46 protein-coding genes and 1 pseudogene are annotated in these 56,608 nt (G+C 71.2%); 25 read left to right on the top strand and 22 right to left on the bottom strand.

Going from position 1 to position 56,608, the window contains the following annotated elements; genetic code table 11:
* The 7 genes from infB to pnp all read left to right on the top strand — a co-directional run.
* The coding region (infB, locus tag ACE3Q8_RS13240; protein WP_374470747.1) for a translation initiation factor IF-2 at positions 1-2,507 on the top strand (2,507 nt) is incomplete at its 5' end.
* Positions 2,508-2,627: 120 nt separating this feature from the next.
* The gene (locus ACE3Q8_RS13245; RefSeq protein WP_374470748.1) at positions 2,628-3,119 is read left to right on the top strand and encodes a DUF2939 domain-containing protein; all 492 of its coding nucleotides are present in this window, start codon (positions 2,628-2,630) and stop codon (positions 3,117-3,119) included.
* 32 nt (positions 3,120-3,151) lie between these two features.
* Positions 3,152-3,952, top strand: a complete 801-nt coding sequence (locus ACE3Q8_RS13250; RefSeq protein ID WP_374470749.1) for a dienelactone hydrolase family protein — start codon at positions 3,152-3,154, stop codon at positions 3,950-3,952.
* 98 nt (positions 3,953-4,050) lie between these two features.
* Positions 4,051-4,488: a 30S ribosome-binding factor RbfA gene (gene rbfA / locus ACE3Q8_RS13255; RefSeq protein ID WP_374470750.1), complete on the top strand. Its 438-nt coding sequence runs from the start codon at positions 4,051-4,053 to the stop codon at positions 4,486-4,488.
* Positions 4,488-5,432, top strand: coding sequence for a tRNA pseudouridine(55) synthase TruB (gene truB / locus ACE3Q8_RS13260; protein WP_374470751.1), 945 nt, complete (start codon positions 4,488-4,490; stop codon positions 5,430-5,432). The genes rbfA and truB overlap by 1 nt, the downstream gene beginning before the upstream one ends.
* 4 nt (positions 5,433-5,436) lie before the next feature.
* A complete protein-coding gene (gene rpsO, locus ACE3Q8_RS13265) occupies positions 5,437-5,706 on the top strand; it encodes a 30S ribosomal protein S15 (protein ID WP_374470752.1) in 270 nt (89 codons plus the stop codon).
* Positions 5,707-5,956: 250 nt separating this feature from the next.
* Positions 5,957-8,101: a polyribonucleotide nucleotidyltransferase gene (gene pnp, locus ACE3Q8_RS13270; protein WP_374470753.1), complete on the top strand. Its 2,145-nt coding sequence runs from the start codon at positions 5,957-5,959 to the stop codon at positions 8,099-8,101.
* Positions 8,102-8,181: 80 nt separating this feature from the next.
* Here the strand turns inward: pnp and ACE3Q8_RS13275 are convergent, their stop codons facing one another.
* From ACE3Q8_RS13275 to ACE3Q8_RS13285, 3 genes are all read right to left on the bottom strand, one after another.
* Positions 8,182-10,023, bottom strand: coding sequence for a methyl-accepting chemotaxis protein (locus tag ACE3Q8_RS13275; protein WP_374470754.1), 1,842 nt, complete (start codon positions 10,021-10,023; stop codon positions 8,182-8,184).
* Positions 10,024-10,201: 178 nt separating this feature from the next.
* On the bottom strand, positions 10,202-10,657 hold the full coding sequence (locus ACE3Q8_RS13280; protein ID WP_374470755.1) for a GNAT family N-acetyltransferase: 456 nt from the start codon (positions 10,655-10,657) through the stop codon (positions 10,202-10,204).
* A gap of 66 nt (positions 10,658-10,723) precedes the next feature.
* A complete protein-coding gene (locus ACE3Q8_RS13285; protein ID WP_374470756.1) occupies positions 10,724-14,146 on the bottom strand; it encodes an Ig-like domain-containing protein in 3,423 nt (1,140 codons plus the stop codon).
* A gap of 187 nt (positions 14,147-14,333) precedes the next feature.
* Between ACE3Q8_RS13285 and ACE3Q8_RS13290 the strand changes: the two genes are divergently transcribed.
* Entirely contained in the window at positions 14,334-14,960 is a 627-nt protein-coding gene (locus tag ACE3Q8_RS13290) for a glutathione S-transferase family protein (RefSeq protein WP_374470757.1), read from the top strand.
* Between the two features lie 56 nt (positions 14,961-15,016).
* Here the strand turns inward: ACE3Q8_RS13290 and dnaA are convergent, their stop codons facing one another.
* The 6 genes from dnaA to mutM all read right to left on the bottom strand — a co-directional run bounded on the left by dnaA (position 15,017) and on the right by mutM (position 20,372).
* Positions 15,017-16,468, bottom strand: coding sequence for a chromosomal replication initiator protein DnaA (gene dnaA, locus ACE3Q8_RS13295; RefSeq protein WP_374470863.1), 1,452 nt, complete (start codon positions 16,466-16,468; stop codon positions 15,017-15,019).
* Between the two features lie 406 nt (positions 16,469-16,874).
* Complete coding sequence (gene rpsT / locus ACE3Q8_RS13300; protein WP_374470758.1) at positions 16,875-17,147, bottom strand: 30S ribosomal protein S20; 273 nt, start codon at positions 17,145-17,147, stop codon at positions 16,875-16,877.
* Positions 17,148-17,256: 109 nt separating this feature from the next.
* On the bottom strand, positions 17,257-17,835 hold the full coding sequence (locus ACE3Q8_RS13305) for a GDSL-type esterase/lipase family protein (protein ID WP_374470759.1): 579 nt from the start codon (positions 17,833-17,835) through the stop codon (positions 17,257-17,259).
* Between the two features lie 5 nt (positions 17,836-17,840).
* Positions 17,841-18,617 (bottom strand): enoyl-CoA hydratase, encoded by a 777-nt coding sequence (locus ACE3Q8_RS13310; RefSeq protein WP_374470760.1) that lies wholly within the window; start codon positions 18,615-18,617, stop codon positions 17,841-17,843.
* Positions 18,618-18,645: 28 nt separating this feature from the next.
* Positions 18,646-19,512, bottom strand: coding sequence for a TraB/GumN family protein (locus ACE3Q8_RS13315; protein ID WP_374470761.1), 867 nt, complete (start codon positions 19,510-19,512; stop codon positions 18,646-18,648).
* A complete protein-coding gene (gene mutM, locus ACE3Q8_RS13320) occupies positions 19,509-20,372 on the bottom strand; it encodes a bifunctional DNA-formamidopyrimidine glycosylase/DNA-(apurinic or apyrimidinic site) lyase (RefSeq protein ID WP_374470762.1) in 864 nt (287 codons plus the stop codon). Before mutM ends, ACE3Q8_RS13315 begins: the two co-directional genes overlap by 4 nt.
* Before the next feature lie 60 nt (positions 20,373-20,432).
* Between mutM and ACE3Q8_RS13325 the strand changes: the two genes are divergently transcribed.
* Both ACE3Q8_RS13325 and ubiB read left to right on the top strand, forming a co-directional pair.
* Positions 20,433-21,191: a class I SAM-dependent methyltransferase gene (locus ACE3Q8_RS13325; protein ID WP_374470763.1), complete on the top strand. Its 759-nt coding sequence runs from the start codon at positions 20,433-20,435 to the stop codon at positions 21,189-21,191.
* A gap of 3 nt (positions 21,192-21,194) precedes the next feature.
* On the top strand, positions 21,195-22,706 hold the full coding sequence (gene ubiB / locus ACE3Q8_RS13330) for a 2-polyprenylphenol 6-hydroxylase (protein WP_374470764.1): 1,512 nt from the start codon (positions 21,195-21,197) through the stop codon (positions 22,704-22,706).
* Here ubiB and ACE3Q8_RS13335 read toward each other — a convergent pair.
* The gene (locus tag ACE3Q8_RS13335) at positions 22,703-23,272 is read right to left on the bottom strand and encodes a hypothetical protein (RefSeq protein WP_374470765.1); all 570 of its coding nucleotides are present in this window, start codon (positions 23,270-23,272) and stop codon (positions 22,703-22,705) included. The genes ubiB and ACE3Q8_RS13335 overlap by 4 nt on opposite strands.
* 76 nt (positions 23,273-23,348) lie before the next feature.
* On the opposite strand from ACE3Q8_RS13335, the gene coaBC reads away from it, so the two are divergent.
* The 3 genes from coaBC (at position 23,349) to ACE3Q8_RS13350 (ending at position 25,291) form a co-directional block, all read left to right on the top strand.
* On the top strand, positions 23,349-24,578 hold the full coding sequence (coaBC, locus tag ACE3Q8_RS13340; protein WP_374470766.1) for a bifunctional phosphopantothenoylcysteine decarboxylase/phosphopantothenate--cysteine ligase CoaBC: 1,230 nt from the start codon (positions 23,349-23,351) through the stop codon (positions 24,576-24,578).
* Positions 24,575-25,036, top strand: a complete 462-nt coding sequence (gene dut / locus ACE3Q8_RS13345; protein WP_374470767.1) for a dUTP diphosphatase — start codon at positions 24,575-24,577, stop codon at positions 25,034-25,036. The genes coaBC and dut overlap by 4 nt, the downstream gene beginning before the upstream one ends.
* Before the next feature lie 102 nt (positions 25,037-25,138).
* Entirely contained in the window at positions 25,139-25,291 is a 153-nt protein-coding gene (locus tag ACE3Q8_RS13350) for a hypothetical protein (protein WP_374470768.1), read from the top strand.
* Between the two features lie 4 nt (positions 25,292-25,295).
* Here the strand turns inward: ACE3Q8_RS13350 and ACE3Q8_RS13355 are convergent, their stop codons facing one another.
* Positions 25,296-25,865 carry a TetR family transcriptional regulator gene (locus ACE3Q8_RS13355; RefSeq protein ID WP_374470769.1) on the bottom strand — a complete coding sequence of 190 codons (570 nt, stop codon included), beginning with the start codon at positions 25,863-25,865 and terminating at the stop codon, positions 25,296-25,298.
* A gap of 107 nt (positions 25,866-25,972) precedes the next feature.
* On the opposite strand from ACE3Q8_RS13355, the gene ACE3Q8_RS13360 reads away from it, so the two are divergent.
* Genes ACE3Q8_RS13360 through ACE3Q8_RS13370 form a run of 3 tightly spaced genes read left to right on the top strand, consistent with a single transcriptional unit; the run spans position 25,973 to position 31,710 of the window.
* Positions 25,973-27,115: an efflux RND transporter periplasmic adaptor subunit gene (locus tag ACE3Q8_RS13360; RefSeq protein ID WP_374470770.1), complete on the top strand. Its 1,143-nt coding sequence runs from the start codon at positions 25,973-25,975 to the stop codon at positions 27,113-27,115.
* A gap of 12 nt (positions 27,116-27,127) precedes the next feature.
* Positions 27,128-30,310: an efflux RND transporter permease subunit gene (locus ACE3Q8_RS13365; RefSeq protein ID WP_374470771.1), complete on the top strand. Its 3,183-nt coding sequence runs from the start codon at positions 27,128-27,130 to the stop codon at positions 30,308-30,310.
* The gene (locus tag ACE3Q8_RS13370; protein WP_374470772.1) at positions 30,307-31,710 is read left to right on the top strand and encodes an efflux transporter outer membrane subunit; all 1,404 of its coding nucleotides are present in this window, start codon (positions 30,307-30,309) and stop codon (positions 31,708-31,710) included. Before ACE3Q8_RS13365 ends, ACE3Q8_RS13370 begins: the two co-directional genes overlap by 4 nt.
* Here the strand turns inward: ACE3Q8_RS13370 and dapB are convergent.
* A complete protein-coding gene (dapB, locus tag ACE3Q8_RS13375) occupies positions 31,707-32,486 on the bottom strand; it encodes a 4-hydroxy-tetrahydrodipicolinate reductase (protein ID WP_374470864.1) in 780 nt (259 codons plus the stop codon). The two genes, ACE3Q8_RS13370 and dapB, sit on opposite strands and share 4 nt — an antisense overlap.
* A 162-nt stretch (positions 32,487-32,648) precedes the next feature.
* On the opposite strand from dapB, the gene ACE3Q8_RS13380 reads away from it, so the two are divergent.
* Positions 32,649-33,920, top strand: a complete 1,272-nt coding sequence (locus tag ACE3Q8_RS13380) for a S41 family peptidase (RefSeq protein ID WP_374470773.1) — start codon at positions 32,649-32,651, stop codon at positions 33,918-33,920.
* Positions 33,921-33,926: 6 nt separating this feature from the next.
* On the opposite strand, the gene ACE3Q8_RS13385 is transcribed toward ACE3Q8_RS13380, so the two are convergent.
* Entirely contained in the window at positions 33,927-34,529 is a 603-nt protein-coding gene (locus ACE3Q8_RS13385) for a glutathione binding-like protein (RefSeq protein ID WP_374470774.1), read from the bottom strand.
* A gap of 69 nt (positions 34,530-34,598) precedes the next feature.
* On the opposite strand from ACE3Q8_RS13385, the gene ACE3Q8_RS13390 reads away from it, so the two are divergent.
* The 3 genes from ACE3Q8_RS13390 (at position 34,599) to ACE3Q8_RS13400 (ending at position 39,092) form a co-directional block, all read left to right on the top strand.
* Positions 34,599-35,246, top strand: coding sequence for a TetR/AcrR family transcriptional regulator (locus ACE3Q8_RS13390; RefSeq protein WP_374470775.1), 648 nt, complete (start codon positions 34,599-34,601; stop codon positions 35,244-35,246).
* Between the two features lie 42 nt (positions 35,247-35,288).
* Entirely contained in the window at positions 35,289-37,577 is a 2,289-nt protein-coding gene (locus tag ACE3Q8_RS13395; protein ID WP_374470776.1) for an NADP-dependent malic enzyme, read from the top strand.
* 207 nt (positions 37,578-37,784) lie between these two features.
* On the top strand, positions 37,785-39,092 hold the full coding sequence (locus ACE3Q8_RS13400; protein ID WP_374470777.1) for an Hsp70 family protein: 1,308 nt from the start codon (positions 37,785-37,787) through the stop codon (positions 39,090-39,092).
* A 1-nt stretch (position 39,093) separates the two neighbouring features.
* On the opposite strand, the gene ACE3Q8_RS13405 is transcribed toward ACE3Q8_RS13400, so the two are convergent.
* The 4 genes from ACE3Q8_RS13405 to ACE3Q8_RS13420 form a co-directional block, all read right to left on the bottom strand.
* Positions 39,094-41,931 carry a M16 family metallopeptidase gene (locus tag ACE3Q8_RS13405; RefSeq protein ID WP_374470778.1) on the bottom strand — a complete coding sequence of 946 codons (2,838 nt, stop codon included), beginning with the start codon at positions 41,929-41,931 and terminating at the stop codon, positions 39,094-39,096.
* Between the two features lie 70 nt (positions 41,932-42,001).
* The gene (locus ACE3Q8_RS13410; RefSeq protein WP_374470779.1) at positions 42,002-42,340 is read right to left on the bottom strand and encodes a hypothetical protein; all 339 of its coding nucleotides are present in this window, start codon (positions 42,338-42,340) and stop codon (positions 42,002-42,004) included.
* A gap of 174 nt (positions 42,341-42,514) precedes the next feature.
* Positions 42,515-43,576 (bottom strand): deoxyhypusine synthase, encoded by a 1,062-nt coding sequence (locus tag ACE3Q8_RS13415; protein ID WP_374470780.1) that lies wholly within the window; start codon positions 43,574-43,576, stop codon positions 42,515-42,517.
* A gap of 97 nt (positions 43,577-43,673) precedes the next feature.
* Positions 43,674-44,948 carry a type III PLP-dependent enzyme gene (locus ACE3Q8_RS13420; RefSeq protein WP_374470781.1) on the bottom strand — a complete coding sequence of 425 codons (1,275 nt, stop codon included), beginning with the start codon at positions 44,946-44,948 and terminating at the stop codon, positions 43,674-43,676.
* Positions 44,949-45,276: 328 nt separating this feature from the next.
* Here ACE3Q8_RS13420 and phnC point away from each other — a divergent pair, with 328 nt between their 5' ends.
* The 4 genes from phnC to ACE3Q8_RS13440 are packed head-to-tail and all read left to right on the top strand — an operon-like array spanning position 45,277 to position 50,187.
* A complete protein-coding gene (gene phnC / locus ACE3Q8_RS13425) occupies positions 45,277-46,071 on the top strand; it encodes a phosphonate ABC transporter ATP-binding protein (protein WP_374470782.1) in 795 nt (264 codons plus the stop codon).
* On the top strand, positions 46,068-47,078 hold the full coding sequence (phnD, locus tag ACE3Q8_RS13430) for a phosphate/phosphite/phosphonate ABC transporter substrate-binding protein (RefSeq protein ID WP_374470783.1): 1,011 nt from the start codon (positions 46,068-46,070) through the stop codon (positions 47,076-47,078). The genes phnC and phnD overlap by 4 nt, the downstream gene beginning before the upstream one ends.
* Positions 47,078-47,893 (top strand): phosphonate ABC transporter, permease protein PhnE, encoded by an 816-nt coding sequence (phnE, locus tag ACE3Q8_RS13435; RefSeq protein WP_374470784.1) that lies wholly within the window; start codon positions 47,078-47,080, stop codon positions 47,891-47,893. The genes phnD and phnE overlap by 1 nt, the downstream gene beginning before the upstream one ends.
* Positions 47,890-50,187 carry a TonB-dependent receptor gene (locus ACE3Q8_RS13440; protein ID WP_374470785.1) on the top strand — a complete coding sequence of 766 codons (2,298 nt, stop codon included), beginning with the start codon at positions 47,890-47,892 and terminating at the stop codon, positions 50,185-50,187. Before phnE ends, ACE3Q8_RS13440 begins: the two co-directional genes overlap by 4 nt.
* Here ACE3Q8_RS13440 and ACE3Q8_RS13445 read toward each other — a convergent pair.
* From ACE3Q8_RS13445 to ACE3Q8_RS13455, 3 genes and pseudogenes are all read right to left on the bottom strand, one after another.
* On the bottom strand, positions 50,184-51,281 hold the full coding sequence (locus ACE3Q8_RS13445; protein ID WP_374470865.1) for a glycosyltransferase family 4 protein: 1,098 nt from the start codon (positions 51,279-51,281) through the stop codon (positions 50,184-50,186). The genes ACE3Q8_RS13440 and ACE3Q8_RS13445 overlap by 4 nt on opposite strands.
* Positions 51,282-51,407: 126 nt before the next feature.
* Positions 51,408-51,596: pseudogene (locus ACE3Q8_RS13450) on the bottom strand (TetR/AcrR family transcriptional regulator); the annotation flags it as partial.
* A 66-nt stretch (positions 51,597-51,662) separates the two neighbouring features.
* Positions 51,663-52,478: a UDP-2,3-diacylglucosamine diphosphatase gene (locus ACE3Q8_RS13455; RefSeq protein WP_374470786.1), complete on the bottom strand. Its 816-nt coding sequence runs from the start codon at positions 52,476-52,478 to the stop codon at positions 51,663-51,665.
* A gap of 163 nt (positions 52,479-52,641) precedes the next feature.
* Between ACE3Q8_RS13455 and ACE3Q8_RS13460 the strand changes: the two genes are divergently transcribed.
* Entirely contained in the window at positions 52,642-53,277 is a 636-nt protein-coding gene (locus ACE3Q8_RS13460; protein ID WP_374470787.1) for a TetR/AcrR family transcriptional regulator, read from the top strand.
* 123 nt (positions 53,278-53,400) lie between these two features.
* Here ACE3Q8_RS13460 and ACE3Q8_RS13465 read toward each other — a convergent pair whose 3' ends face one another.
* Complete coding sequence (locus tag ACE3Q8_RS13465; RefSeq protein WP_374470788.1) at positions 53,401-54,372, bottom strand: D-2-hydroxyacid dehydrogenase; 972 nt, start codon at positions 54,370-54,372, stop codon at positions 53,401-53,403.
* A gap of 46 nt (positions 54,373-54,418) precedes the next feature.
* Positions 54,419-56,497 carry a redoxin family protein gene (locus ACE3Q8_RS13470; RefSeq protein WP_374470789.1) on the bottom strand — a complete coding sequence of 693 codons (2,079 nt, stop codon included), beginning with the start codon at positions 56,495-56,497 and terminating at the stop codon, positions 54,419-54,421.
* Positions 56,498-56,608 lie beyond the last annotated feature (111 nt).

The following is a 56,608-nucleotide window of genomic DNA, read 5'->3' on the forward strand; positions in this document are numbered from 1 at the left end:
CGGTCCAGGCCTCCGCCGCGCCCGCCGCCCCGACCCCGGCTGCGCCCGCGCCGGCCGCTCCGCCGCCGCAGGCCGCCCAGCCCGCCGCGCCGCGTCCGGCCCCCGAGGCTCCGCGCCCGGCGCCGAGCGGCCAGACGCGCACCTACCAGCCGTCGCCGGACCGCCGCGACGACCGCCCGAGCACCACCACCTATCGCCCGGACCGACCCGCAGCCGGCAGCCGCTACGAAGGCGCGACCTTCAACCAGCGCGCGCCGCGCCGCGACGACGACCGTGGCCCACGTCCGCCGCGCCGGGACGACGACCGCGGTCCGCGCCGCGACGACCGCCCGCAGGGCGGCGCCCCGCGTCCGGAAGGCGGCACGGTCCGCTACTCGGCGCTGGCTCCGCGTCCCGCGCCGCCGCGTGACGGCGCCCGTGGCCCCGGCGGCCCGCGCGGTCCCCGCATCGGCCCGGCCTCGCCGCCGCCGACCCCTGAAATCCAGCGCGCCACCCGCCAGGCGCCCCGCCCGGGCGCCGCCAGCATGGACCGCCGGCCGGACGACGACGATCGTCGCCGCGACGCCGGCCCCGGCAAGGCCATCTCGCGCGCCAAGGGCGCCCCGCAGCGCCGCGAAGGCCGCCTGACCATCCAGACCGTCGCCGGCGACGCCGACGGGGCCGAACGGATGCGTTCGCTGGCCTCGGTGCGGCGCGCTCGGGAACGCGAGCGCGAGAAGCGCCGCGGCGGTGTCCAGGAGCAGGCCCGCGTGGCCCGCGAAGTGGTCATCCCCGACGTCATCACGGTGGGCGAGCTCGCCAACCGGATGGCCACCCGCGGCGTCGAGGTCATCAAGTTCCTGATGCGTCAGGGCGTGATGCTGAAGATCAACGACGTCATCGACAACGACACCGCCGAGCTGGTGGCCACCGAGTTCGGCCACACCGTGAAGCGCGTGTCGGAAGCCGACGTCGAAGAAGGCTTCATCGGCGGCGAGGATCTGGACGATCACCTGGAGTCGCGTCCGCCGGTCGTGACCGTGATGGGCCACGTCGACCACGGCAAGACCTCGCTGCTCGACGCGCTCCGCTCCACCGACGTGGTGGCGGGCGAGCACGGCGGGATCACCCAGCACATCGGCGCGTACCAGGTGCGCCTGGAGAACGGCCAGCGGGTCACCTTCCTCGACACCCCGGGCCACGCCGCCTTCTCGGCGATGCGCGCCCGCGGAGCCAACATCACCGACATCGTCATCCTGGTGGTGGCCGCCGACGACGGCGTCATGCCCCAGACGATCGAGGCCATCCACCACGCCAAGGCGGCGGGGGCTCCGATCATCGTGGCGATCAACAAGATCGACAAGCCGGACGCCGATCCGACCCGCGTGATCAACGAGCTGCTGCAGCACGAGATCGTCGTGGAAAGCCTCGGCGGCGAGACCCAGGCGGTGGAGGTCTCCGCGACCCAGAAGCTTGGCCTCGACGACCTGATCGAGAACGTGCTCGTGCAGGCCGAAATCCTCGACCTGAAGGCCAATCCCGACCGGACGGCCGACGGCGTGGTCATCGAGTCCAAGCTCGACAAGGGCCGCGGCGCGGTCGCCACCGTGCTGGTCAAGCGCGGCACCCTGAAGCGTGGCGACATCGTCGTGGCCGGCGCGAGCTGGGGCCGTGTCCGGGCGCTCCTCAACGAGCGCAACGAGCAGCTCACGGAAGCGACGCCCTCCACTCCGGTGGAGATCCTCGGCCTCGACGGGACGCCCGATCCGGGCGAGCCGTTCGCGGTCGTGGAGAACGAGGCCCGCGCCCGCGAGCTCACCGAGTACCGCATCCGCGTGAAGCGCGAGAAGTCGGGCGCTCCGGTGGCCGGCGCGTCGCTCGCCGACATGATGGCCCGGCTCGCCGACAAGAAGGTCTCCGAGCTGCCGGTCATCATCAAGGCCGACGTGCAGGGTTCCGCCGAAGCCATCGTGGGCTCGCTGGACAAGCTCGCCACCGACGAGGTCCGCGCGCGGATCATCCTGTCGGGGGCCGGCGCGATCAGCGAGAGCGACGTGCTGCTCGCCAAGGGCGCCGGCGCGCCGATCCTCGGCTTCAACGTCCGTGCGTCCAAGCAGGCGCGCGACCTGGCTGAGCGCGAAGGCGTCGAGATCCGGTACTACGCGATCATCTACGACCTGATCGACGACATCAAAGGCGTGCTCTCGGGCATGCTGGCGCCGATCCAGCGCGAAACCTTCCTGGGCAACGCCGAGGTCCTCCAGGTCTTCGACATCACCAAGGTGGGCCGCGTGGCCGGCTGCCGCGTCACCGATGGCGTGGTCCGCAAGGGCGCCCGCGTCCGGATCATCCGCCAGGACGTGGTGGTCCTCGAGCTCGGCACCCTGCAGACGCTCAAGCGCTTCAAGGACGAGGTCAACGAGGTCCCGGTGGGCCAGGAGTGCGGCATGCACTTCGGCTTCCAGGACATCAAGGCGGGCGACGTCATCGAGTGCTTCACCCTCGAAGAGGTCAAGCGGAGCCTCTAAGCGGGCCCTGCTGTCACGGATCAGCCCTCCCGAGCGATCGGGAGGGCTTTTTCGTGAGCGCCAGGCCGTGATCCGGCCGCGTTCCTCGTCTATCTAGCGACCGTGCAGACGGAGCAGACCATGCGTTTCGCCGCCCTCGGCCTCGCCGCCCTGACCCTGGCCTCCTGCGCCACGGCCCAGAAGCTCGACGCCGCCGGCGACGTGCACGCCCTGCTGATCTCGATCCGCGACGACGACCAGGCGGCCTTCGACGCCCACGTGGACCGCCAGGCGCTGAAGCGGGAGATCCAGGCGCGGCTGGTCGCCGAGGGCCGCAAGGACCCGCGCCTCTCGGGTGTCGCCGCCATTTTGGCGCCTGGCCTGGCCGAGCTCGCCGGGGAGACCCTGGTGCAGCCGCAGGTGTTCCGCCTGGTGGCGGAGCGCTACGGCTACACCCCGCAGACCAAGATCCCGAACCCGGTGGTGATCTCCCAGGCGCTGAAGCCCCTGCCCGACGGCCGAGTCTGCGCCACCCGCACCAAGGGCGGGCCCTGCCTGCTGACCTTCAGCAAGATCGAAGGGACTTGGAAGCTCACCGGCTTCGAGGGCGGGCTGTCCGAGCTGCGCATCTAGGCCTAGGCTCCCTCCGGGCGAGGGAGGGGCAGATGGGCTACGAGGCCGCGCTTTCCGAGTACGAGAAATCGGAGTTCACCGCCGGCCGCTGGAGCCGGCCGGTCTTTCGCCGGGGGGCCGGTCCCGCGGTGATCGTCATCCACGAGATGCCGGGCCTGCACCCCGACGTGATCCGCTTCGCGGACCGGGTGGCGGCGGCGGGGATGACCGTCTTCTGCCCCAGCCTGTTCGGCGCGCCCGGACGGCCGGCGAACCATCCGGGCAGCCTGGCGACCTTCGCCTACGGCTGCGTCCGGCGGGAGTTCAACGTCTGGGCCACCGGGCGTTCCAGTCCGATCGTCGATTGGCTCCGCGCGCTGGCGCGCCAGGCGCACGCCGAGTGCGGCGGCCGCGGCGTGGGCGCGGTGGGCATGTGTTTCACCGGCGGCTTCGCGCTCGCGATGATGACCGACCCGTCGGTCGTCGCGCCCGTGCTGTCGCAGCCCTCGCTGCCGCTCGCGGTTGGACCTGGCGGACCGCGCCGTGGAGCGGGAATTGACGCCTCGCCGGAGGAGATCGGCTGCGTGCGTCAGCGGCTGGAGGATGAGGACCTCACGGTCATGGGCCTGCGTTTTCGGGGCGACCCCACCGTGCCCGATGCACGGTTCGCGGCCTACGCCGCGGCCCTCGGCGACCGGTTCCGGCCGTGGACCCTCGACCCGGCCGAGGCGAGGCCGGGGGGACTGCCGCATCCCCACTCGGTGCTCACCATAAACCTGCGGGAGGAGGGCGAGACCAAGCGGGCCGAGCAGGCGGTCATCGCCTTCTTCCGCGAGCGCACCGGCGCCGCCTGAGCGGCGACGCTGGACTTCGGCCGGCGCCGGCACTAGTTACGCGCCCTTTCCTGAGCGGCGCGTCCGATCCGCGCCCCAGGCGGCAAAGGCAAGGCAGGATGTCCCGTCAATCACACCACAACCGCGGGGGCGGCCAGGGGCCGACCCAGCGCCAGCTCCGCGCGGGCGAACTCGTCCGCCATGCGCTGGTCGAGATCCTTCGCGAGGAGGACATCACCGACCCCGCGCTGGAGGGGGTCTCGGTGACCGTCACCGAGGTGCGGATGAGCCCGGACCTGCGCCACGCCACCTGTTTCGTAGAGCCGCTGGGCGGCGGCCATGCCGCCGACGTGGTGGCCGGGCTGAACCGGCACGCCAAGTTCCTGCGCGGGCGCTTGGGCCGGCACATCGAGATGAAGTTCACGCCCGACCTGCGCTTCCTGCACGACGAGAGCTTCAACGAGGCCGCCCGCATGGACCGGCTGTTCCACGATCCGAAGGTGGCGCAGGACCTGCGGCCGCAGCCGCCATCCGACTCCTGGAAGGACGAGGACTGATGGGGCGTCGCCGCAAGGGGGACGCGGTCTCCGGCTGGATCTGCCTCGACAAGTCCTACGACCTGACCTCCACCCACGCGGTGAGCCGGGTCCGGCGCATCTTCAACGCTCAGAAGGCCGGCCATGCTGGAACGCTGGACCCGCTGGCGACCGGCGTCCTGCCGATCGCGCTCGGCGAGGCGACCAAGACGGTCCCGTTCCTGATGGACGCCGACAAGGCCTATCGGTTCACCATCGCCTGGGGGCGGACGACCGCCACCTTCGACCGCGAGGGCGAGACCCTGGCGGCTTCGGACGTGCGGCCGACGCTCGCCCAGGTGGAGGCGGTGCTGCCGCGGTTCGTGGGCGAGATCGAACAGGTCCCCCCGGCCTATTCGGCGATCAAGGTGGACGGCGAGCGCGCCTACGACCTGGCCCGCGCGGGCGAGACGGTGGAGCTGAAGGCCCGGCCTGTGAGCATTCATTCGCTGCGCGTCGCGGACGCCGTCGACGCCGACCACGTGACGCTCGAGATGGAATGCGGCAAGGGCACCTACGTCCGCGCGCTGGTGCGCGACCTGGCCGAGGCGCTCGGCGCCTGCGGGCACGTGGCCGAGCTGCGCCGCACGCGCGTGGGCACGTTTACCGAACAGTCCTCGGTGACGCTGGAATTGCTTGAGGATTTAGGGCATAAGGCCCGCCAGTCGGAGGCCTTGCTTCCGGTCGAGACCGCGCTGGACGACATCCCGGCGCTGGCCGTGACCGACGAAGACGCCTTCCGGCTGAAGCAGGGACGACCGATCGTTCTCGTTCCCCGACAGGTCGAAGCGGTGAAAGCCAGGCTCGCGCCGGGCTCTCGCACCGTTTCCGCCATGGCGGGCGGGTCCATCGTCGCTCTCTGCGAGATGCGCGCGGGCCGGCTCGAACCCTCGCGGGTCTTCCATCTCGAAAAGAGCGGAGACTAACCCGATGTCGATTACGGCCGAACGCAAGGCTGAACTGATCAAGACCCATGCCCGCGGCGAAGCGGACACGGGCAGCGCCGAAGTCCAGGTGGCGATCCTCTCCGAGCGCATCGCGAATCTGACCGAGCACTTCAAGACGCACAAGAAGGACAACCACTCGCGCCGGGGCCTGCTGAAGCTCGTCTCCCAGCGGCGGTCGCTCCTCGACCACCTGAAGAAGTCCGACCAGGGCCGTTACCAGGCGCTGATCGAGACCCTGGGCCTGCGCCGCTAAGGGCTCACGCCAAGTTGCCCCGCCGCCCGGTTGCGAAAGCCGGGCGGGCGGGTGTTTAGCTACTGAAAGCCGCTCCTCCGTGACAGGCCGGGGGACCGATGCGGCGCCCGGAGCGCCACGCGCTCCACCGATACGCCGAGGGTTCGACAGAAATCCTCACCCCGCCTGTTCCATAGGAGAGGATTTCGGAAAGCCGAGCCCCTGTCCGCCCCCGCCGGGAATACGCCCGCGGGATGAGAAAGAAGCGAAAATGTTCGACATCAAGAGAAAGACCATCGAGTGGGGCGGCAAGACGCTCACGCTCGAGACCGGCCGCATGGCCCGTCAGGCTGACGGCGCGGTGCTGGTCACCTACGGCGAGACCATGGTGCTGGCCACCGCCGTCTACGCCAAGAGCCCGAAGCCGGGCCAGGACTTCTTCCCCCTGACCGTCAACTACCAGGAGAAGTTCTACGCTGCGGGCAAGATCCCGGGCAGCTTCCCCCGCCGCGAGGGCGCGCCCTCGCAGAAGGAAACCCTCACCAGCCGCCTGATCGACCGTCCGATCCGCCCGCTGTTCGTGAAGGGCTTCAAGAACGAAGTCCAGGTGGTCACCACGGTGCTGGCCCACGACCTCGAGAACGATCCCGACATCGTCGCCATGGTCGGCGCCTCCGCCGCCCTGGTGCTCTCCGGGGCGCCCTTCATGGGCCCGATCGGCGCGGCCCGCGTCGGCTTCATCAACGGCGAATACGTGCTGAACCCGACTCTCGACGAGATGAAGGAGAGCCGGATGGACCTGGTGGTCGCCGGCACGCACGACGCCGTGATGATGGTGGAGTCCGAGATCCAGGAACTCTCCGAGGCCGAGGTCCTGGGCGGCGTCACCTTCGCCCACAAGGGCATGCAGCCGGTGATCGACGCGATCATCGAGCTGGCTGAGCACGCGGCCAAGGAGCCGTTCGACTTCCAGCCGGACGACACCGACGCGATCAAGGCGAAGGTCAAGGACGCCATCGGCGCCGACCTGCGGGCGGCTTACGAGCTCACCAAGAAGTCCGAGCGTCACGCGGCCATCAGCGCGGCGAAGGACAAGGCCGTCGCGCAATTCGCCAAGTCCGAGGCCAATCCGGACGGTTACGACGCCAACAAGCTCGGCGGCGTGTTCAAGGAGCTCGAGGCCGACATCGTCCGGCGCGCGATCCTCGACACGGGCAAGCGCATCGACGGCCGCACCGTCGACCAGGTCCGCCAGATCGTCTCGGAAGTGGGCGTGCTGCCCCGGGCCCACGGCTCGGCGCTGTTCACCCGTGGCGAGACCCAGGCCCTGGTGGTCGCCACCCTCGGCACCGGCGACGACGAGCAACTGATCGACGCCCTCGAAGGCAAGTACTTCGAGAAGTTCATGCTGCACTACAACTTCCCGCCGTTCTCGGTGGGCGAGACCGGCCGCATGGGCGCCCCGGGCCGTCGTGAAGTGGGCCACGGCAAGCTGGCGTGGCGGGCGATCCGTCCCATGCTGCCGACCGCGGAAGAGTTCCCCTATACGATCCGCCTGGTGTCGGAGATCTTCGAGTCCAACGGCTCCTCGTCCATGGCCTCGGTCTGCGGCTCCTCGCTGGCGCTGATGGACGCGGGCGTGCCCCTGAAGAAGCCGGTTTCTGGCATCGCCATGGGCCTGATCCTCGAGTCCGACGGCTTCGCGGTGCTCTCCGACATCCTCGGCGACGAGGACCACCTGGGCGACATGGACTTCAAGGTGGCCGGCACCTCTGACGGGATCACCTCCCTGCAGATGGACATCAAGATCGCCGGCATCACCGAGGAGATCATGAAGAAGGCGCTCGAGCAGGCCAAGGCCGGCCGCGAGCACATCCTCGGCGAGATGAACAAGGCCATGGAGGCGCCGCGCGCCGAGCTGGGCGAGTTCGCGCCGAAGATCGAGACGATCAAGATCCCGGTCGACAAGATCCGGGAAGTGATCGGTTCGGGCGGCAAGGTGATCCGCGAGATCGTCGAGAAGACCGGCGCCAAGATCGACATCGGCGAGGACGGCACGATCAAGATCGCGGCCGCCGAGTCCGCCAAGATCGAAGCCGCGAAGGACTGGATCAAGTCGATCGCCTCCGAGCCGGAAGTGGGCCAGATCTACAACGGCAAGGTCGTGAAGATCGTCGACTTCGGCGCCTTCGTGAACTTCTTCGGCGCCAAGGACGGCCTGGTCCACGTGAGCCAGATCTCCAACGAGCGCGTGAACAAGGTCTCGGACGTGCTGCAGGAAGGCCAAGCCGTGAAGGTCAAGCTCCTGGGCTTCGACGACCGCGGCAAGACCCGCCTCTCCATGAAGGTCGTGGACCAGGAGACCGGCGAGGACCTGTCGAAGAACGAGAAGGCCGAGGAGACCGCCGACGCCTAGGCGTCAGCGACCCAGGCTGAAACGAAAGGGGGCGGCCGGAGCGATCCGGCCGCCCTTCTTCTTGGCGCCGCGCCGCGCGATCAGCCGGCGCGTGCGTAGGCCGCGACCCGCGCCTGCGCGTCGTGCACCGGGTTGCGGGCGCCGGCCGGCGGGGTCCGCAGGCGGAAGCGGCCCATCAGGCTCGTCAGCGCGCCCGCCTCGCGCTTCAGCGCGTGCGCCGCGGCCGTGGACTCTTCCACCATGGCGGCGTTCTGCTGCACCACCTGATCCATCTGGTTCACGGCGGTGTTCACCTGCTGCAGGCCCGCCGCCTGCTCCTGGGCGGAGGCGGCGATCTCCTTCACGCGGCCGTCGATGGCGGTCACCTGCTGAACGACGCGCTGCAGGACCTCGCCGGTCTCGGCGACGAGGCGGACGCCCTGGCCCACCTCCTCGCCGGAGGTGGCGATCAGGCCCTTGATCTCCTTGGCCGCGTCGGCGGAGCGCTGGGCGAGCGCGCGGACTTCCGAGGCGACGACGGCGAAGCCCTTACCGGCGTCGCCGGCCCGGGCGGCCTCCACCCCGGCGTTGAGCGCCAGGAGGTTCGTCTGGAAGGCGATCTCGTCGATCACGGCGATGATCTGCTCAATCTGCTGGGAGGACTGCTCGATCCGGGTCATGGCGTCGACCGCCTGCTGCACCACCGTGCCGGAGCGTTCCGCGTCGCGGCGCGCCTCGGCCAGCGTCGCGGAGGCCTCCCGGGCGCCTTCGGCCGTGGTCCGAACCGTGGCGGTGACCTCGTCCAGGGCCGCCGCCGTCTCCTCGAGGTTCGCGGCCTGCTGCTCGGTGCGGCGGGCGAGGTCGTCGGAGGCGTGGGCGATCTGGTCCGAGCCCGAGCTCACCTGGCCGGCCGTGTCGAGGATGCTGGCCATAGCGGCCTGCAGCTTCTCGGCGGCAGAGTTGAAGTCGGTGCGGAGCTGCTCGGTCTTTACCGCGAACGGGCTCTCGATCCGGTGCGCGAGGTCACCCTGCGCCAGGCGCGCGAGGGCTTCGGCCAGGGCGTTGATGGCGACGGCGTCCTCGGCCGCCTCCTGAGCCTTCTCCCGCTCGCGCTGAGCGCGCTCGGTCTCGGCGTGCGAGCGGTCGCTGGCGGCGCGGCCTTCCAGCTCGACCTTGGCGATCGCGGCTTCCTTGAACCTCAGCACAGCGGCGGCCATCTGGCCGACCTCGTCCTTCTGGCCGGAGGCGGGCACCTCCACGGCGTTGTCGCCATCCGCCAGGCGGCGCATCACGTCCGTCATCTGGGCCACGGGCCGGGCGATCGTCCGAGCGAGCAGCCAGGCCATGGCGATGGCGATCATCACCGAGGCCACCGCGCCTACGATCAGGGCGACGATGGCGTTGCGGGTGGCGGCCTTCTGCTCCGCACCGCGGATCTTCACGCGTTCCATGGAGGCGTCGCGCAGTTCCCCGTGCAGCTCACGCAGGGGCCCCAGGCTGCTGCGGCCCATGAACTCCGCCGCTTCCAGCCGCGAGGCCGGGTTGGCCGCGGCGGAGATGGCCGGCTCGGCGATCTCCTTGCGCCAGTCGGCCATGGCGGCGCGCATGCGCTGGATGCGCTCCTGCTGGGGCTTCTGGGTGGTGGTGCTCTCGAACTCGTCGAGCCCCGCGTCGAACTCGGTCGCATCGGCGCGGTAGGCCTCCACGAACTCGGGCCGACCGAGCAGGGCGTAGGCCCGCAGGGCGTTCTGCTGTTCCAGGATCAGCGCCATCAGGCGCTCGGTCTGCGCCTGCAGGGCCAGGCTCCGCTGGGCTGACTTGGACGCGTCGGTGATCGTGTTCAGGCTAACGAGCACAGAGCCCGCCGAGAGGCAGAAGGCGACGATCAGGCAGGCGAACGCGATGCTCAGCTTGCCGGCGATTTTGAAGTTTCCGAAGCGCACTTGGACCCCACTGACGAGACTGCGTGGGACGCTGGGGTCACGAACTCAAAACACCCTTAACAGCGCAGCTTGCGGGTCCCGGCGGCGAGCGGCATTCCGCCGCACCCGCCGCTCCGCACTCGGCGGGGGTCTTCCCGGTCCGGTCGATGTGGCCGAACGCGGGTCCGCGGGCGATGGGCTACAGCGTAAGGTGCAGGAACTGGTTGAAGGGCGAGGCCTCGTAGTCGGAGAACGCCTCGCCGTTGGCGAAGCCGCGCTTGCGGTACAGCGAGAGCGCCGGCTCGAACGACGGACCGCTGCCCGTCTCCAGGCTGAGCCGCGACAACCCGCGCACACGCGCCTCGTCGATGATCCGTTCGAGGATCGCCGCGCCCACGCCCTTCCGCAGATGGTCAGGATGGGTGCGCATCGACTTCACCTCGCCGGTCCCGTCTTGCAGGACCTTCAGGGCGCCCACGCCCGCCACGGAGCCGGCGTCCCAGGCCGTCCATACGGTGACGTTCGGCTGCTGGAGACCAGAGAGATCGAGCGCGAAGACGTGGCCCGGCGGCGAGTTGGCGTGCATGCCCGCGAGATGCAGCGCGAGCAGCGCCCGCGTGGGCTCGCCCGTCAGGTCGTCTTCCCGGATCTCCATGCCGCCGCCCCCAACGCCCGCGATGGCGGCAGCCTAGCGCCGCTCATGGCCTTGGAGTAGGGGCGGTCAGGCCAGGAAGTCGCCAGGCACGACGTCCCAGGCGTTGTTGAGGCTCACCACCTGCGCATATGCGAAGTCCACCAGGCCGTCCCAATCGAGGTCACCGCGGTTCGTGGCCACCCAGCCGTCCGAGAACAGCAGGTCGGCGTCACCGTCCCGGTCGAAGTCGGACACCGCTACCGCATCGCCGCCCCGGGCGAGCGTGACCACCCGGAAGTTGGTCACCCGGTCGCCGTCGGTGTCGCCGAGGTTCATGGCGAGTTCGGAGCCGCCGCTGCGGTCGCCGAACAACACGTCCAGGTCGCCGTCGCCGTCGATGTCCGCGAAGGTCGCGCCCATGTAGGCCGAGGACGCGACGACCCCGCTGGAGACGAAGTCTGGCGCGCCGTCGCCGTCCACGTCGCCCCGGCCCTGCAGCACGTAGGACCCGCCGGTGTAGGCGGCCACGGCGATGTCGAGGCGGCCGTCGCCGTTCATGTCGGCGATGTCGATGCCGGCCAGGGTGGTGTCGACGGTCGAGAGCGTCACCGCCCGGAATTCAGGCGCGCCGTCGCCGTTGGCGTCGCCGAGGTTCAGCAGCAGGGCCAAGGTCGTCTGGCCGGCCGCGGCGCCGTAGGTGGTCAGCACGATATCCTGCCGGCCGTCCCCGTTGAGGTCGGCGACATCCACGCCGTAGCTGTAGGCTTGCGACGCGGCGCTCGGAAGCAGCCGGGTCGTGAAGTCCACCACGCCGTCCCCGTTCACGTCGCCGCGGTTCAGGTGCAGGCGGTCCGCGGTCCGCCCCCCTTCCACGATGTCGAGTCGGCCGTCGCCGTTCACGTCGGCCAGGCGTGCGTCCTGCCACTGGTTCACGCCGTCGGCGGGCAGCGACAGGTAGGAGACCGCAAAGTCCGCCTGACTATCGCCGTTGGCGTCGCCGCTGTTCAGCAGGAGGGCGCTGCGGCCGCTGAAGTTGGAGACCACCGCGTCGAGATCCCCGTCGCCGTCCACGTCCCCCACGTCGCCACCGCGGGCGCTGAAGCCGCTCAGGATGGTCCGAGCTGGCGAGACGGTGGCGCTGTCGAGCACGCCATCGCCGTTGGTGTCCCGCACGCCCGACAGCAGGCGGTAGGTGGAGCCCAGGAACGCGATGACGTCCGGCTGCGCGTCCGCCGGGGCGGGCGCTGGCGCCGACGGGACCTGGGCGGCGGGCGGGATCGGCGCGGGCGGCGCGTCGGCCGCGCCGGTGAGGGTGACGCTGATCGTCTGGCTTGCCACGCCCCCGCGCCCGTCGGCCACCTGAACGGTGTAGGTCTGGGTCCGCACTTCGCCGGCCACAAGACCGTCGAGCGCGGAGTCCGGAACCTGGAACGTCCAAGCCACGCGGTTGGCCGCCTGATCCACCGGGCTCAGGGTGAGCGCGCCGATGTATCCCGCTCCGCCCGGGCTCACTGTCGCCGTGTGGACGTCGGCCAGATCGGGGTCGGCGAACGCCACCGCTCCGCTGAGCGTGTGTGTGGCGCTGTTCTCCCCGGCGGCCCCGTCCGCCAGCTCGCGCACGGCGCCGGTCGCCGTGACGCCGGCCGCCGCGATGGAGGGTGCATCGTTGGCCCCGGTCACGCGCACCAGCGCGGTCGAGGTGGCGCTCGCCCCGTGCTCGTCCAGCATCACATAGGTGAGGGTGACGTCCTCGCTCTGACCCTCGGCGAGGCTGTCGAACGCCGCGCCAGGCGTGAACACGACCTTGCCGTCCACGACGGCGCCGGAGCCCTTGGGCGCCTCGACGGAGACCAGGGTCTTCACCGCGCCGGCGTCCAGGTCGGTGTCGTTAGCCAGTACGTCGATGACGATGGCTTGGTTTTCCCCCGTGTTCGCCATGTCGGCGCGGGCGACCGGCGCGTCGTTGGCGCCGGTGACGGTGACGACGATGGAAGCGGTCGAGGTCGCGCCATGCTCGTCCCGCATCACGTACGTGAGGGTGACGTCCTCGCGATGGCCTTCGGCGAGGCTGTCAAAAGCGGAGCCAGGCGTGAACACGACCTTCCCGTCCGTGACGACGGCGGAGCCCTTGGGGGCGGCGACGGAGACCAGGGTCTTCACCGCGCCGGCGTCCGCATCGGTGTCGTTGGCCAGCACGTCGATCGTCACGGCCTGGTTCTCGCCGGTGCTCGCGGCGTCCGCGCGGGCGACCGGCGCGTCGTTGGCTCCAGTCACGGTGACGAGCACAGACGCCGTCGACGTCGCGCCGTGCTCGTCCTTCATGGTGTAGGCGAGGGTGACCTCCTCGCTCTGGCCCTGCGCCAGGTGATCGAAGGCCTCACCGGGCGTGAACAGGACCTTGCCGTCCACGACAGCGGCCGAGCCCTTCGGCGTGTCGACGGAGACCAGGGTCTTCACCGCGCCGGCGTCCGCATCGGTGTCGTTGGCCAGCACGTCGATCGTCACGGCCTGGTTCTCGCCGGTGCTCGCGGCGTCCGCGCGGGCGACCGGCGCGTCGTTGGCTCCAGTCACGGTGACGAGCACAGACGCCGTCGACGTCGCGCCGTGGTCGTCCTTCATGATGTAGGTGAGGGTGACCTCCTCGCTCTGGCCTTGGGCCAGGTGATCGAAGGCCTCACCGGGCGTGAACAGGACCTTGCCGTCCACGACGGCGGCCGAGCCCTTCGGCGTGTCGACAGAGACCAGCGTCTTCACCGCGCCGGCGTCGGGATCGGTGTCGTTGACCAGCACGTCGATCGTCACGGCCTGGTTCTCGCCCGTGCTCGCGGCGTCCGCGCGGGCGACCGGCGCGTCGTTGGCTCCGGTCACGGTGACGACGACCGAGGCCGTCGACGTCGCGCCGTGCTCGTCCTTCATGATGTAGGTGAGGGTGACCTCCTCGCTCTGGCCCTGGGCCAGGTGATCGAAGGCCTCACCGGGCGTGAACAGGACCTTGCCGTCCACGACGGCGGCCGAGCCCTTCGGCATGTCGACAGACACCAGCGTCTTCACCGCGCCGGCGTCTAGGTCGGTGTCGTTAGCCAGCACGTCGATCGTGACGGCCTCGTTCTCGCCGGTGGCGGCGAGATCAGCCATGGCCACGGGCCGATCGTTGGTCCCGGTGAGGGTCACGGTGACGGTGGCGGTGCTGAGCGCCCCGTTCTTCCCCATCTGAATGGTGTAGGTGAAGGTGTCGGTCAGCGTCTGGCCGGCGGCCAGCGCGTTGGCCCGGCTGCTGTCGGCCAGGTAGACAATCCGCCCGTCGACAATGCTGAGCTGCGCTCCTGCAGCAGTGACGCCGGTGGTGGCGGCCTGAGCCGGACGGGATTGGTCGACCGAGTAAAGGGACTTGCCGTTCCCGCCGAGGTCGTTGGCGAGCACGTCGATGCTGAGCCGTACGTTCTCCGAGGCCGCCGCGACGTCGTCCTTCGCCTGAGGCGTATTGTCGATGTTCTTGCCCTGTCCCGCCATCACCGCTCTTCTGGTTTGCCGGCGTTTGCCGCCGGTCTGCCCCACGTGATCCGCAGCCTTGGCCGCGGCACGGTTAAGCCACTGAAAAGCGATATGGTTTTTCAACCTGAGGAGGCTGAGATTCCAAATGGGCGCCCGTCAGGATTGTGGCCCAGCTCTGCCTGAGGCGATGTGCTAAGGGGCGCGCATGTTCCGTATCCTCGGCCGCTTCAGCTCCATCAATGTGCGCAAGGTCCTGTGGACCGCGGCCGAGACCGGACTCCCGTTCAACCATGAGCCCGAATGGGCGGACTCCAGCGACACCCGCGCGCCCGAATTCCTGGCGCTGAACCCAAACGGGCTCGTGCCGGTGCTGGTCGCCGACGAGGGCGTGCTGTGGGAGAGCAATGCGATCTGCCGCTACCTGGCGGCGCGCGCCAGTCGGTCCGACTTGCTGCCTGAGGCGCCGTTCGCGCGGGCCGAGGTGGAGCGCTGGATGGACTGGCAGGCCACCGAGCTCAACAGCGCCTGGCGGCCGGCCTTCATGGCGCTGGTTCGCGGCGCTCAGGGACCGGAGTACGGGGCCGAGATGGTGGAACGCAGCACCGTGCGGTGGAACGCCCTGATGCTGATGCTGGAGGCGCGGCTGGCCCAGACCGGCGCCTATGCGGCCGGCGCAGCCTTCACCCTCGCCGACGTGGTGCTGGGGCTGTCGCTGCAGCGCTGGCTGCTCACGCCCATGCCGCGGCCGGACACGCCGGCCTTGCTCGCCTACCGCGCCCGCCTGCAGGACCGCCCCGCCGCCAGAGGGTGGATGGGTCCTGAGGTTCCCTGAACGAAGAAGGCCCGCCGTGCGGCGGGCCTTCGGCCTCGTCTCTCCTCGAGGTCAGCCTAGCCGCGCAGCTTGCGCAGCAGGACGTCCAGGTCGCGGGCGATGGCCGCGTCCTCGGCCTTCAGCGCCTCGATACGCCGCACCGCATGCAGCACGGTGGTGTGGTCGCGGCCGCCGAACCGCCGGCCGATGTCCGGCAGCGAGCGGGTGGTGATCTGCTTGGCCAGCCACATCGCCACCTGGCGCGGTCGAGCCACGGCGCGGGCGCGCCGCTCGCTGATCAGGTCCGCCTGCTTGAGGTTGTAGTGCTCGGCGACGGCCTTCTGGATCATGTCCACGGTCACCTTGCGCTCGTTGCACGACAGGTGCGGGCGCAGGATGGATTGGGCTTCGTCCAGCGTCAGGCGGGCCACGTCGGCGCCCACCCGGGCGACCAGGGTGTTCAGCGCGCCTTCCAGCTCGCGGACGCTGTCGGTGAACCGGTCGGCCAGGAACTGCAGCACCTCGGGACGCGCCGACGGCACGAACTTGCCCTGGGCGGCCAGGGTCGCGAGCTTGCGTTCCAGAATGCCCATCCGCAGCGAGCGGTCGGCCGGCTCGATGCCGCAGACCAGCCCGGCCTGCAGGTGCGAACGCAGGCGCGGCTCCATCTCGGACAGCTCGTTCGGCGAGCGGTCGGCGGTCATCACCACCCGGCGGCCGTCTTCGACCAGGGCGATGAGGGTGTGGAACAGCTCTTCCTGCGTCGTCGGCTTGCCGGCGACGAAGTGGACGTCGTCGATGAGCAGCAGGTCGGCGTTGCGCAACTCGTCCTTGAACGCCTGGGTCTGGCGATCCTGCAGGGCCTTCACGAACGTCGTCGTGAAGCGCTCGGCGGTGAGGTAGACCACGCGCTTGCCGGGGTCGCTGCGCATGGCCTCCCAGGCCAGGGCGTTCAGCAGGTGAGTCTTCCCGAAGCCATAGGGGCCGTGGAAGACCACCGGGTTGAAGTGGCCGTCGGCCCACGAGGCGACGCGGCGGGCGACGGCGAAGGCGAACTCGTTGGCGGGGCCGGGCACGAAGTTCTCGAACGAGAACCGCTCCTGCAGGCCCTGCAGGCGACCCTGGCGCGCGGCCACGGGCGGCACGTCGGCCTCCACCTCGACTTCGAAGACGGCGGGCGCCGCGACTGGCGCGTTGGCGGCCACCGGGGTGGCGGCCGGCGGCGGGGCGACCGCGCCGGCGGAATCCACTTCCATACGGGACTTCAGGTCCAGGCGGCGTCCCAGCGGGTCGTTCTGCGCCCACAGCTCGCCGATGCGCCGCCAAGCGTGGCGACGGATCCAGTCCCGGGCCACGCCAGTCGCGGCGACCAGGCACACTTCGTCACCGGTCTCGCGCAGGGCGGCCTGACCCAGCCACGAGCCAAAGGTCGCTTCACCGAGTTCGCGCTTGAGAACCTGGCACGTCTTCATCCAGACGGCACCGACCGGCGCTTCAGCCATAGCTCCCGCAGCCCCCCCGTTCATCATCCTCTTCAACCCCGCCCTCTCGACCTGGACCCCACGCCCTGGTCGGCCCTTTTACTCAACACAAACAAGCTCTTACCCGGCGAACACATGTGCTGCGCCGGCGTCTCGATTGCTCCGAGATCAAGTGGAAGACGCCTGTAAGACGAATGAGATTAGTCGGGGGACCGGGGGGGTCAACGGCGATTCTTCGCGGCTCCGAGCGATATTTTCGTTGACTCCCGGGGACCCGCTGAAGGGCCTAGGGAAACCGGTTTTTGACGGCCAAGCCGTGCGCAAATCTGCCGCACGAGTCGCATATCCGACGAACAATTGGGCATGAAAAAGCAGCGCCCCTAAGGGACGCTGCTTGGTCATTCCCGATCGTAAAAACGGGGGGGCGGAGCCGGCTCCGCGCGCCCCGGAAGCGTCAGGCCGAGGCCGACAGCTTCTTCAGTTGGGCGGCCAGGCGCGAGACCTTCCGCGAGCCGGTGTTCTTGTGGACCACGCCCTTCGACACGGCGCGCATCAGCTCGGACTGAGCCTGGACGAACGCGTCCTTCGCGGCGCCGGCGTCACCGGAGGTCACGGCCTCCTCGAACTTGCGCAGGAAGGTGCGGACGCGCGAGCGGCGCGCCTTGTTGACTTCGGTGCGGCGGGCGATCTTACGGACCGCCTTCTTGGCGCCGGGCGTGTTGGCCATTCTGAATGCTCTTCAATACGGATCGCGCCCGGCCGGCAGCCGGGCGGGCAAATCGGAGGCGCGGATATACGGGAGCCGACCTTCCGGGTCAATGCCGCGCCGGCGGATTCTAGATGCCTCCGGTGAAGGTCCGCCAGGCGGGGTGGGCCATGACCAGTTCGGCCATGCGCTGATAGCCGCCGGAGCCGGGGTGCGCGCCGTCGATGGCCTCGGCCTCGCGGTTCCACAGCCCGTCCGCGAACAGCGGCCGGAAGACGTCGATGAACGGCGCCTGGATCCGCCCGGCGAGCGTCTTCAGGTGCTCGTTCAGCGTCTCGAGGCGGGCGCAAATCCCGGGGTCCGGCATGGGGGGTGGTCCGACCAGCAGCACAGGGCCGAGCTTGCCGGCCTCCGTCAGCATGGCGCGCGCGTGCAGCAGGGTTTGGGCGGCGCCGACTCGCGGCGCGCCGCCTTCCACCGCACAGTCGTTCGCGCCGAACGAGAACAGCAGTCCGCTCTCGCCCGGCCTCAGGCGGGGCCCGGCTTCCGCTCGCCACCGCCGCGCGATGTCGGCGCTGGTCTCACCGCGGATCCCGAGATTGTAGAGCGTGATCTCCGGCCGCTCGCGGACGGCGCGACCGACCCAGCCGAGGTGGTCGGGGTCGCCCTGGCCGAGGACGAAGCTGTCGCCGAAGGCGATGAGGCGCATCGGGCTCAGCGGCCCGTGAAATTGGGCTTCCGCTTCTCCACGAAGGCCGCCATCCCCTCCTTTTGGTCCTCGAAAGCGAAGAGGGAGTGGAAGAGGCGCCGCTCGAGCGCCACGCCGGCCGTCAACGTCGTCTCGTAGGCCGCGTCGACCAGCTCCTTTGCCATGGCGACGGCGAGCGGCGACTGGCCGGCGATCCTGGCGGCGGCCGTCATGGCCTCTTCCATCAGCTTGTCGGCGGGCACAACGCGGCTGACGAGGCCGGCGCGCTCGGCCTCGGCGGCGTCCATCATCCGGGCCGTCAGGATCATGTCCATGGCCTTGGACTTGCCGACGAAACGGGTAAGCCGCTGGGTGCCGCCGATGCCTGGTACGACGCCCAGGTTGATCTCCGGCTGGCCGAACTTGGCGGTGTCGGCGGCGATGATGAAGTCGCAGAGCATGGCCAGTTCGCAGCCGCCGCCCAGGGCGTAGCCGGAAACCGCCGCGATGATCGGCTTGCGGAAGGTCTCAACCCGGCTCGCCGCCTCGGCGAAGAAGTTCTGCGTGAACATCTCCGCATAAGACTTCTCGCTCATCTCCTTGATGTCGGCGCCGGCCGCGAAGGCGCGCTCCGAGCCGGTGAGGACCACGCAACGGATGGCGTCGTCGGCCCCGGCGGCGTCCAGCGCCCGGGCCAGCTCGCCGAGCAGGGTGGAGTTCAGCGCGTTCAGCGCCTCGGGGCGGTTCAGCCGGATCAGGCTCACCCCGTCCTTCGCCTCGACGATCAGGGTCTCGTAGGTCATCGGCGCCTCCTCGTTCTCGGCTGGCGGCTTAAGGCCCCTTCACGGAATAGCCAAGCGCCCGCAGCCGCTCCGGCAGGCCCTCCGGTCCGACGAGGTGGCCGAGGCCGACCACCACGACCGTCCGGCCGCGACCCTTCAGCCTGGCGTCGAGCTGCGCCGCCCAACGTGCGTTCCGCTCCGCCACCAGGCGCTGAAACAGGGTGGGGGCGCTCGCGGCGAGCGGCTGCAGCGCCAATCGGTCGATGGCGTCGACGTCGCCGCCCATCCAGGCCTGCACCAGCAGGGCGAACTCGTCGGGCTCGCTCTCCATGTCTCGAACCGTCTGGTTCAGCGAGGCGATCTGTTCGCGCAACGGCGTCGCCGCGAAGAAGCCGATCTGCTCGGCCGGGGTCTCGAAGGCGCGACGCGCCACGCGCTTTGGAGCCGCCGCGGAGATCGCGGCCTCGACGCCGTTCTCGGCGGTGGCCGCGGCGCGAGCGTAGGCGGCGCTGGCCAGGGCCTGTTCCGCCAGCCACGGCTGGAAGGCCTCCAGCATGGCGGGATCGACCCCGTAGAGCAGGGCGACCCGGGCCAGGCGCTGGGCGTCCTGCGGGGCGAGGAGCTTCGAGAGCCGCTGGTCCGGCGGCAGCAGTCCGGCGCGGAGGGCGGCCCGCGACGCCTGCTCGGCGGTGGCGGGCTCCTGCGGCAGCTCGAACCAGAGATCGTCGGCCCGCCGGACAGCTCGGTCGAGCTTTCGGGAGCGCCAGTCCAGCCCTGGCGGCAGGAGGTGGACGGCGCCGAACAGCATGAGCTCGGAGTCGCGGTCGCGCACTACCCACAGGGGCGGCTCGGCCCGAGCGCAGCCGGCGGCGAGGAGCGCCAGGCTGGCGACGAGCCAGGCCCCGCGACGCCTCACTTCTGGCAGACCGGACAATGGAAGGTGGAGCGCCCGGCCTGGACCTCCCGGCGGATCACGCCGGCGCAATCCTCGTTCGAGCAGGGCCGCCCCTCGCGGTCATAGACTCGGAAGCGGTGCTGAAAGTAGCCGAGCGCCCCGTCCGTGCTGGCGAAGTCCTTCAGCGAGGATCCCCCGGCGGCGATCGCCTCGGCCAGGACCGCCTTAACCGCCTCCGTCAGCTTCTCCAGCCGCGGCAGCGAGATCCGGCCGGCGGGCTTAAACGGCGAGATGCGGGCGCGGTGCAGCGCCTCGCACACATAGATGTTGCCGAGCCCGGCGACGATGCGCTGGTCCAGGAGCAGGGTCTTGGGCCCCTGCTTTCGCCCTTCGAACGCGGCCTTGAGGTGGCGCGCGTGAAAGGCGTCCGACAGAGGCTCCGGGCCCAACTGGGCGAACCAGGGGTGCAGGTCCAAGAGGGCTGTGTTGACGAGGCCCATGTAACCGAACCGCCGCGGGTCGTAGTAGGTCACCCGCGCGCCCGCGTCGGTCTCGAAGACGATGTGGGCGTGCTTCGGGTCCGGGTCGGGGGCGTAGTGGAACTCGCCCGGACGAACGGATCCCTCCGGCCGTGCGATCTCGAAGCGCCCGCTCATGCCCAGGTGCATCACCAGGGTGTCCTCGCGGTCGGTTCGCGCCAGCAGGTACTTGGCGCGGCGGCTCAGCTCCACGATCGTGGCGCCGCTGAGCTGCTGGACGAAGTTCTCCGGCAGGGGGAAGCGCAGGTCGGGCCGTCGGGCCTCGACGCGGGTCAGGCGATGGCCCTGCAGCACCGGCGCCAGGCCCCCGCGCACCGTCTCGACCTCGGGAAGTTCGGGCATGCCGCACGCTTGGCACGGGCGGAGTGGCGCGCCAAGACCTGCCGGTCTAAGAGGCTCGCCATGACCGGACCTTCCGCCACCTTCGGCTTCAAGGACGTGGACCCCGCCGCCAAGCCGGGGCTCGTCCGGGGCGTGTTCGACCGCGTGGCGCGCCGCTACGACCTGATGAACGACCTGATGAGCGGGGGCGTCCACCGGCTCTGGAAGGACGCCACGGCCGCGCGGCTCAACCCGCAGCCGGGCGAAACCATCGTCGACTGCGCCGGCGGTACCGGCGACATGGCCCGGCGCTTCGCCCGCATGGCCCGCCGCGTGCAGGAGCGCCGGGGCGGCGCCGACGCCAAGGTCTTCGTCATCGACTACAACGCCGAGATGATCGCCGCCGGCCGCGAGCGCGGCTTCGAGCCGGAGATCGCGTGGGCCGTGGGCGACGCCCAGGCGCTGCCGCTGCCGGACCGCTGCGCCGACGCCTATGTGATCTCCTTCGGAATCCGGAACGTCACCGACATCCCCAAGGCGCTGCGCGAGGCGCGTCGGGTTCTCAAGCCGGGCGGCCGCTTCCTTTGCCTGGAATTCTCCCGGCCGGTGACCGAGGCGCTGCAGAAGGCCTACGATGCCTACTCTTTCAAGGTGATACCGGAGATCGGCCGGCTGGTGGCTCAGGACCGCGACTCCTACCAATACCTCGTGGAGAGCATCCGCCGGTTCCCGGATCAGAAGCGGTTCGCGCGCATGATCGCCGAGGCCGGCTTCGGCCGGGTCGACTACACCAACTTCACGGGCGGCGTGGCCGCCCTGCATACCGGGCGGGCGATCTAGCGGATGAGCGGTCCCGCAGCCTTCGGGCGGCTGATCGGCGCGGCCTGGATGCTGGTGCGCAACGACGCGCTCCTGCCCCGCGAACTCGACCCGCTGTACGGCGGCAGCATCAAGACGCTCTCGAAGGCGCTGCGCCTGTTCGCGGGCCGCGGCGCGCGGCAGGGTCGACCGGGCGAGCGCCTGGCGCGGGCGCTGGAGCGGCTGGGGCCGGTAGCCATCAAGCTCGGCCAGTTGCTGTCCACCCGGGCCGACATCTTCGGCGGTCAGTTCGCCGAGGACCTCTCGCGGCTGAAGGACCGGCTGCCGCCGTTCCCGACGGACGTTGCGCGCGCCGAGGTGGAGTACGCCTTGGCCCGGCCGATCGAGAGCCTGTTCGCAAGCTTCGGCGAGCCGGTGGCGGCGGCCTCGCTCGCCCAGGCGCACGAGGCGGTGCTGCTGGACGGCCGCAAGGTGGCCGTGAAGGTGCTGCGTCCCGGCATCGCCCGGCGGGTGGCCGAGGACTCCGAGGTGCTGGCGCTGGCGGCGCGGCTGATCGACCGCTGGGTCCCGCCGGCCCGCCGGCTGGAGCCCCGGGGCTTCGCCGCGACGGTGATCCGCGCCACCGAGCTGGAGCTCGACCTGCGGCTCGAGGCGGCCGGCGCCGACGAGCTCGGCGAGGTGATGGCCAAGGACGGCTACATGCGCGCGCCGAAGGTCATCTGGGAGGGCGTCGGCAAGCGGGTGCTGACGCTGGAGTGGGCGCAGGGCTGGCCGCTGTCGGAGGCCGGGGCCCTGACCCAGGAGAACCTCGACCGCAAGCAGCTCGCGGATAACCTGACCCGGGCCTTTCTGGCGCAGGCGCTGGACCACGGGGTGTTCCACGCCGACCTGCACGAGGGCAACCTGTTCGCCGCCGCCCCGGCCCAGCTCACCGCCGTGGACTTCGGGATCATCGGCCGCCTGGGCGCCCCCGAGCGGCGCTACCTGGCCCAGATCCTCTGGGGGTTCCTGCAGCGCGACTACGACCAGGTGGCCCGGGTCCACTTCGACGCCGGCTACGTGCCGCCGCACCACAGCGTGGCGGCCTTCGCCCAGGCGCTGCGGGCGGTGGGCGAGCCGATCTTCGGCCGGGCCGCCGCCGACGTGCCCATGAGCCGGGTGCTGACCCAGCTCTTCGAGATCACCGCCCTCTTCGAGATGCGCCTGCGGCCGGAGCTCGTCCTGCTGCAGAAGACCATGATGACCGTCGAGGGCGTCTGCCGGCGGATCGACCCGGGCCATGACATCTGGTCCGCCGCCGAGCCGGTGGTCCGCCGCTGGATCGCCCAGGAGCTGTCGCCGGCCACCCGGGTGAAGCGGCTGGCGGGGGAGGCCGAGATCGCTATCCGCAACCTCGCCCGCCTGGCCGAGTCCCCGCCGCACGCGAGCGCGGTGGCGGTGGTGGAGCGGGGCCGGGGCGGCGCCCTGCTGGGCTTCGCGCTCGGCGCCCTGGCCTCGGGCGTGGCCTTCCTCGCCGCCGCCCTGCTGCTGACCTAGGCCTCGTCGTCCGCCTGGCCGCGGCGGTCGCGGCTGGCGGTGCGCCGGGCCTCGCGCGCCTTCTGCTGCTCCCAGTAAGCCATGCCGTCGTCCGGCTTGAACATGGTCCGCGGGGTCCCCGCCTTGTTGGCGACGGCGAAGACATTGCCCTTCGGGTCGTAGAGCAGGACGTCGCCGTTGGCGCGGGTCAGGGTGAGCGTGCCGGCCGGCGGATGCTCCACGAAGGCGTGGGCCTTCTTCACGAACTGGTCGAGGTCGCGGGCGCCGAAGGCCTGGCCGTTGCGCTCGAAGGCGCGCTGGGCGTTCTCCTCGGCCGAGTAGCGCCGGCTGGCCGACCACATGGGCTTGCCGTCGACGGTCGCCACGGCCGTGTCGCGCCCGTCGCGGGGGGTCGAGCGCTCGTATGTTTGGATTGGCGCCACAGAACCCCCGGAGGTCGCCATCTGGGTCCCGGCGGCCTGGTGGCCGTCGGCCACGGCGGAGGGGCCGTTGTCGCAGGCGGCGAGCAGGGCGAACGCCGCCGACATCCCGAGCGCCACGCCCGGCGCCCACTTCATCCCAGCCATCCTCGTTCTCCCTCGGTCATGGCCTAGCTGGAACAAAGAAAGAACACAGGTCCGCGGGTTTGTCGAGTCCCGCGCCATGGCCTACATCGGGGCCTCCATCCACCGGGGGCGCGGCGCCTTGGACGGCAAGAGAATCCTGCTGATCGTCGGCGGCGGCGTCGCGGCCTACAAGGCGCTCGAGCTGACGCGGCTGTTCCGCAAGGCCGGCGTGGCCGTGCGCCCCATCCTGACCAGGGCGGGAGCCCAGTTCGTGACCCCGCTGTCCCTGTCCGCCCTGGCCGAGGACAAGGTCTATAGCGAGCTCTTCTCGCTGACCGACGAGGCGGAGATGGGCCACATCGAGCTCTCCCGCTCCGCCGACCTGGTGGTCGTCGCGCCGGCCACGGCGGACCTGATGGCCAAGGCGGCCCACGGCCTGGCGAACGACCTGGCGTCCACCACCCTGCTGGCCACCGACAAGCGGGTGCTGATGGCGCCCGCCATGAACGTGCGCATGTGGGAGCATCCGGCGACCAGGCGGAACCTGGCGCAGCTCCAGGCCGACGGCGTGCTGTTCGTCGGTCCCGACGAAGGCGCCATGGCCTGCGGCGAGTACGGGTTCGGGCGGATGGCCGAGCCGCCGGCGATCTTCGAGGCCGCCATGGCGGCGCTGGATTCCAACCGGGCGCTCGCGGGCAAGCGGGCGATCGTCACGGCGGGCCCGACCGCCGAGCCCATCGACCCCGTCCGGCTGATCACCAACCGCTCCTCGGGCAAGCAGGGCTACGCCATCGCCCAGGCCCTGGCGCAGCTCGGCGCCGAGGTGACCCTGGTCAGCGGGCCCACCGCCCTTCCGGCGCCCGCCGGCGTGCGGCGGGTGGACGTGGAGACCGCCCGCGAGATGCTGGCCGCCTGCGAGCAGGCCCTGCCGGCCGACATCGCCGTCTGCGTGGCCGCCGTCGCCGACTGGCGGCCGGAAAGCGTCGGCGCCCAGAAGATCAAGAAGGGCGAGGGCGGCCCGCCGCCCATCGCCATGGTCGAGAACCCCGACATCCTGGCGACGCTCGCCCGGTCGCCGGCGCGCCCGCGGCTGGTGGTGGGCTTCGCCGCCGAGACCAACGACGTGGAGGCCCACGCCCGCGCGAAGCTGGCGAAGAAGGGCTGCGACTGGATCGTCGCCAACGACGTCAGCGTGGAAGGGACGATGGGCGGCGACGACAACGCCGTGGCCATCGTCAGCGCCGGCGGAATCGAGCGATGGGAGCGCATGGCCAAGGGCGAGGTCGCCAAGCGGCTCGCCGCCCGCATCGCCGAGGAGCTGAAGTGACCGCCGCCCCCGTGATCCCCATCGTCCGCCTGCCGCACGCCGAGGGCCTGCCGCTGCCCGCCTACGAGACCGCCCAGGCCGCCGGCATGGACCTGCGCGCGGCGGTGCCGGACGACGCGCCCGTAACGCTGAAGCCGGGCGCGCGCCATGCGGTGCCCACGGGCCTCGCCTTCGCCCTGCCGGCCGGTTTCGAAGGCCAGGTTCGGCCGCGCTCGGGCCTCGCCCTGAAGCAGGGGGTCACCTGCCTGAACACGCCCGGCACCATCGACGCCGACTACCGCGGCGAGGTGAAGGTCATCCTGATCAACCTCGGCGAGGAGGACGTCCACATCCGCCGCGGCGACCGCATCGCCCAGCTCGTGATCGCGCCTGTGGTGCAGGCGCGCTGGTCGGAGGTGGCGACGCTGGACGAGACGGCCCGCGGGGCCGGCGGCTTCGGCAGCACCGGCGGACAGTAGGCCGGCCCCTCCGGGCGGCGTCGTGGCCGTTGGCGCCAAGTCGCAAGTGGCGCATTCTCTCCCGCAGAGAGCCCGACAGAGGCTCCGCACGGGAGTGAAACCATGGCCGATCTGCCGATCGGACCGCCACCGGAGCGCGCGCCCCATTCGCTGGCGCTCGACCTCGCGGTCCTGCTCGTCCCCTTCCTGCTGCTGGCGGCGCTGCTGCCGCTGATCGACTGGGGCGTCGACGCCCTGTTCGCCCTGATCGGCTGAGCGCTCAGCCGACGGCCCGCTGAAGCGCGTCGCCGAGGCTCCGGGCCAGCCGCTCGCGCTCGGCCGGATCGTCGAGCCCATTGTTGTCGATCGCCCGCGCCATGCTGGCGCCCATGATGATCGCGCCGACCGTGCGCGCGCGGATCGCGGCGTCCTCGCCGCCAAGCCAGGCCTCCATGGGACCATAGAAGGCGGTCTGCACATTGGCGCGGATCGCCGGACCTGCCTTGGGCGACGAGGCCGAGCGCAGGATGATGAGCAGGATGTCGAGCTTCTGGGACTCCACGGGGTCGAGCAGGAGCTGCCGCGCCACCCGCTCGCCGAATTCGCTGCGCTCACCCGCCAGCAGGTCCTCCACCGTGCCGCTCTCGGCCAGCACCGCCACGAACAGCTCGTCCTTGGAGCCGAAGTACCGGAGCACGAGGGCGGGATCGATGCCGGCCTCCGACGCGATGCTCCGCACGCTGGCTACGTCGAAGCCCTCCTGCGCGAACCGCGCCCGGGCGGCGGCCAGGATGGCGGCGCGGGTGGCGGCCGCATTGCGGGTGCGCGGCGTCGCCTCAGGCTGGGCCATGACGTCCTCCATTCAGTCAACGGGTGTTGACTTAGACCATATCGACGCATAAGTCACCGCGCGTTGACTTAAACCCCCGCGACGGGAGCGGGGAGGGGATACAGACCATGCGTACCTTCCGGACGCTGGCGCTCACCGCGCTGGCGAGCTTTGCGCTTTTCGGCTGCGGGCGGAAGGAGGCTGCGCCGCCGCCCCCGGCGCCCGCGGTTTCGGTGGCGACGCCGCTGCGCGAGACCGTGCGCGACTGGGACGACTTCACGGGCCGCTTCGAGGCGGCCGAGAACGTGGAGGTCCGGGCGCGCGCCGGCGGCTACCTGCAGGCGGCGCACTTCCGCGAAGGCCAGATGGTCCGCAAGGGCCAGCTCCTGTTCACCCTCGACGCGCGCCCGGCCCAGGCCCAGCTCGCCGCCGCCCAGGCGCAGGCCGGTCTCGCCCGCGCCGAGCTGCGGCGGGCCGAGAGCCTGCTCGCGGCCCAGGCCATCTCGCGCGAGGAGTACGAGAACCGCCGGTCCGCCGCCGCCGTGGCCGACGCCACGCTGCGCGCCCGGCAGCTCGACGTGGAGTTCACCCGCGTGACCGCGCCGATCAGCGGCCGGATCTCGGAACGTCGCGTCGACCCCGGCAACCTGATCGCCGGCGGCACCTCGGCCGGGGACGTGCTGACCACCATCGTCTCGTCCGACCCGATCCACTTCGTGTTCGACGCGTCCGAGGCCCAGCTCCTGAAGATGCAGCGCCAGGCCGGCGGCGTGGACGCCGCGCCGGTGCAGGTGCGCCTGCAGGACGAGGCGGAGTATCGCTGGGACGGCGCGGTCGACTTCCTCGACAACGCCGTGGACCAGACCTCCGGCGCCACCCGCCTGCGGGCCCGGATCCGCAATCCCAACGGCTTCCTGAAGGCCGGCATGTACGGCTCGGCGCGGATGGCCGGGGCCGGCGCCTACCAGGCCCTGCTCATTCCCGAGACGGCCATCGTCGCCGACGGCGCCCGCAAGGTCGCCTATGTGGTCGCGGCCGACGGACAGGCGCAGTCGCGGCCGCTGCAACTCGGCCCGCAGATCGGCGGCCTGCGTGTGGTGCGCGCCGGGCTCCGCCCCGACGAGCGGGTGGTCGTCAACGGCGTGCAGCGCGTCCGCCCGGGCCAGAAGGTCCAGGCGCGCAACGTCGCCATCAGCCGCGGCCAGCCCCAGGCGCCGTCGGCGCCCGTCCTGCCGGCGGCTCCGGCCTCCACCGGCTCCATCGTCCGCTAGGCGGCCAGGTCCATGAAATTCTCACGCTTCTTCATCGACCGGCCGATCTTCGCCGGGGTGATCTCGGTGTTCATCGCCCTGCTGGGGCTGTTCGCCTATCCCCAGTTGCCGCTGGCCCAGTACCCGGAGATCGCGCCGCCCTCGGTCGCGGTGATCGCCAGCTATCCCGGCGCTTCGGCGGAGACCCTGGCCGAGACAGTGGCCGCACCGCTCGAACAGGAGATCAACGGGGTCGAGGACATGCTCTACATGACCTCGTCCTCGGCCAACGGGACCGCGCAGATCACCGTCACCTTCCAGCCGGGCACCGATCTCGACGCCGCCCAGGTGCTGGTCCAGAACCGGGTGGCGCTGGCCGAGCCGCGCCTCCCCGAACAGGTCCGCCAGATCGGCGTGACGGTGAACAAGCAGTCGACCGGCTTCCTGATGCTGGTCGCGCTGACCTCGACCGATCCCTCGGTGGGGGTCGACTACGTGGGCAACTACGCCAACTCCGTGCTGCGCGACCGCCTGCTGCGGGTGCCCGGCGTGGGCGGCGTGCAGTTGTTCGGTGGCGGCTTCTATTCCATGCGGGTGTGGATCGACCCGCAGAAGGCGGCGGCGCGCGATCTCACCTCCCAGGAGATCGTCGCCGCGCTCCGGGCGCAGAACGTCCAGGCTTCGGCCGGCTCGCTCGGCCAGGCCCCGTCCGACAGGGGCGTGGCCACCGAGCTGCCCGTCCAGGTGCAGGGCCGCCTCAGCACGCCCGAGCAGTTCGCCGAGATCGTCATCCGCACCGACGAGGCGGGCCGCGTGACGCGCGTCCGCGACGTGGCGCGGGTCGAACTGGGCTCGCAGGACTACAGTGTCCGCGGCTATTTCGGCGGCGAACGCGGGATCGGCGTCGCGGTCATCCAGCAGCCCGGCTCCAACGCGCTCTCCACGGCCGAGGCGGTGATGAAGACGGTGGAGGAGGCGAAGGCCGACTTCCCGCCGGGGGTCCAGTACACCATCCCCTACAACCCGACCGAATACGTCCAGGCTTCCGTCGAGGCGGTGCAGCACACCCTGATCGAGGCGGTCTTCCTCGTCGTGCTCGTGGTGGTCGTCTTCCTGCAGACCTGGCGGGCGGCGATCATCCCGATCCTGGCGATCCCGGTGGCCCTGGTCGGCACCTTCGCAGTGCAGCTCGCACTCGGCTACTCGATCAATTCGCTGTCGCTGTTCGCCCTCGTGCTCGCCGTCGGCATCGTCGTCGACGACGCCATCGTGGTCGTGGAGAACGTCGAGCGGAACCTGCGGGCGGGGATGACGCCCAAGGAGGCGGCCTACCGCACCATGGACGAGGTGAGCGGCGCGCTGATCGCCATCGGCCTCGTGCTGCTGGCGGTGTTCGTGCCCACCGCCTTCGTCCCCGGCATCCCCGGCGAGTTCTACCGGCAGTTCGCGGTGACCATCTCGGCCGCCGCCCTGATCTCGCTGCTCGTCTCGCTGACGCTGTCGCCCGCGCTGGCCGCCCTGCTGCTCAAGCCGCACCGGGACGGCGAGCACCATGGGCCCAGGTGGCTGCGGCCGCTGCAGGTGGCGGGCGCGCGCTTCAACGCCGCCTTCGACGCGGTGAGCGACCGCTATGGCCGGCTGACCGCGCGGCTGGTGCGCACCAGCGTCATCGTGCTGGCGGTCTATGGCGGCCTGCTCGCTGTCACGGGCTGGCGCCTGGCCGTCACCCCCACCGGCTTCATCCCGCAGCAGGACCAGGGCGTGCTGATCGGCGTGATCCAGCTTCCGCCGGGCGCCTCGCTGGAGCGCACCGACGCCATCCTCCGCAGCGCCAGCGCCGAGATCGCCAAGATGCCGGGGGTGGACACCGTCGCCGGCATGGCCGGGCTCGACGGGGCGAGCTTCTCCAACGCCTCCAACGCCGGGACCATGTTCATCCGGCTGAAGGACTGGGAGGAGCGCGGCAAGCAGCTCAACGCCGACGCCGTGGCCGGCGCCATCATGGGCAAGCTGGGCGCGGTGGAGGAGGCGAACATCTTCGTGCTGTCGCCGCCCCCCGTTCAGGGGCTCGGCAACGGCGGCGGCTTCAAGCTGATGGTCCAGGACCGTTCCGGCGCCGGCTACCGGGAACTGGAGGCCGCCGCCAACGGCCTGATGGGCGCCGCCGGCCAGAGCCGCCAGGTGCAGGGCGTGTTCAACCAGTTCAACACCGGCGCGCCGCGGGTCACCGCCGACGTGGACCGCGACCGGGCGCTGATGATGGGCGTGCAGCCACAGGCGATTTTCGAGACCCTCGGCACTTACCTGGGCTCGACCTACGTCAACGACTTCAGCCTCGGCGGCCGCAACTTCCGGGTCACCGCCCAGGCGCAGCCGTCCGGCCGCGACGACAAGGCCGACATCGCCGACCTCCGGGTCCGCAACGCGCAGGGCGGGATGGTCCCGCTGGGGTCGGTGGCGACCCTGCAGGACGACACCGGCCCGACGCGCGTGGTGCGATTCAACCTGTTCCCCGCCGCCGAGGTGATCGGCGGGGCCGGCCCAGGCGTCTCCTCCGGCCAGGCGATCGGCGCCATGGAGCAGCTCGCCGCCCAGACCCTGCCCCAGGGCATGGGCTACGAGTGGACGGAGCTGGCCTTCCAGGAGAAGGCGGCGGGCAACACCGCGGCCCTGGTCTTCGCCATGGCGGTGGTGCTGGTCTTCCTGGTGCTGGCCGCCCAGTACGAGGCCTTCACCCTGCCGCTGGCCGTCATCCTGATCGTGCCGATGTGCATCCTGGCGGCCCTGGTCGGCGTCAGCCTCCGGGGCCAGGACAACAACATCCTGACCCAGGTCGGCCTGGTGGTGCTGGTGGCGCTGGCGGCGAAGAACGCCATCCTCATCGTCGAGTTCGCCAAGCAGGCCGAGGAGCGGGACGGACAGGACCGCTTCGAGGCCGCCGTCACCGCCGCGCGCACCCGCCTGCGGCCGATCCTGATGACCTCCTTCGCCTTCATCTTCGGCGTGGTGCCGCTGATGCTGGCCACCGGACCCGGCCAGGAGATGCGCCAGGCGCTCGGCACCTCGGTGTTCTTCGGGATGCTGGGCGTCACCTTCTTCGGCCTGCTGTTCACGCCGGTCTTCTACGTGGTCTGCCGCCGGCTCGCGCAACGCCTGCCCAAGCCGCCGCCGGCGCAGGCCGCCGCACCGGCCCAACCTGAAGGGAGCCGCCCGTGAGCGTTCCGAAGTCCCTGGCGACGGCCGCCGCCGCGGCCGCCCTCCTCGCCGGCTGCGCCACCGGCCCCGACTACAAGGCGCCGGCGACGACCGCCGGGGCCGGCGGCTTCGTCAGCGCCGCCGTGGCGCCGGTGGACCCGGCCGAGCCGCCCGCCGACTGGTGGCGGCTCTACCAGGAGCCGGCGCTCGACCGGCTGGTGGGCGAGGCGCTGGCCAACAACCGCGACGTGGCGGTGGCCGCGGCGAACCTCGCCCAGGTGCGCGCCGCCCTCTCCGAGGCGCGGGTCGGACGGCTGCCGGCCACCACGGTCACCGGCGCGGCCGCCCGCAGCCGCCAGCCGAACCCGGCCACCGGCCAGGCGGTGGAGGCGGACACTGTCTCGGCGGGCCTGGACGTCTCCTACGAGCTCGACTTCTTCGGCCGTGTGACCCGCTCGATCGAGGCCGCCCGCGCCGACCGCGACGCCGCCCAGGCGGCGCTCGATGTCGTCCGCGTCTCGGTGGCCGCCGAGACCACGCGGGCCTACGCCGACGCCTGTGCGGCCGGCGCCCAGCTTGAGGTGGCGCAGCGCACGCTGTCGCTATCGCAGGAGACCGCCGAGCTCACGCGCCGCCAGCTCCAGGCCGGCCGCGGCACCGGGCTCGACGTGGCCCGCGCCCAGGCCCAGGCGGAGACGGCGCGCGCCGCCGCGCCGCCGCTGCAGGCCCAGCGCGACGCCGCGCTGTTCCGCCTCTCGGTCCTGGTGGGACGCCCGCCGGCGGAAGTCTCGCCCGAGGCCGCCGCCTGCGCGCGGGCGCCGCGGATCAGCACGGCGATCCCGGTCGGCGACGGCGCGGCCCTGCTCCGGCGGCGGCCCGACGTGCGGCAGGCGGAACGCCGGCTGGCGGCGGCGACGGCGCGGATCGGGGTGGCGACGGCGTCGCTCTATCCGACCGTAAGCCTCGGCGGCTCGGTGGCGACGGTGGGCGGCGGCGGCCAGGACCTCGGCGACGACGTCCAGTTCAGCCTCGGCCCGCTGATGAGCTGGAGCTTCCCCAACATCGCCGCCGCCCGCGCGCGGATCGCCCAGGCCGACGCCGCGGCGCAGGGGGCGCTGGCCGCCTTCGAGCAGACCACGCTGACGGCGCTGCAGGAGACCGAGACGGCGCTCAGCGCCTACGGGCGCGAGCTCGACCGCCGGATGGCGCTGACGCGGGCCCGTGACGAAAGCGCCCAGGCCGTGCGGCTGGCCCGGCTGCGGCAGTCGGCCGGCGTGGACAGCTTCCTCACGGTGCTCGACGCCGAGCGCACGCTGGCGGGGCTCGAGGCCCAGCTCGCCGCCTCCGACGCAGCGGTGACCTCCAACCAGGTCACCCTGATGAAGGCGCTGGGCGGCGGCTGGCAGGCCGCCGGGTCCTAGGCGCCGCGGGCGAAGCCCAGGACGTCCTGCATGTCGTATTCGCCGGGCGGGCGTCCGGCGACCCACTTCGCGGCGGCCGCGGCGCCCCGGGCGAACAGGCTGCGGTCGCGGGCGGAGTGCGAGAGGGTGAGGATCTCGTCCTCAGCCGCAAAGGTGACGGTGTGCTCGCCGACGATGCCGCCGCCGCGCAGGACCGAGAAGCCGATCTCGCCGTCGGGCCTGGGGCCGGTAAGCCCGTCGCGGGTGCGGCGGGCGACGTTCGCAAGGCTGACGCCGCGGCCCTGGGCGGCCGCCTCGCCGAGCATCAGGGCGGTGCCGGACGGCGCGTCCACCTTGCGCCGGTGGTGGGCCTCGAACACCTCGATGTCGTAGTCGGCGGCGGGCAGCGCCGCGGCGGCCTGGCGGACCAGGCCCATCAGCATGTTCACGCCCAGAGAGAAGTTGCCGGCGCGGATGATGGCGATCCGACGCGCCGCATGGGCGATCTGACCGAGCTCCTCGTCGGAAAAGCCGGTAGAACCGATCACCAGGGCGGGGCCGCCGCGGATCGCGCAGGCCTGCGCCAGCTCGGCCGAGGCCGCGGCGGTGGTGAAGTCGATCACCACGTCGGAGGCGGCCAGCGCCGCGTCGCGGTCGACGATCCCCTCGCCCGTGGCGCCCGGGCGGTCGAAGCGGGCGGCGAGCGCGAGCGCGGGATCGGCCTCCACGGCGGCGGCGACGGCCCGGCCCATGCGGCCCTGGGCTCCGGCGATGGCGATCCTGGTGGGGCTGGTCAGCGGCGTCACTCCCGGCGAAGCAGGCGCGCAGTCTCGCCACGCGGCGCGCCTGGTCAATGGGCGGGGCTCCAACGCGGATTTCGGGCGGGGCTGCGGGCGCCTTCGACGCAAACAGGCGTAGCGCGCAGCTAAGCTGCCGGTCTGGGGGCGTCGGAGACCGGAATGCGCAAGATCCTGCTGGCCGTGGCGGCCGTGCTCACCCTGGCCTCGTCGGCCGTGCAGGCGGCCGAGCCGCGGGCCGTGGTCGGCCGGGTGGCCGACCAGATCGCCGCCAACTTCTATGACCCCGCTCGCGGGGCGCAGATCGCCGCCGAGCTGAAGGCCGAGGCCGCCCGCGGCGCCTACGACCGCTATCGTGAGCCGCTGGACCTGGCGGAGGCGCTGACCGCGCGGCTGCGGCCGCTCGACGGACACTTCAACGTCCAGTGGCTGAAGCCGGAGCCCGCGGCGGTGGCCGCCGGCCCGCGGCCGCGGCTGGACGATCCGGACGCCGACCGGCGGGCGAACTACGGCTTCCGCCGGGCGGAGGTGCTTCCGGGGAACATCGGCGTGCTCGACCTGCGCTACTTCGCGGGCTTCGGCGCGGCGGACGACCCCGCGCGGCTGCGGGCGGACGCGGCCCTCGGGCTTATCGCCGGGGCCGACGCGGTGATCGTCGACCTGCGCGACAACGGCGGCGGCTCGCCGGCCATGGTGGGCTACCTGGCCAGCTACTTCGTCGCGAAGGACGCGGCCATCTACAACACCTTCAAGAGCCGCGGGCCCGACGCCTACGAGACGCCGGCGTTCGAGGTGCGCGGGCCGCGCGTTACCCGGGCGCCGCTCTTCATCCTGACCAGCGCCCGCACCGGCTCGGCGGCCGAGAGCTTCGCCTACACCCTGCAGGCGGCGAAGCGGGCGGTGGTGGTGGGCGAGGCCAGCGCCGGGGCGGCCAACCCCGGCGGCTTCGTCCCGGCCGGCGACGGCTTCCGCGTCTTCGTGGCCAGCGGGCGGCCGGTGAACCCGATCACCGGCGGCAACTGGGAGGGCACGGGGGTCACGCCGGACGTGGCCGTCCCGGCGGGCGAGGCGCTGGCCCGCGCCCAGGCCCTGGCGCTCGGCGAGATCCGCAAGGCGGCCTCGGGCGTGGCGGCGACGGAGGCGGAGTGGGCGCAGGCGGCGCTGAGCCCGGCCCGGGCCGAGCCCGCGGCGCTGGCGGCCTACGCCGGCGACTACGGGACCCGCCGGGTGGCGGTGGAGGACGGCCGGCTGGTGGTCCGCGCCGGCCGCCGGCCGCCGGTGGTGCTGGTCCCGCTGGCCGGCGACCTGTTCTTCGTCGAGGGCGCCGCGACGCCGCTGCGCATGCGGTTCGAACGTGACGCGGCGGGCAAGGTCACCGGCCTGCTCGCCCTGACGCCCGAGGGCCGCACCAGCCGCTTCGCGCGGGTGGGCTGAGGCTCGCTAGGCGGCCTGGTAGAGGGCGAACTCCTCGCCGAGCGCGCGGGCGACGGCGGGGCGGGCGCGGAGCCGGTCGCGGTAGGCCACGACGTTGGGCCAGGGCGCGAGGTCGAACTTCACCGCCTGGGCCCAGTTGAGCACGGCGGCGAGGTAGGCGTCGGCCACGGTGAAACGGTCGAGCAGGTACTCGCGGCCCTCGAGCTGGTCGTTCAGGTAGGCGAAGCGCTCGGCGGCCGCCTCGCGGGCCAGGGCCTTGGCGGCGCCGTCGTGCTTCGGGCTGAGCAGGGGCGTGAAGACGTACTTGTGCAGCTCCGCGCCGATGAAGCTCAGCCAGGACTGCAACCGGTAGCGCTCGAAGCCCTCGGGGTTCAGGCCCAGCCGGTCGCCCAGGTACTGCAGGATGGCGGCGTTCTCGGTCAGCACCTCGCCGTCATCGGTGCGGAGCGCCGGGACGAGGCCCTTGGGATTGATCCGGCGGTAGTCGGCGCCGTCGGCGGTCAGGCCGGCCTTGGTGTCGACGCGGTGGAACTCGGCCTCAGCGCCGCCTTCGTAGACGACGATCCGGCTGGCCAGGGAACAGGCGAGCGGCGAGAAGTAGAGGTCCATGGGAAGCTCCCGTCGTTGATATTCATACCGTTCCGCACAAAATAGCGGCGGTCAAGGATTGTTTGCGAAATGGTACAAAAAGAGGAGCGCCGCGCCCGCGGCCGACCGAGGAGCTTCGATCCGGGCGAGGCCCTCGACCGGGCGCGGGCGGTGTTCTGGAACCAGGGCTACGCCGCCACCTCGCTGGACGACCTGGCCCGCGCCACCGGCCTGAACCGGCCGAGCCTCTATGCGGCGTTCGGGGACAAGCACGCGCTCTACCTGGCGGCGCTGGGCCGGGCCCGGGACGAGGCGCTGGCGGCGCTGGCCGGCGGCCTGGAGCGGCCGGGGCCGCTGCGGCCGCTGCTGAGCGGCCTGTTCGAGCGGGCCGGCGCGATCTACCGGGCGGGCGACCTGGGCCAGCGGGGCTGCTTCATCATCGGCACGGCGGTGACCCAGGCGCTGGACGACCCGGAGGCGCGGGCGCTGACCGCCGGCTTCGTCGGCGAGACCGACCGGCTGTTCCGCGAGCGGTTCGCGCGCTCGGCGGGCGAGCTGGCGGCGGGGCTGACCCCGGAAGCAGCCGCGCCCCTGGCCTCGGCGACCCTGCACACCCTGGCGATCCGCGCCCGCGCCGGCGCCGGCGAGGCCGAGATGACGGCCGTGGGGCAGGCGGCGGTGGCGGCCCTGTGCGGCGAGGCCACGGCAAAGGTTGTCCCTTCAACCCCGCCTCTGTAGGTTGCCGGCCCTTCCCGACGCCCTCAGGACCCTGCCGCACGGATGAGCGACGACCGCCGCACCTTCACGGACGAGGAGGCGCTGAGCTTCCACCGCGAGCCCCGCCCGGGCAAGATCGCCATCGCCGCCACCAAGCCGATGGCCACCCAGCGGGACCTTTCCCTGGCCTATTCGCCGGGCGTGGCCGTGCCGGTGCTGAAGATCGCCGAGGATCCGGAGAGCGCCTACGACTACACGTCGAAGGGCAACCTGGTGGCGGTGATCTCCAACGGCACCGCGATCCTCGGCCTCGGCGACCTGGGGGCGCTGGCCTCGAAGCCGGTGATGGAGGGCAAGGGCGTCCTCTTCAAGCGCTTCGCCGACGTGGACGCCATCGACGTCGAGGTGGCCTCGAAGGACGCCGACGAGATCATCACCGTCGTCAAGAACATCGGGCTGACCTACGGGGGCATCAACCTCGAGGACATCAAGAGCCCCGAGTGCTTCCGGATCGAGACCGAGCTGCAGGAGCTGCTCGACATCCCGGTCTTCCACGACGACCAGCACGGCACGGCGATCATCACCGCCGCCGGCCTGATCAACGCCTGCCACATCACCGGCCGCGACCTGAAGGACGTGAAGGTGGTGCTGAACGGGCCCGGCGCGGCGGGCATCGCCACGCTCGAGCTGATCAAGGCCATGGGCGTGCGGCACGAGAACGTGCTGGCCGTGGACCGCAAGGGCGTGCTGTGGCGCGGCCGGGCCGAGGACATGAACCAGTGGAAGTCGGCGCACGCGGTCGACACCGACAAGCGGACCCTGGCGGAGGCGCTGGAAGGCGCCGACGTGTTCATCGGCCTGTCGGCCAAGGGCGCGCTGTCGGGCGAGCTGGTGAAGACCATGGCGCCCAAGCCGATCATCTTCGCCATGGCCAACCCGGACCCGGAGATCACGCCGGAGGAGGTCTACGCCGTCCGTCCCGACGCCATCGTCGCCACCGGCCGCTCGGACTATCCGAACCAGGTGAACAACGTCCTGGGCTTCCCCTACATCTTCCGCGGCGCGCTGGACGTGCGCGCCCGGCGGGTGAACATGGAGATGAAGATCGCCTGCGCGAACGCGCTGGCGATGCTCGCCCGCGAGGACGTGCCCGACGAGGTGGCCGCCGCCTACCACGGCGCGCAACTCAAGTTCGGGCCGGAATACATCATCCCGACGCCCTTCGACCCGCGGCTGATCTGGTACATCCCGCCGTTCGTGGCCCAGGCGGCCATGGACACCGGCGTGGCCCGCAAGCCGATCGAGGACATGGACGCCTACCGGGCCTCGCTGGCCCAGCGGCTCGATCCGACGGCGGCCTTCCTGCAGAAGCTGCAGGGCGCGGTGCTGGCCGGGCCGCAGAAGAAGATCGTCTTCGCCGAGGGCGAGGAGCCCAGCGTCATCCGCGCCGCCTACGCCTTCCAGTCCGGCGGCCTCGGCCAAGCCATCCTGGTCGGCCGCGAGGAGCTGGTGCACGAGAACATGCGCCTGGTGGGTCTCGATCCCGCCGAGGCGAAGCTGCAGATCGCCAACGCCCGCTCCAGCCACTGGAACGCGGAGTTCGTGGACTACCTCTACGACCGCCTGCAGCGGGAGGGCTACCTGCGCCGCGACGTGCAGCGGCTGATCAACCAGGACCGCAACTCGTTCGGCGCCTGCATGGTGGCGCTCGGCTACGCCGACGGCATGGTCACGGGGGTCACGCGGAACTTCGACCAGGCCCTGGAAGAGGTGCTCCGGGTGATCGACCCGGCCGAGGGCGGGCGGGTGATGGGCATGAGCGTGGTGCTGGCCAAGGGCCGGACCCTGTTCATCGCCGACACCAACGTCACCGAGATGCCCGAGGCCGAGGATCTGGTGGAGATCGCCGTCGAGGCGGCCAACGCCGTGCGCGTCCTGGGCTACACGCCCCGGGTGGCGTTCATGAGCTACTCCACCTTCGGCAACCCCATGGGCGAGCGCTCGGAGAAGGTGCGCGAGGCCGTGGCCATGCTCGACGAGTACGACGGCGTGGACTTCGAGTACGAGGGCGAGATGCCGCCCGAGATCGCGCTCGAGCCCGCGCGGCGCGGCAACTATCCGTTCATGCGCCTGACCGGCCCGGCCAATGTGCTGATCATGCCGGCCATCCACTCCGCGGCGATCTCCACCCAGCTCCTGAAGTCGCTGGGCGGCGCCACGGTGATCGGCCCGATCCTGCTCGGCCTGTCGCGCTCGGTGCAGATCACGCCCCTGTCGGCCTCGGTGAGCCGCATCCTGCACATGGCGACGATGGCCGCCTACGACCGGGCGCTGGACGACGTGGAGGGGTAGGGACGCGAGCCGAAGCCGCTCCCCTGTCGGGGGAGCTGTCGGCGAAGCCGGCTGAGGGGGCATCCCCGACGCGTGAGCGGACCCCCTCCGGCCCTGCGGGCCGCCTCCCGGGCGGGGAGGGACTTGAAGCTGTGCGGCTTCCGGCATGGCGCGGTTTTTGGTATTGGGCGCGCCCCCACCGACAGCAAAGCCCCGGGAGCCCGCGCGATGACGGCCGCCTACACGCTGGGCATCGACTTCGGCACGACCAACACCGTGGTGGCGCTGGCCGGCGCGGGCGGGCCGGCGCACCTGGTGAAGTTCCCGGCGCCGGAGGGTGAGCTGTTCGCCTTCCGCTCGGCCCTGTCGTTCCACGCCCCGCCGGAGCATCCCAGCGAGCGGACCATCGCCGCCGGGCCCTGGGCCATCGAGGCCTATGTGGAGGACCCGGCGGAGACCCGGTTCATCCAGTCGTTCAAGAGCTTCGCCGCCCAGGAGAGCTTCACCGAGACCCAGGTGCTGGGCCGGCGCTACCGCTTCGAGGACCTGCTCTCCACCTTCCTGCTGAAGGTGCGCGACTACGCCGGCCAGGAGATGGCTGACCTGCCCAGCCGGGTGATCGTCGGGCGGCCGGTCACCTTCGCCGGCGGCAGCCCCAACGAGGCCCTGGCGCTGGAGCGCTACGAAACCGCGTTCCGGCGGATGGGGTTCGAGGAGATCCTCTACGCCTACGAGCCGGTGGGGGCGGCCTTCTTCTTCGCCCGCGAGCTCGACCACGACGCCACCGTCCTGGTGGGCGACTTCGGCGGCGGCACCTCGGACTTCTCGATCATCCGCTTCGAGCGCGAGGGCGGCGAGATGCGCGCGATCCCGCTCGGCCGCTCGGGCGTGGGCGTGGGCGTGGCCGGCGACGCGTTCGACTACCGGATCATCGACCAGCTGGTCTCGCCAGAACTGGGCAAGGGGTCGAGCTACGAAAGCTTCGGCAAGGTGCTGCCGATCCCCAACCGCTACTATTCGGCGTTCGCGCGCTGGGACCAGCTCGCCCTGATGCGCGCCAGCCGCGACATGCGCGAGATCCGCAAGCTCGAGCGCGAGGCCACCGAGCCAGAGAAGATCGCCGCCCTGATCGAGGTGCTGGACGAGAACTACGGCTACCGGCTCTACCGCTCGGTCTCGGACCTGAAGGTGGCGCTGTCCTCGGCCCAGGCGGCGGAGTTCCGCTTCGAGGCGGGCTCGATCGGCATCCGCCGCGAGGTGGCCCGCGCCGACTTCGAGGGCTGGATCGCCCCCGAGCTTTCCCTGATCGAGCAGGCGGTGGACCGGGCGATGGCGGCCGCGGGCCTGGGCCCCGCGGGCATCGACCGGATCTTCCTGACCGGCGGCTCGTCCCTGGTCCCGGCGGTCCGCGAGATCTTCCACCGCCGCTTTCCCCGCGAGCGGATCGAGACCGGCGCGGAGCTGGAGTCCATCGCCTCTGGCCTGGCGCTCATCGGCCGGGAGCGGGATCTCGGCCGATGGACGCAGGCCGCCTAGCTCACGGCGCCTTCCTCAGCGTCCGGGAGTCCAGGTCGAGCTGGGCGGCGGGGATGACCTCGAGGTTCGGCAGCTTGGCCTTCAGAGGCGCCTGGAAGGCCTTGGCGTCGCCGGCGACGATGACGCTGGCCTGGGCCGGGTCGAGGACGCGGCGGGCGAAGTCCTGCACCTGCGGCGCCTGCACCGCCTCCACCTTGGCGGTGTAGGTGGTGATTTCGTCCAGCGGCAGGCCGTAGAGCGCCAGATTGCCTAGGATGTCGGCGAGACCTCCGGAGGTGGCGAGCTCGCGGCCGAAGGAGCCCACCAGCACGGACTTGCGCGCCTTCAGCTCGTCCGCCGAGGCCGGCTCGGCGGCGAGCCTGGCCATCTCGGCGTTGATCAGGTCGAGCACCTGCGGGGCGGACTCGTTCTTGGTCTGGGCGCTGGCGCGGAACGAGCCGGTGGTGCGCGCCGTGGAGAGGCCCGCCCGGGCGCCGTAGGAGAGGCCACGCTTGATGCGGATCTCCTGGTTGAGCCGGGCCGAGTAGCCGCCGCCGAGGACCGTGGTCGCCACCATGCCGGGATAGTAGTCGGGGTCGGTCCGGGCGATGGCCGGCTTGACGACGTTCACCGAGGCCTGGCCCGTTCCCGGCAGGTCGATGGCGATGGCGCGCGGCTGCGGCTGCGGGCGGATCTCCGGCGCCGGCGGCGGGTTCGCCCCGCGCGCCCAGCCGCCGAACGCCCGCTCGGCCAGGGCGAAGCCCTGCTCGGGCGTGATGTCGCCGGTGAGCACCAGGACCGAATTCTGCGGCTGGTAGTGGCGGGCGTGGATGGCGGCCAGGTCGGTACGCTTGAGCTTCGGCAGGCTGTCGGGCGTGCCGTTGGGCGCGTGGCCGAAGGCGGTGCCGGCGAAGACCACCGGGGCTGCGGCCATGCCGGCGAGCTGACCGGGCTGCTGGTAGGCCACCTGCAGGCCGTCCAGCGCCTGCTGGCGCTGGCGCTCCAGCTCCTCGTCGGCGAAGGCCGGGTTCACGGCCACGTCGGCCATGATGGCCAGGGCTTCCGGCAGCTTGTCCGGCATGACGTTGAGGGTGACCGACGAGGACTCCAGGCCGCCGCCGGACGCTAGGCTGGCGCCCAGGGCCTCGGTCTGGCTGGCGATCTGCTGGGCCGAGCGCGTCCTCGTGCCTTCGGTCAGCATGCCGGCGGTCATGGCCGCGGCGCCGGCGAGCCCCTGCGGGTCCGCCCAGGCGCCGGTGCGGACGGTCAGGTCGGCGGTGACCAGGGGCAGGTCGGAGGATCGGGCGACGATCACCCGCAGGCCGTTGGCCAGCGTCCGCTCGGCCGGCTTGGGCAGCACCGGCTGCACCGGCTCGGCGAGCGGCGGCGGGGGCGCCCGCTGGCCTTCGGGAGCGAGGGTGAACACCGGGCCGTCGTACTTCGCCACCGTCTTCGGCGGGGCGGGCGGCGTCGGGTCCTTCGAACCCGCGGGGCGCTCGCTCTCGGCGCGGTAGCGGACCACCATGCGGCCGTTGTCGGTGAGGTACTTGCGGGCGACGCGCTGCACGTCGGCGGCGGTCACCGCCTGCAGGTCGGCGAGTTCGGTGTTGGCGCGGGCCGCGTCGCCGGTGAGCTGCAGGGCGTAGCCCAGCGCGAAGCCGCGGCCGTCGATGGTCTCGCGCTCGCGCAGCTTGCCGGCCACCAGCTCGTTCTTGGCCTCGGCCAGCTCGGCGGCGGTGGGCGGCTGGTCGCGAAGCCGCTTCACCTCGGCCAGCAGGGCGGCCTCGCCCTCCTGGATGGTGTGGCCGCTGGCCATGATGGCGGCGACCATGAACATGCCGGGGTCCTTCGGCAGGTCGGCGTTGGACATGGCCTCGGCGGCGATCTGCTTCTCGTAGACGAGGCTGTTGTAGAGCCTGGACGACTTGCCGCCGGAAAGGATCGCGTCGAGCACGGTGAGCGCCGCGGCGTCCGGGTGGGCGGCCTCCACCGACTTCCAGGTGATCGCCACGGCCGGCAGCGGCACGTTGGGGCCGTAGCCCTCGAACACGCCGGGCTGGGTGCGCGGCGGCTCCTTCGCGGTGACCTGCGGCATCGGCCGGGCGGGGCGCTCGAGCGCGCCGAAGTAGCGGTCGACCCAGGCGTTCAGCTTCGCCTCGTCGAAGTTGCCGACCACGATCAGCGCGGCGTTGTCGGGCCGGTACCAGGTCTGGTGGAAGGCGCGGACGTCGTCGATGGTGGCGGCGTCCAGCTCCTCGATGTTGCCGATGCCGGGCCGCTTGTAGGGGTGGGCCTGGTAGGTGGCCTGGGGCAGGTAGAGGCCGAACAACCGGCCGTAGGGCTGGGCCAGATAGTTCTGGCGGAACTCCTCCTTCACGACGTCGCGCTCGGACTTGAAGTTGGCCTCGTCCACCACGAGCGAGCCCATGCGCTCGGCTTCGACCCACAGCAGGCGCTCCAGGTGATTGGCCGGCACCACCTCATAGTAGTTGGTGAAGTCGTCCCAGGTGGAGGCGTTGTTGAAGCCGCCCACGTCCTCGGTCATGCGGTCGATGCTCTCGGCCGGCAGGTTCTTCGTGGCCTTGAACATCATGTGCTCGAAGAGGTGGGCGAAGCCCGAGCGACCCTGCGGGTCGTCCTTGGAGCCGACGCCGTACCAGACCTGGACGGTGACGTTGGGCGTGGCGCGGTCGAGGGAGGTGAACACCTTCATCCCGTTCGGCAGCGTGCGCTGCTTGAAGGCGATCGGCGGGACCTCGGCGCGGGCGGCGGCGGCGGGCGCCTGGGCCAGGGCGGCCGGGGCCAGGGCGGAGCTGGCGAGGAGGGCGGCGAGGGCGCAGGCCCGGGCGGTGCGGCGCATGGAGGCTTCCCAACGAGACGTTGGCGAAACCTGTAGCACCCGCGGCGCCGCGGGGAAGCTTACGGGAATGTCATGCGGCGAGTTCGCCGCCGCTGCAGGTGATCAGGTCCGACACCGCGACCTTCACCAGCCGCACCAGGCCCGGGCGGTCGAGCGCGTCGGCTGTCTCGGCGGCGTCGAGCAGGGTCTCGATCTCGGCCAGCGCGGCCGAGGCGGCGGCGTCGGCCCGGGCCGCCAGCGGCTCCAGCGCCTCGCGCAGCTCGGCGGCCAGCATGGCGAGGGCCAGGGCGTCCTGCGGGTCCTCCTCCCCCAGCCGGATCAGCAGGCGGAAGAGCGCCAGGCGCTTGCCCGGGCGGACGAGGTCACAGGCGTTCCGGCCCGCCGCAGGGGAGGGTGCGGTGACGGACATGCGGGGCTCCTTCCGGCCGGCGAGGGGGCCGGCGGAAGCCGCATCTCCTAGGCGCGGGCGAAGAGCCGCGGCGTGACGCGGGTCACGCGCGACGCCGGTTCGCCCGAGGGGCGGGAAAAGGAAAACGGCCGGGGATCGCTCCCCGGCCGTTCCGTATCGTGACGATGCGGGCCGCTAGGCCTGCTTCGTGAACAGGTCGGCCCAGCGGCGCTTCTTGCGGGCCTTGTGGGCGCCGTGATGCCAGGCGTTGGAGGCGATCAGCGGCACCACGGTGGTGGCTTCCGCGAACACCATCTGCTCCCAGGTCACGTCCACCTTGCCCCAGGAGCAGGCCTCCTTGAGGGTCGAGGACGAGCAGGCGCCGTCGCGCACGTCCGCCACCGTGATCTGGATGGCGTACTTGTGCATGTCGACCTCGTGGCCGAGGATCTCGGCGCAGACCACGGTGTCCTGCGCGAAGTTCTTCGGCACGCCGCCGCCGACCATGAAGAGGCCGGTCGCGCCCGCCTTCAGCTTGATCTCCGTCAGCTCACGGAAGTCGGCCACCGAGTCGATGGTCAGGTAGGGCTTGCCCTCCTTCATCCGCTCGACCTGGTGCTTCACGAGGCCGAAGCCGGCCGAGGAGTCCGTGAAGGCCGGGCAGAAGATCGGCACGCCCTCGCGGTACGCCACCTCGATCAGCGAGTTCGGCTTCTTGGCGTTGCCCGCCGCCAGCCACTTGCCCATCTCGTAGATGAACTCGCGGCTGGAGTAGGGACGCGGCTCCAGCAGGTTGCAGATCTCGTAGATCGTGCCGTCGCAGTTCTGGAGCTCTTCCTCGTCGATGTAGGTGTCGTAGATGCGGTCGATGTACATCTCGCGCAGCTCACGGTCGTCGACGCTGGAGTCGGCCTGGTAGTGCTTGAAGCCGAGGGCCTCGAAGAAGTCCATGTCGACGATCGAGGCGCCGGTGGCGACGATCGCGTCGATCATGTTGTTCTGCACCATGTCGCGGTAGATGTGCATGCAGCCGGCCGCCGAGGTGGAGCCCGCCAGGGTCAGCCAGGTGGAGCAGTCGGCGTCTTCCAGGCTCATCTTCCAGATGTCGGCCGCACGGGCCGTGTCGCGGCTCGTGAAGCTCATCTTGCGCATGGAATCGATGATCGGACGAGCGTCGTACTGGTCGATCGCCACGTGCTCGACGGTGTTGGCCAGCAGTTCGGCCTTGCGGTTCGTGTTCTGAACGGGAGCGTTCATCGTCGGAAGTTCCCTTCTGAGGGTGATCGCCCGTCCATAGGAGAGGCGCGACCGGGACGGAGCGACCGGCCGCGCCTATAGCTCGAATGTGTCGGTTTTAACGCCGACGGCCCTTCTTCCCCGCCGCGCCCTTCGGACGCGACAGGCGGACCACCTTGCGCTCCTCGGCCTGCTGCTCGCGCGGCAGGCGGATCACGCGGCCCGCGAGGCCGTACATGGAGGCCATGGGCGCATCTTCAACTGCGACAGTTTCGGCGTCGCCGAAGCCGTTGAAGCGCGTGTTCATGGCGATTCCGTAGGCGCCCAGCATGCCGATCTCCACGTAGTCGCCTTCGCGGATGTCTTCCGGCAGCCAGAACGGACCCGGCATCTGGTCGATGGAGTCGCAGGTCGGGCCGTAGAACCGAAAGGGCCGCAGGGCGCCTTCCAGCTCGGCCGGCTCGCCGTTGTCCGCGCCGCGGTAGGCCTTCACCGGGAAGGGCCACTTGGCGTGGGCCGCGTCGAACAGGCTGCCGTAGCTGCCGTCGTTCAGATAGAGCGCGTCGCCCTTCTTCAGCTCGACCTTGGTGAGCACCGAGGAGGCTTCCGCCACCAGCGCCCGGCCGGGCTCGGCCCACAGCTCGGTGTCCTTGTGGACGCTCATCTCCGCGAAGCCTCGGTGGATCGAGTCCACGTAGTCCGTCAGGTCCGGCGGCACCATGCCCGGGTAGACCGACGGGAAGCCGCCGCCCACATCCACCACGTCGACCATGACGCCGGCGCGGAGGATGGCGCGGTTGGCCTGGGCCATGGCCGCCTGGAAGGCGGTCGGCCGCATGCACTGGCTGCCGACGTGGAAGGAGACGCCCATCCGGTCCTGGGTGGCGCGCCGGGCGGCCAGCAGCAGCGCCGGCGCCTGGTGGCTGTCCACCCCGAACTTGCCCGACAGCGAGTAGGCCGCGCCGTCCGCCGAGACGCCGAGACGGACGATCAGGGACAGATCGTCAGCGCCGCCGGTCGCCTCGAGGATCTTCTGCAGCTCCTCGTGCGTGTCGAAGGAGAAGGTCTTCACGCCGTGGTCGAAGTAGGCCTGCGCGATCGCGCGGCGGCTCTTCACCGGGTGCATGAAGGCCATGCGGGACCCCGGCGCGAACTGCGCGACCAGCTCGATCTCGGGGACCGAGGCTACATCGAAGGACGCCACCCCGTTGGCCGCGAGGGTCTCGATGACCCACGGCGAAGGGTTCGCTTTGACAGCGTAGAAGACGTCGCCTTGAAAATTGTCCTGGAACCAGCGCGCCGCTACGGCCACCACGCCCGGCCGCGCAAAGGCGACAGGACGCTCCGGGGACCGCTCGCGGACCAGGTCCAGGGGCGTATGGTACGTATGCACCTCACGCAACCCCCAACGGATTGTTGAACCCAGACCGGCGTTAGCAGCGCTTTTTAGGACTTCGGGTCCGCCGGAAGCCGCGCAAATAGGGGCATCTGACCCCCATGTAAAGGGACAATGTCCTGCGACGTCCTGCCTCTATTCGGAACGCGGATATTTCAACTGGCCCGGCCTTGTAACGTCGGCCGCCGCCGCCGGGGGCGGGGCCTGCGTCGCTTAGGCGCCTGAGGCGGCTGGACCTTTTGCCGGCCGCCGTGTCATGAAGCCGTCGCACCGGCCGGCGAATTTCGCCCGCTTGCGCACGCAACTTGGGGAAATTTCGCCGTTCATGCCTGACGCCGCCGTTCTGTCCATACGGAACGTGTCCAAGACCTTTGGCGCCAGGCGCGCCCTGGACAAGGTTTCCCTCGCCGTCTCGAAGGGCGAGATGATCGCCCTCATCGGTCCCTCCGGTTCGGGCAAGTCGACGCTGCTGCGCTCGATCAGCGCGCTGCAGACCATCGACTCCGGCGAGGGCCGCATCGAGGCCTTCGGCGGTCCGGTGCAGGAGAACGGGCGGATCGCCCGCGACGTGCGCAAGACGCGCACCCGCATCGGCATGATCTTCCAGCAGTTCAACCTGGTGGGCCGGCTGTCGCTGTTCTCCAACGTGGCCCTGGGCTCGCTCGGCCGGATCGACGCGGTGCGCGGCCTGTTCGGCCTCTGGCCGGTGGAGACCAAGCAGGCGGCCATGGCGGCGCTCGCCAGGATGGGCGTGGCCGACTACGCCGCCCAGCGCGCCAACACCCTGTCCGGCGGCCAGCAGCAGCGCGGCGCCATCGCCCGCGCCCTGGTCCAGAAGGCGAAGATCATCCTCGCCGACGAGCCGGTGGCCTCCCTCGACCCCGTCTCCGCGCGCCGGGTGATGGAGAGCCTGCGCGAACTGAACAAGCAGGACGGCCTGACCGTGGTCGTCACCCTGCACCAGGTGGACTACGCCCTGCGCTACTGCGACCGCGTGGTGGCCCTGAAGTCGGGCAAGATCGTCTATGACGGCCCGTCCAGCGGCCTGAAGCGCGAGCAGCTCATCGACATCTACGGGCCGGAGTTCGAGGACGTGTTCTGGGAAGGAGCCCCGCAATGATCGGCCGCCGTGTCCTGACCGGCCTTGGCCTGGCCGCCCTGATGGGCCTCGCCGCCTGCGGGGGCGAGCCCAGCACCCAGCCGGGCGCCACGCCCAAGCAGCTCACCTTCTCGATCCTCTCGGCCGAGAACCAGCAGTCCATGGGCCCGCTGTGGCAGCCGCTGCTGGACGACATGTCGAAGCAGATCGGCGTGCCGGTGAAGCCCTACTTCGCCACCAACTACACCTCGCTGATCGAGGCGATGCGCTTCAACCAGGTGCAGGTGGGCTGGTTCTCGGCCCTGCCGGCGCTGGAGGCCACCCGCCGCGCCGACGCCCAGGTGCTGGGCCGCGTGGTCGACGCCGGCGGCGAGGACTCCTACCGCTCGGTGCTGATCGTGCGGAAGGGTTCGGGCATCACCCTCGACAAGGTGCTGGCCTGCGACAAGAGCCTGACCTTCGGCCTGGGCGACGCCAAGTCGACCTCGGGCACGCTGGCGCCGATGACCTACCTGTTCACGCCGCGGAACATCGAGCCGGCGCAGTGCTTCAAGGCGGTCCGCTCGGCCAACCACCAGGCGAACGTCTTCTCGGTGGCCAACGGGCTCGTGGACGTCGCCACCAACAACACCGTCGGCCTGCTGTTCGCCGGCCGCCAGAACCCGCAGATCGCCGAGAAGGTGGAAGTGATCTGGCGCTCGCCGCCGATCCCGGAATCCTCGATCGTCGCCCGCAAGGACCTCGACCCGGCCATCAAGGAGAAGATGCGCCAGTTCTTCCTGACCTACGGGACGGGCGCGGGCCCCGAGGCCGACCGTCAGCGCGAGGTCCTGAAGGGCCTGGCCTACGGCGGCTTCCGCGCCGCCGACGACAGCTACCTCGACCCGATCCGCGAGATGGAGGCGGCCCAGGCGCTGGCCGACGCCCGCAAGGGCGGCGACCAGGCGGCGATCCAGAAGGCCCAGGCCGAGTTCGACCGCATCCGCGCGGCCGCGGCCCAGAAGCGCGCGGTGGAGCCGGACGTCTGATGAGCCCCGTCGACACGGTCCCGCCGTCGGCGCACCTGACGCCGCCCAGCCGCTCGCTGGCCCAGCGCGCGCCGGACTTCCTGGTCTGGGGCGCGGTGATCCTGCTGCTGATCCTGGCCTTCGGGCCGGTGGAGATGCGCAACTTCGGCCGGCTGTTCACCAACGCCGAGAACATGCGGATCTACGGCCGTCAGCTCCTGCAGCCGGAGTGGGGCAACATCGGCATCTACATCCGGCAGATGTGGCTGACGATCCAGATCGCCATCTGGGGCACCTTCCTGGCGATCATCGTGGCCATCCCCTTCGGCCTGGCCTGCTCGCGCAACATCGCGCCGGCCTGGCTGCAGCAGCCCATGCGCCTGCTGATGAACCTGCTGCGCTCGATCCCCGACCTGGTGATCGGCACCATCTTCCTGGTGGCCGTGGGCCTGGGGCCGTTCGCCGGCGTCATGGCGCTGGCCATCGCCACCACGGGCGTGCTCGCCAAGCTGTTCTCGGAAGCCGTGGAGTCGATCGACAAGGGCCCGGTGGAAGGCGTCCGCGCCACCGGCGCGAGCCGTCTGCAGGAGATCGTCTGGGGGGTGATCCCGCAGGTCGCCCCGCTGTGGACCAGCTATGCGCTCTACCGCTTCGAGTCGAACTCGCGCTCGGCCACCGTGCTCGGCCTGATCGGCGCCGGCGGCATCGGCCAGGTGCTGTTCGAAAGCCTGAACGCCTTCAACTACGGCGAGCTCTCGGCCATCGTCATCGTCATCGTGGTGGCGGTGTCGCTGATCGACCTGCTGAGCCAGGCCATGCGCAGCCGCCTGCTGTGAGGCTTCGGCCGGCCCTCCCGGCTGCGGGGGCGCTGGCCCTCGTCCTGCCGGGCGCGGCCGGCGCCGAGACCGTGCTCGCCCCGGTCATCGTGGTCCCGCGCGCGCCTCTGGGCGCGATCGAGACCCTGGACCGGACGCCGGCCGCCACGGTCGTGCTGCACGCCGGCGACCTGCGCCGCCCGGCGGCCGGGCCGGCGCTGCTGGGCGCGCTGGAGCTGCGCACGCCGGGCCTGTCGCTGAGCGACGCCCAGGGCAATCCCTACCAGCCCAACCTCGTCTACCGCGGCTTCGAGGCCTCGCCGCTGCAGGGCGCCGGCCAGGGGCTGGCCGTCTACCTCGACGGGGCGCGCTTCAACCAGCCGTTCGGCGACACCGTGAACTGGGACCTGATCCCCGAGGCGGCCATCGAGGCGGTCTCGGTGGAGGGCTCCAATCCGGTGTTCGGGCTGAACGCGGTGGGCGGGGCGCTCACCGTCCGCCTGAAGGACGGCTTCGATATCCGCGGCGCGGCGGCCGAGGCGCAGGCCGGGTCCTTCGGCCGCCGCTCCATCACCCTGGAGGCCGGCGGCCGGCCGGCGGCCAACGCCGGCCTCTATGTGGCCGTCAGCGCGCTGGACGAGGACGGCTGGCGCGATTTCTCGCCGACCCGGCTGCGGCAGGCGTATGCGGCCTGGGTGGGCGGCGCGGGGCCGCTCACCCTGGAGGCGCGCCTGCTGGCGGCGGACAATTCGCTCACCGGAAACGGGGCGGCGCCCGTCGAGCTGCTCGCCGCCGACCGCCGGGCCGTGTTCACCCACCCCGACCGGACCGACAACCGCTTCGCGCGCCTGCAGCTCGGGGCCTCCAGCACGCTCGGCGCCGGCCGGGCGGCCACCGTCCAGGCCTATGTGGGGCGCCTGCGCCAGAAGACCGCCAACGGCGACGCCACCGACGCCGAGCCGTGCGAGTACGACGCGGCCGTGCTCTGCCTGGACGAAGACGGCCCCCTGCTGACCGACGCCGCAGGCCGGCCGATCCCGGCCTTCCGGGAGGACGGCCGGTACGCCCAGCTCAACCGCACCGCCACCCGGACCTGGGCCTATGGCGTGGCCGCCCAGGTCACCTCCGACCGCGCGATCCAAGGGCGCGACAACCGGTTGACCCTCGGCGCCAGCTACGATGTGGGCCGCACCGGCTTCCTGGCGCAGTCGCTGCTGGGCGCGTTGACGCAGGACCGGGGGTTCGGCGGCCCGGGAACCCTGGTCGTGCAGGCGGACGGGCCGATCTCGCCGGTGCAGGTCGACACCCGCAGCCAAGCGCTAGGCCTCTACCTGCTGGACACGCGGGAGCTGACGGAGCGGCTGACCCTCACGCTCTCGGCCCGCTACAACCTGATCGACATCCGTCTGCGGGACCGCCTGGGCGAGGCGCTTGACGGCGACCACCGCTTCTCGCGCCTGAATCCCGCCGCAGGCCTGACCTGGGAATGGGACGACGCCCGCTCGGCCTACGCGGGCTACGCCGAGGCGAACCGCGCCCCGACGCCCGCCGAGCTGTCGTGCGCCAGCCCCGAGGCGCCCTGCAGCCTGACCAACTTCTTCGTCGCCGACCCGCCGCTGAAGCAGGTGAAGGCGAGGACCTTCGAGGCGGGCCTCCGGCAGCTCCCGGCCCTGGACCGCAGGCTCACCTGGCGGATCGGCGTCTACCGGACCGAGACCCGCGACGACATCACGCTGGTGGCCAGCGCGTTCCGCGGCCGCGGCTACTTCCAGAACGTCGGCCGCACGCGGCGGCAGGGGGTGGAGGCCGAGGCCGGCTGGCGGCGCGGCGACCTGCAGGCCTGGGCAAGCTATGCGCTCACCGACGCCACCTTCCGCTCGCCCCTGACCCTGACCAGCCCGTCCAACCCCTCGGCCGACGACGACGGCCGGATCGAGGCGGCGCCCGGCGACCGCATGCCGAACGTGCCCCGCCACCGGCTGAAGCTCGGCCTGACCTATGCGCCCGAGCCGTTCCGGCTGGACCTCAGCGTGCTGGCGGCCAGCGGACGCAGGCTGGCGGGCGACGAGGCGAACCTCCAGCCCAAGACGAGCGGCTATGCGATAGCCAACCTGGCGGCCGCCTGGCAGGCCGGCGAGGGGATCGAGCTGTTCGCCGCGGTGGAGAACCTGACGGACGCCCGCTACGAGACCTTCGGGACGTTCGGCCAGACCGACGAGGTGGAGCTGGCGGAGGCGCCCGGCGCGTCCGACCCCCGCAGCCTGGGCCCGGGCCGGCCGCGGACCTGGACGGTCGGCCTGCGGGCCCGGTTCTAGGCGGCCTGGGGGCCGCGCCGCCGGACCCGGGCCAGGCGGCGCAGGCGGCGCCAGAAGCGGGTCTTCTCGGGCTCGGGATAGGGCTGCAGGTTCTTCACGAAGTCCTCGGCGCAGGCGCGCCAGGAGAACCTCTCGGCAAAGGCGCGGACCGCCTTGCGCTCCAGCTTCAGGCAGTCGAGGCAGGCTTCGCGCAGGCCCTCGGTGGCGCTCTTGGCGAGCACGCCGGCCCCGGAGTTCGGGATGATGTCGATGGGGCCGGGCGCCGGATAGGCGGCCACCGGCGTGCCGGACGCCATGGCTTCGAGGATCACCAGGCCGAAGGTGTCGGTCAGCGAGGGGAAGACGAAGACGTCGGCGCAGGCGTAGGCGCGGGACAGGTCCTCCCCGGACTTCGAGCCGGTGAACACCGCCTCGGGGTACTTGGCCCTCAGCTCGTCGAGCTGCGGGCCCGGGCCGACCACCACCTTGGTCCCGGGCAGGTCGAGGCCCAGAAAGGCCTCGATGTTCTTCTCCACGGCCACGCGGCCGACGTAGAGGAACACCGGCCGGGCGAGGCCCTCGAACATGTCGGGCTCGTCGGCCGTCCGCGGCCGGAAGACCTCGGTGTCGACGCCGCGCGACCAGGACGAGATGTTCCGGAAACCATGCTGGGTGAGCTCGTCGCGCATGGTGGGCGTCGCCACCATCAGCCGGCCGGACGGCTTGTGGAACCACTTCATGTAGGCGTAGCCAGCCGCCAGCGGCAAAGGCAGGCGGGCCGAGACGTACTCCGGGAAGCGGGTGTGGTAGCTGGTGGTGAAGGGCAGCTTCCACTCGACGCAGATCCGTCGCGCCGCCAGGCCGATGGGGCCCTCGGTGGCGATGTGGATGGCCTCCGGCTCGAACGCCTTGAAACGCTCCTGCACCGGCTCATAGACGCCGATCGCCACCTTGATCTCAGGATAGGTGGGCAGCGGGAAGGTCTTGAACTGGTTGGGGTGGATGACCTCCACCGTGTGGCCCATGTCGCCCAGTTCCTTGACCACGCGGGTCAGGGTGCGGACGACGCCGTTGACCTGCGGCTCCCAGGCGTCGGTGGCGAGCAGGATGCGCATCGGCCGCTGGGTGTCGCGCGCCGCGGTGATCGCCTCGCGCACCCGGGGCATGGCCCGGGGTCGTGGACGGTCGGGCTGGGCGGAGACCGCCTGGTTCTGCATCCAGGCCCAGAAGGCGCCCAGCAGCGCCTCCTTGGTGGGGAAGTAGCGATAGACGGTGCGCTCGCCGAGGCCGGCGTCCCTGGCCACGTCGGCGAAGCTCAGGTCCTCGAGCGACTGGCCGGCCTCCATCTGCCGGCCGACGGCGCGGAGGATCTGCTCGCGCGTCTCCGCCCGTTGCCGGTCACGCAGGCTGGGGGGCATGGGCGGTTTCATGGCAGCGGCACTGTCACCAAATCGCCGGTGGTGTCAAATCGACGGCGGCTCGGCGGCTCAGGCGGCTCAGGCGGCCAGCGGCTGCGGGACGTTCCCGGACGGGGCGGGCGCGCGGTCCAGCACCGACCAGTGCCGGAGCTTGGCCCATTCGAGGATCTCCAGCCGGCCGTCCATGTGCTCGACGAGCGCCGTGCAGCTCTCCACCCAATCGCCGTCGTTGACGTAGGCGATGCCGTCGATGTCGCGCATCTCGGCCTTGTGGATATGGCCGCAGATCACTCCGTCGACGCCGCGCCGGCGGGCCTCCTCGGCCACCGCCTGCTCGAAGTTCTCGATGAAGTGCAGGGCGTTCTTCACCCGGGTCTTCAGGAAGGCAGAGAAGCTCCAATAGCCGAAGCCCAGCCGGCGCCGCAGCCGGTTGGTGAGCGTGTTGGCGGCCAGCAGCGCCCGGTAGGACCAGTCGCCCAGGAAGGCCAGCCAGCGGGCATGCTGCACCACCCCGTCGAACTCGTCGCCGTGGGTGACGAGGAAGCGCCGGCCGTCGGCGGTCTCGTGGATGGCGTCGCGGGCGACCACCACCCCGCCGAAGTGGACGCCGCAAAAATCCCGCACCCGGTCGTCGTGGTTGCCCGGCACATAGGTGACCTGAACGCCCTTGCGGGCCAGCCGCAGGATCTTCTGGACCACGTCGTTGTGCGCCTGGGGCCAGTACCAGCCGCTCTTCATCTTCCAGCCGTCGACGATGTCGCCCACCAGATAGAGCTGGTCGCATTCCATGTGCCGGATGAAGTCGAGCAGCAGCTCCGCCTGGCAGCCGCGGGTGCCCAGGTGGATGTCCGAGAGGAACACGCTGCGATAACGCCGGATTCCAGGATCGCCCACTTTGCGCCCCCAACGCCTGGATTTTGACCAGTCGCTAGGCCGATTGCATGTCGGTTTCGTGAAACATCGGGGTGCGGCCTTGAAGCACTGGCTCGAACTCCCCTTGTGTTGGTAGGTATTGAGCGAGAGCAGACCCTCCCCAGGTCGCCGAAAATTGGTCCCGATGGACGCCAGAACCTATCCGGCGAAGGCGACGCCGAAGTCGCTGCGCACGCGTGCGCGTATCCTCGACGCCGCCATGCGCCTCTTCGCGGAGGTGGGCTACCACGCCGCCACCAACGCCATGATCGCCGACGCCGCCAGGCTCACCCGCGGCGCCATGCTCTACCACTTCGCGAGCCGCGAAGAGCTGGTCGAGGCCGCGGTCGCGCACATCGAGCTTGAGCGTGCGCGCCTCTTCGAGGAGGCGGGCTCCAGGCCGCACCCGCCGGGCGTGGACGCCACCGAGCACGCCATCGACAGCTACTGGGCCCTGCTCCACGAGATCCCGTTCGTCGCCTTCGCCGAGCTGGAGGCCGCGGCCCGCACGGACGCCATGCTGCGCGAGCGGCTGGCCGCCGCCCAGAGCGCCTTCGACCACGCCCAGGTGGGCGCCCGGTTCGGGGCCATCGTCCAGGCCGGCGCCGATCCGCGCTTCCAGACCAGCCGCGACCTCGGCCGCTTCCTGCTGGAGGGCCTGGCCAAGGGGTCGATGACCTATGACGAGGACGCCCGCCGCGAGCGGCTGCTCACCGTGGTCAAGCGGGCCGTCCGCATGCTGAACCGCAAGGGCGACATCCACGAGCTGTGGACGGAGTAGGCGGCGCTAGCTGCTTCCCCGCCGCGAGCTGTCGCCGCAGGGAACTGAGGGGGTCATCCGCAGGCGCCCGAGCGGACGCCCTCCGGCCCTCCGGGCCAGCTCTCCCGAGGAGGAGGGGCTCGATCAGCCCGCCAGCACGTCCTTCGGGTCAGCCACGTTCAGCAGGTCCTGGCCGGCGACGAAGCGGCGGAGGTTCTCCGCGAACAGGGCGTCGTTGCGGGTGTGCTGGCCGGTGGTGATGCCCGAGGCGTGGGGCGTCAGCGTCACCCGCGGATGGTCCCAGAACCGGCTGTCGGCCGGCAAGGGCTCGGTCTCGAAAACGTCCAGCACCGCGTGCTCCGGCCGCCCGGCGTCCAGGGCCGCCAGCAGCGCCGCCTCGTCCACCAGGCCGCCGCGGCCGACGTTCACCAGCACCGAGCGGTCCTTCATGGCCCCGAGAAAGCGGTCGTCCACCACGTGGCGGCTGTCCGGGGTGAGCGGGATCGACAGCACCACCACGTCGGCCTCGGGCAGCAGGGCGTGCAGCGCCTCCAGCGGCGCGATGGCGTCGGCCGCCGGGTGCGGCGCCTGGTTGCGGCGCAGGCCGGTGATCCGCGCCCCGAAGGCCCGGGCGCGCTCGGCCACCGCCTGGCCGATGGAGCCGAAGCCGACGATCAGCCAATGGGAGCCGTTCACCTCCCGAAACGCCAGCCGGTCCCAGGCGTGGCGGCCCTGGGCGGCGCGCCGCTCCGGCCCGCGCTGGAAGTGGTCGAGCACGCCCCACAGGACGTACTCCGCCATGCCGAGCGCCTGGCCGTGGCTGGTGGTCAGCGTCACCCCCTTGGTGACGAGCTGGCCGAAGATCGGCTGGTCGAAGCCGGCCGCCCCGCTCTGCACCCATTTGAGGTTCGGCGACTTCAGCAGGGCCACCATGTAGGGGCGGGCCGCCGGGCCGAAGAAGACGTCGGCGTTGGCCCAGCCGGCGCGGGCGTCGGCCTCGTCGGGCGCGACCTCCCGGCCGTCCAGGCGCAGCACGCCGTCCTCGCCCATGAGAACGGGCTCGACCCCTTCCGGAATCGAGCCCGCCAGCCTCCGGTAGGAGGGTTCGTAGATCATCAACCGCGTCATCCGGCGCACTATGGCCGGGGCGCGGCCCGGCTGGCTAGCGCCCGCCGGACTTGGCCTGCGGCATGGGCATGGAGGCGTTCTCCGCGCCGCCCCGCCGCCGGCCGAGCATCGACTGCACGGCGGCGAACTCGGTGCGGTCGATGCCGCCGTCCTTGTCCTTGTCGACCATGGCGAAGTACGGCTTCAGCCGGCTGCCCAGGTCGCCCTTGAGTTCGGCGAGCTGCACCTTGCCGTCGAGGTTGTCGTCCAGCATGCCGACCATGCGGCTCCGGTTCAGCTCGTCGTCGTAGGCCACCTCGCTCTTGGAGGTCTCGTCGACCCAGCGGTAGCGGATCGCCGTGTAGAACATCTCCTCGAAGGACTGGTCGCCCCACAGCACCGTCTTGGACGGGTCGGGGTTGGCCGGGTTCCGCTTGGAGTTGTCATAGGTGTAGTGGGCGATCAGCTTCGAGCCGGCCGGCACCTTCACCGGCTCGGCGAAGGTGTAGTGCCGCTGCCAGTTGAAGTCGTAGCGCGGCAGGGCCAGCAGCAGCTTCCGCTCGCCGTTCGGGTACTCGATCCACAGGTCGGACGCGTAGCCGCGGTAGTGGGCGTGCGGGAAGGCCGAATAGAGCAGGGCGTCCTTCGGGAAGCTGAGGTAGGCGACCTCCTTGTGGCGCGCCGCGCCGGCCGGGATGGTGATGGTGTTGTCGACGATCACCGAGTTGCGCATGACGAGGTCCGGCGTCTCGGTCTTGTCGTAGAAGTAGAGCGCGATCTGGCTCTTATCGACGACCTCCTTGCCGAACGGGGTGTAGTGCGCCTGGATGCCGATGGCCCCGCCCGGCGGCAGGTAGACCCCGGCGTTGTCGGGGGCGATCTCGGACTCGGCGCCCACCGCGTAGCCGCCCACGGACGATCCCCACTTGGTCTCGTAGGCCGGACCGTCCGGGATCTCCTTCATGTAGCCGGTCAGGATGTGGTGCACGCCCTGGCGCGCGCCGACCTTGACGGTGGAGGCGCGGATCCAGCGGCCCTCCTTGAGCGGATTGACGATGTAGGGGCGCTGGTAGTCGACCACGCCCGAGGCCGGGATGGTGTAGGCCGGCACGTCGAGGATCAGGTCGGGCTTGCCGAGCGGCCATTCGGGGGCCTTGCGGTCCACAGAGGCCAGCGGGTCGGGCCCGTCGCCGCGGGGCGCGCCGGCCTCGATCCAGTGGACGATCGTCTTGATCTCCGCGGGCGTCATGTTCTTGTTGTCGGAGAACCTGTTGACGTGCGGATCGGCGTTGTAGGGCGGCATCCGGTCGGTGCGCAGCACCTCGCGGATCATCGGCGAGAAGCCCTTCACCATCTCGTAGCTGGTCATCGAGAACGGCCCGATGGAGCCGGGCTGGTGGCAGGCCACGCAGTTCTTCTCGAGGATCGGGGCCACGTCCTTCGCGTAGCTGATCTTCGCGTGCTGCGCCTTCTTGGCCCGCTCGGGGAAGTCGATCAGGCAGCCGCGGGTGTTCATCGCCGCCTGCTGGACGGGCTTGCCGGCGAGCAGGGCGTCGAGGGCGTTGGCGGCGAACGGCTGGACGTTGGCCTTCTGGGCGCCGCCGTAGTCGATGCGGTCGTCGAGCGGCCCGCGGTAGACCACCTGCCAGGTCTTCGGGTCGATCACATAGACCTCGGCCGTGCGGGTGACGCCCAGCGCCTCGCCGACCAACTGGTTGGTGTCCATCAGCACCGGGATGTCGAGGCCGAACTCCTTCGCCTCTTCGGCGATGGACTCGCGGCTGTCCTGCAGGGCGGAGTTCAGCATCAGGAACTCGACGCCCTTGGCCTGGTAGGCGTCGCGCAGCTTCTTCAGCTCCGGGGTCATGGCCCGGGCGATCGGGCAGCCGTTCATGGTGCTGACGATCACGATCGCCTTGGCGTCGGCCATCCGGTAGAGCTCGTGGCCCTCCAGGTTCTGGTCGACGAGCATGAAGTTGTCGACGTGGCCGGGCAGGGCGGCGACGGCGGCCGTCTCCCGGGCCGCGGCGTCGCCGGCGCTGGCCAGCGCATTCGGCGCTCCGTCGGTGGTGCAGCCGAACAGGAGCATCGAGCCCCCGACCGCTGCGAGCACGGAGATGCGTGCTGCCTGCATGTGTGTTCCTCCCTGTCCCCTTCGGTCCGTCTCGTCCGCGTGCGGCGGCGGCGAACCTGAACGCTGTTCAGGGATGTTAGACAGCATACCGGCGTTGCATCAATGTTTCGG

The sequence above is a fragment of the Phenylobacterium sp. genome (genome assembly GCF_041913825.1).
Classification (GTDB): domain Bacteria; phylum Pseudomonadota; class Alphaproteobacteria; order Caulobacterales; family Caulobacteraceae; genus Phenylobacterium.

Bases quoted from the DNA above. Each gene is read 5' to 3' on its own strand.
- ACE3Q8_RS13405 (WP_374470778.1), bottom strand. From the start codon at position 41,931: ATGCGCCGCACCGCCCGGGCCTGCGCCCTCGCCGCCCTCCTCGCCAGC.
- ACE3Q8_RS13250 (WP_374470749.1), top strand. From the start codon at position 3,152: ATGGGCTACGAGGCCGCGCTTTCCGAGTACGAGAAATCGGAGTTCACC.
- ACE3Q8_RS13310 (WP_374470760.1), bottom strand. From the start codon at position 18,617: ATGACCTACGAGACCCTGATCGTCGAGGCGAAGGACGGGGTGAGCCTG.
- ACE3Q8_RS13305 (WP_374470759.1), bottom strand. From the start codon at position 17,835: ATGCGCCTCATCGCCTTCGGCGACAGCTTCGTCCTCGGCCAGGGCGAC.
- ACE3Q8_RS13350 (WP_374470768.1), top strand. From the start codon at position 25,139: ATGGCCGATCTGCCGATCGGACCGCCACCGGAGCGCGCGCCCCATTCG.
- rpsO (WP_374470752.1), top strand. From the start codon at position 5,437: ATGTCGATTACGGCCGAACGCAAGGCTGAACTGATCAAGACCCATGCC.
- rpsT (WP_374470758.1), bottom strand. From the start codon at position 17,147: ATGGCCAACACGCCCGGCGCCAAGAAGGCGGTCCGTAAGATCGCCCGC.
- rbfA (WP_374470750.1), top strand. From the start codon at position 4,051: ATGTCCCGTCAATCACACCACAACCGCGGGGGCGGCCAGGGGCCGACC.
- ACE3Q8_RS13285 (WP_374470756.1), bottom strand. From the start codon at position 14,146: ATGGCGGGACAGGGCAAGAACATCGACAATACGCCTCAGGCGAAGGAC.
- ACE3Q8_RS13390 (WP_374470775.1), top strand. From the start codon at position 34,599: ATGGTACAAAAAGAGGAGCGCCGCGCCCGCGGCCGACCGAGGAGCTTC.
- ACE3Q8_RS13465 (WP_374470788.1), bottom strand. From the start codon at position 54,372: ATGATCTACGAACCCTCCTACCGGAGGCTGGCGGGCTCGATTCCGGAA.
- ubiB (WP_374470764.1), top strand. From the start codon at position 21,195: ATGAGCGGTCCCGCAGCCTTCGGGCGGCTGATCGGCGCGGCCTGGATG.
- ACE3Q8_RS13245 (WP_374470748.1), top strand. From the start codon at position 2,628: ATGCGTTTCGCCGCCCTCGGCCTCGCCGCCCTGACCCTGGCCTCCTGC.
- dnaA (WP_374470863.1), bottom strand. From the start codon at position 16,468: ATGATGAACGGGGGGGCTGCGGGAGCTATGGCTGAAGCGCCGGTCGGT.
- ACE3Q8_RS13365 (WP_374470771.1), top strand. From the start codon at position 27,128: ATGAAATTCTCACGCTTCTTCATCGACCGGCCGATCTTCGCCGGGGTG.
- truB (WP_374470751.1), top strand. From the start codon at position 4,488: ATGGGGCGTCGCCGCAAGGGGGACGCGGTCTCCGGCTGGATCTGCCTC.
- ACE3Q8_RS13415 (WP_374470780.1), bottom strand. From the start codon at position 43,576: ATGAACGCTCCCGTTCAGAACACGAACCGCAAGGCCGAACTGCTGGCC.
- ACE3Q8_RS13280 (WP_374470755.1), bottom strand. From the start codon at position 10,657: ATGGAGATCCGGGAAGACGACCTGACGGGCGAGCCCACGCGGGCGCTG.
- phnC (WP_374470782.1), top strand. From the start codon at position 45,277: ATGCCTGACGCCGCCGTTCTGTCCATACGGAACGTGTCCAAGACCTTT.
- ACE3Q8_RS13445 (WP_374470865.1), bottom strand. From the start codon at position 51,281: ATGCGCATCCTGCTCGCCACCGACGCCTGGGAGCCGCAGGTCAACGGC.
- phnD (WP_374470783.1), top strand. From the start codon at position 46,068: ATGATCGGCCGCCGTGTCCTGACCGGCCTTGGCCTGGCCGCCCTGATG.
- ACE3Q8_RS13325 (WP_374470763.1), top strand. From the start codon at position 20,433: ATGACCGGACCTTCCGCCACCTTCGGCTTCAAGGACGTGGACCCCGCC.
- ACE3Q8_RS13470 (WP_374470789.1), bottom strand. From the start codon at position 56,497: ATGCAGGCAGCACGCATCTCCGTGCTCGCAGCGGTCGGGGGCTCGATG.
- ACE3Q8_RS13410 (WP_374470779.1), bottom strand. From the start codon at position 42,340: ATGTCCGTCACCGCACCCTCCCCTGCGGCGGGCCGGAACGCCTGTGAC.
- ACE3Q8_RS13360 (WP_374470770.1), top strand. From the start codon at position 25,973: ATGCGTACCTTCCGGACGCTGGCGCTCACCGCGCTGGCGAGCTTTGCG.
- ACE3Q8_RS13400 (WP_374470777.1), top strand. From the start codon at position 37,785: ATGACGGCCGCCTACACGCTGGGCATCGACTTCGGCACGACCAACACC.
- ACE3Q8_RS13460 (WP_374470787.1), top strand. From the start codon at position 52,642: ATGGACGCCAGAACCTATCCGGCGAAGGCGACGCCGAAGTCGCTGCGC.
- pnp (WP_374470753.1), top strand. From the start codon at position 5,957: ATGTTCGACATCAAGAGAAAGACCATCGAGTGGGGCGGCAAGACGCTC.
- ACE3Q8_RS13335 (WP_374470765.1), bottom strand. From the start codon at position 23,272: ATGGCTGGGATGAAGTGGGCGCCGGGCGTGGCGCTCGGGATGTCGGCG.
- ACE3Q8_RS13355 (WP_374470769.1), bottom strand. From the start codon at position 25,865: ATGGCCCAGCCTGAGGCGACGCCGCGCACCCGCAATGCGGCCGCCACC.
- coaBC (WP_374470766.1), top strand. From the start codon at position 23,349: ATGGCCTACATCGGGGCCTCCATCCACCGGGGGCGCGGCGCCTTGGAC.
- ACE3Q8_RS13385 (WP_374470774.1), bottom strand. From the start codon at position 34,529: ATGGACCTCTACTTCTCGCCGCTCGCCTGTTCCCTGGCCAGCCGGATC.
- ACE3Q8_RS13380 (WP_374470773.1), top strand. From the start codon at position 32,649: ATGCGCAAGATCCTGCTGGCCGTGGCGGCCGTGCTCACCCTGGCCTCG.
- ACE3Q8_RS13290 (WP_374470757.1), top strand. From the start codon at position 14,334: ATGTTCCGTATCCTCGGCCGCTTCAGCTCCATCAATGTGCGCAAGGTC.
- phnE (WP_374470784.1), top strand. From the start codon at position 47,078: ATGAGCCCCGTCGACACGGTCCCGCCGTCGGCGCACCTGACGCCGCCC.
- mutM (WP_374470762.1), bottom strand. From the start codon at position 20,372: ATGCCCGAACTTCCCGAGGTCGAGACGGTGCGCGGGGGCCTGGCGCCG.
- ACE3Q8_RS13395 (WP_374470776.1), top strand. From the start codon at position 35,289: ATGAGCGACGACCGCCGCACCTTCACGGACGAGGAGGCGCTGAGCTTC.